Origin of the sequence: Erwinia pyrifoliae DSM 12163, from assembly GCF_000026985.1 — a bacterium.
Taxonomy (GTDB): Bacteria; Pseudomonadota; Gammaproteobacteria; order Enterobacterales; family Enterobacteriaceae; genus Erwinia; species Erwinia pyrifoliae.
This window is the reverse complement of record NC_017390.1, coordinates 3,978,279-4,026,286: the sequence shown is the minus strand read 5'-3', so window position 1 is coordinate 4,026,286 and position 48,008 is coordinate 3,978,279. Positions and strand designations below refer to the sequence as shown.

Genomic DNA, 48,008 nt, shown 5'->3' with positions numbered 1-48,008 from the left:
AGCGGTGAGGATCGGTCAGCGATCGTCTTTCCGATCCCCCTGAAATCTCCGTTTCCCATGCCGGGTTTTGTAAATATTTCGCTTTTTAGCGGCTTTTTTACGCCTTTTTCTGTGGATAACATGGCTAACTACCGGGTGAAAACCGGTTATTATCCCAATAACAACCTGGCATCCTCCCTGAGCCTGTGCATAACATGCCATTTAGATCCCAGCTTATACGGTTCAGGATCACCGATCGTTAACAGCTAACGATCGTCTCTAATAAGTTGATCGTTATCAGTAAAACCGGCTTATCCACAGAGATCGTCGATCCTAATAGAAGATCTAATAAAGAGATCTCTAAATAAAAAAGATCTTCTTTTTAATACACGAAGATCCCGATGCTTTCCCCATCGTCTAAAGTTGAGTAGAATCCACGCCCTCAGCAACATCCCTTAATTCGCACAAGCCGCGAGGTGCAGTACCATGTTTTATCCAGATCCTTTTGACGTCATCGTTATCGGTGGTGGTCATGCGGGGACAGAAGCCGCCATGGCCGCTGCTCGTATGGGTCAACAAACCCTGCTGTTAACGCATAACATCGATACGCTGGGACAGATGTCCTGTAACCCGGCAATTGGTGGTATTGGGAAAGGACATCTGGTTAAAGAAGTGGATGCGCTGGGCGGCCTGATGGGCCACGCTATTGACCAAGCGGGTATTCAGTTTAGGATACTAAACGCCAGTAAAGGACCGGCCGTTCGTGCCACTCGTGCTCAGGCCGATCGCGTGTTATACCGTCAGGCGGTACGCACCGCACTGGAGAATCAACCTAACCTGATGATCTTCCAGCAGGCAGTTGAAGATCTGCTGGTGGAAAACGATCGTGTGGTTGGCGCAGTGACCCAGATGGGTCTGAAGTTCCGTGCCAAAGCCGTGGTATTAACCGTCGGAACCTTCCTGGATGGCAAAATTCATATCGGCATGGATAATTACAGCGGTGGCCGTGCAGGCGATCCGCCGTCAATTCCCCTGTCGCGCCGTTTGCGTGAACTGCCGCTGCGCGTCGGTCGCCTGAAAACCGGTACTCCACCGCGTATTGATGCCCGCACGATCGATTTCAGCCTGCTGGCTCCGCAACACGGCGATAACCCTCTACCGGTCTTCTCGTTTATGGGTGATGTGCGCCAGCACCCACAGCAGGTGCCTTGCTATATCACCTACACCAACGAAAAAACCCATGAGGTTATCCGTAATAACCTCGACCGCAGCCCGATGTATGCCGGCGTGATTGAAGGGATCGGCCCACGTTACTGCCCGTCAATCGAAGACAAAGTCATGCGCTTTGCCGATCGTAATGCGCACCAGATCTTCCTGGAGCCGGAAGGGCTAACCAGCAACGAAATCTATCCTAATGGCATCTCCACCAGCCTGCCGTTTGATGTGCAAATGCAAATCGTCCGTTCCATGCACGGCATGGAAAATGCAAAAATCGTCCGTCCGGGCTATGCCATCGAATACGATTTTTTCGATCCGCGCGATCTCAAACCAACGCTTGAAAGCAAATACATTCAGGGTCTGTTCTTTGCCGGACAGATCAACGGTACCACCGGCTACGAAGAAGCTGCGGCACAGGGGCTGCTGGCTGGCCTGAATGCCGGCCGTCTCTCGGCGGACAAAGAGAGCTGGGCGCCACGGCGCGATCAGGCCTATCTCGGGGTGCTGGTGGACGATCTCTGTACCCTCGGCACCAAAGAGCCGTACCGCATGTTCACCTCGCGCGCGGAATATCGCCTGATGTTGCGCGAAGATAACGCCGATCTGCGACTGACCGCTGCCGGACGCGAGCTGGGCCTGGTCGATGATGCCCGCTGGGCGCGCTTCAATGAGAAGCTGGAAAGCATTGAACAGGAGCGCCAGCGCCTGCGTGATATCTGGGTACACCCTAAATCAGAATGCGTGGCTGACGTTAACAGCGTTATCAGTGCTGCCCTGACCAAAGAGGCCAGCGGCGAAGACCTGCTGCGTCGTCCGGAAATGACCTATCAGCAGCTGATGACTCTGAGCCACTTCGCTCCGGCTCTGGCCGATGCGCAAGCGGCGGAACAGGTTGAAATCCAGGTCAAATATGAAGGCTATATTGCCCGTCAGCAGGAAGAGATCGACAGACAGCTGCGCAATGAAAATACGGCGCTACCCGTCGATCTGGATTATCAGCAGGTCAGCGGACTGTCCAATGAGGCGATTGCCAAACTCAACGAGAGTAAACCGGGTTCAATTGGTCAGGCATCGCGTATTTCTGGCATTACGCCGGCGGCGATCTCAATTCTGCTTATTTATCTTAAAAAACAGGGCCTGTTGCGTAAAAGTGCATGATTAGTCAACTTTCGATATTACTTAAAAGTGCAGGTATTCCCCTGTCCGATAGTCAGAAACAGCAGCTGGTCGGTTATGTCGGAATGCTGCACAAATGGAATAAGGCTTACAACCTGACCTCGGTGCGCGATCCGCAGCAGATGCTGGTACGCCATATTCTCGATAGCATCGTGGTGGAACCGCATCTGGTCGGCGACCGATTTATCGACGTCGGCACCGGCCCTGGCCTGCCGGGCGTACCTTTGGCGATTGTGCGCCCGCAGGCGCACTTCACCCTGCTGGATAGCCTGGGCAAGCGTGTACGCTTCCTGAAACAGGTTCAGCACGAGCTTAAGCTTGCAAACATTACGCCGGTGCAGAGTAGGGTAGAAGACTTTGCAGGCGAACCGCCGTTTGATGGCGTGATTAGCCGGGCATTTGCCTCACTCACTGATATGGTCAGCTGGTGCCACCATTTACCGGGCCAGCAGGGGCGGTTTTACGCCTTAAAAGGCGTGCTGCCCGAAGATGAAATCGCGGCGCTGCCTGCAGGTTTCAGGGTAGAAAAAATCAGTCCGTTAACCGTCCCGCAGTTGGAAGGCGAGCGGCATCTGGTGATTATTGCCCCTGTGACAGATTGTTGAACCACCGATAAACACCCGCCAGCCTGTGCAGTGCTTGCGGTGTTAAGTCCAACTTCTGCTGATTCTGGCCCTTAAGGCGAATACCTTAAGGGGGATTTGGCTTTCTACAAAAAATTACCCGGCTGTGAAATGACTCTCAGATTCTGCTATCCGGCAGAAATTATCTGAACACTCCTGTTATATTTAACCGGGATTTTACATTCTATTAGCACCCTGCTCATTTTTTTCGGTCGTTTTCACCTGCTTATGGTCACTTATGAAAATATAAATGGGATATTAACCTGGCGTGAGTAATGACTTTTCTGTGTTAAATGTTTGCTACAAAAGTCAACAGAAGCTTTTTTTTCAAAGGAACATAGCATTTTCAGAGAATCACTCTTTATGCTTATGATTGTTAATGTTTTTTATTGGATTCACTATTAATGTTGAGTTATTGCGTTGCTTATTATCGCATCATGATATTACCAATTTGTGATCGTGGGCACGATTTATGTGCAAGAAAAGGCTCGAATTGCAGAAAAAAAACCACTCATTGCCGTTGTTCTGGCTTTTGAAAAACGAGCCGCCAGAAAGAAAATTAAATAATTGTTCACCTTTTCACTACTTATCGATTGAAATCACAGGTGCGCACCGTATAATTTGCACGGTTTTTGCCGCCTTACTCAAACGAGCTAAGGCAAATTAATGCGACACGCGGCATACCCTAAGCCGGGCAGGAGAGTTTCAACGTCATGTCAGTGTCCCTTTATAGAGTGAAATTTGCCCGAACCGTGCTGTTGCTACAGCTGGTGACCTTCGTCGTAATCGGTGTGCTGTTTTCCTTTAAGGATTTGACCTGGGGTGTTTCCGCCTTTGCCGGTGGGCTGGCAGCCTGGCTGCCAAACGTGTTGTTTATGATTTTTGCCTGGCGTCATCAGGCGGGGCATGAAGTAACGGGCCGGCTTGCCTGGACTTTTGCGCTAGGTGAAGCGCTAAAGGTGATTGTTACTGTTCTCGTTCTTATCGTGGCGCTGGGTGTGTTTAAAGCGGTGTTTACGCCGCTGGGACTGGCCTGGTTATCGGTGCTGATGGTGCAAATCGTCGCTCCGGCTGTAATTAACAACAAAGGGTAAGAGGCATCATGGCTGCAGGAGAAATCTCTACGCCGCAAGAATACATAGGTCATCATCTGAATAACCTTCAGCTTGATCTGCGTACCTTCGAGCTAGTGAATCCGCACGACGCTCCGGCGACGTTCTGGGTATTAAATATCGACTCCATGCTTTTCTCTGTGGTACTGGGGCTGGTGTTCCTGGTGCTGTTTCGCCAGGTAGCGAAATCAGCGACCAGCGGCGTGCCGGGCAAATTACAGGCCGCTATCGAGCTGGTTATCGGTTTCGTTGATAACAACGTGCGCGATATGTACCACGGCAAAAGCAAAGTTATCGCTCCGCTGGCCCTGACGATTTTCGTCTGGGTGTTCCTGATGAACTTCATGGACCTGCTGCCTATTGATTTGCTGCCGTATATCGGTGAGCACATCTTCGGTCTGCCAGCGTTGCGTGTGGTGCCCTCTGCCGACGTGAATATCACGCTGTCAATGGCGCTTGGCGTATTTGTTTTGATTCTGTTCTACAGCATCAAGATGAAAGGCATTGGCGGCTTTAGTAAAGAGCTGACACTGCAACCCTTCAACCACCCGATTTTCATTCCGATCAACCTGATTCTGGAAGGCGTGAGCCTGCTGTCCAAACCGGTATCTCTGGGTCTGCGACTGTTCGGAAATATGTATGCGGGTGAATTGATTTTTATCCTGATTGCCGGTCTGTTGCCGTGGTGGTCACAGTGGATTCTGAGTGTGCCCTGGGCCATTTTCCACATCCTGATCATTTCGCTGCAGGCTTTCATTTTCATGGTCTTAACGATTGTCTATCTGTCGATGGCATCTGAAGAACATTGATACTTTTCTCAACACTACTGCGTTTTAACTGAAACAAACTGGAGACTGTCATGGAAAACCTGAATATGGATCTGCTGTACATGGCTGCCGCTGTGATGATGGGCCTGGCGGCAATCGGTGCTGCGATCGGTATCGGCATCCTCGGAGGTAAATTCCTGGAAGGCGCCGCGCGCCAGCCGGATCTGATCCCTCTGCTGCGTACGCAGTTCTTTGTTGTAATGGGTCTGGTGGATGCAATCCCGATGATCGCTGTTGGTCTGGGTCTGTACGTGATGTTTGCTGTCGCGGCGTAAGGACCTATTGTTCATCGCTCTGCTTGCGCGGATGCGATGAACGGCTTCTGCCGTCGTAAGTCACTGCGGCAGAAAAAGTTAAATTAACAAGAGGCATTGTGCTGTGAACATTAACGCAACAATCCTCGGCCAGGCTATCGCGTTCATCCTGTTTGTAGCGTTCTGCATGAAGTACGTATGGCCGCCGCTTATGGCCGCTATCGAAAAGCGCCAGAAAGAAGTTGCCGACGGCCTTGCTTCCGCTGAACGTGCCAAGAAAGATTTGGATCTCGCACAGGCGAGTGCGACCGATCGGCTGAAAAAAGCGAAGGACGACGCTCAGGTCATCATCGAGCAGGCGAACAAACGCCGCGCGCAGATCCTGGACGAAGCCAAAGCAGAGGCTGAGCAAGAACGTAACAAGATCGTCACCCAAGCGCAGGCTGAAATTGACGCCGAACGCAAACGTGCTCGTGAAGAGTTGCGCAAGCAGGTCGCGATGTTGGCTGTTGCCGGCGCCGAGAAAATCATTGAACGTTCCGTGGATGAAGCTGCTAACAGCGACATCGTAGATAAACTGGTCGCTGAACTGTAAGGAGGGAGGGGCTGATGTCTGAATTTACCACTGTAGCTCGCCCCTACGCCAAAGCAGCTTTTGACTTTGCTGTTGAGCATCAACGTGTCGATCGCTGGCAGCAGATGCTGGCGTTTGCCGCCTCGGTGGCAAGCAATGAACAGATGACAGATCTCCTTTCCGGCGCACTGGCGCCGGAAGCGTTGTCTGAAACATTCATCGCGATTTGTGGTGACCAACTCGACGAAGCCGGTCAGAACCTGATTAAGGTCATGGCTGAAAACGGACGTTTACCCACGCTTACCGCTGTTCTGGAACAGTTCATCCAACTGCGTGCCGCACATGATGCGACCGCCGAGGTTGAGGTTATCTCTTCCACAACACTGAGTGACGTACAGCTGGCTAAAATTAGCGCCGCGATGGAAAAACGTCTGTCACGCAAAGTTAAGCTGAATTGCAAAATTGATAAGTCTGTAATGGCAGGCGTAATCATCCGTGCGGGTGATATGGTCATTGACGGCAGCGTACGCGGTCGTCTTGAACGCCTCGCAGACGTCTTGCAGTCTTAAGGGGACTGGAGCATATGCAACTGAATTCCACCGAAATCAGCGAACTGATCAAGCAGCGCATTGCTCAGTTCAATGTAGTGAGCGAAGCTCACAACGAAGGTACTATCGTTTCTGTAAGTGACGGCATCATCCGCGTACACGGCCTGGCCGATGTGATGCAGGGTGAGATGATTGCCCTGCCGGGCAACCGTTACGCAATCGCACTGAACCTGGAGCGCGACTCCGTAGGTGCCGTGGTGATGGGTCCATACGCTGACCTCGCCGAAGGCATGACGGTGAAGTGTACTGGCCGTATCCTCGAAGTTCCGGTTGGCCGTGGCCTGCTGGGCCGCGTGGTGAACACCCTGGGTGCACCTATCGACGGTAAAGGCGCTATCGACAACGACGGTTTCTCACCGATCGAAGTGATTGCTCCCGGCGTTATCGACAGGCAGTCTGTCGATCAGCCGGTTCAGACCGGCTACAAATCTGTTGATGCGATGATTCCAATCGGCCGTGGCCAGCGTGAGCTGATCATCGGTGACCGTCAGACCGGTAAAACCGCGATGGCGATCGATGCCATCATCAACCAGCGCGATTCCGGCATCAAATGTGTGTACGTGGCCATCGGCCAGAAGGCTTCTACCATCGCTAACGTGGTGCGCAAGCTGGAAGAGCACAACGCGCTGGCTAACACCATCGTGGTGGTGGCGACCGCATCTGAGTCTGCCGCGCTGCAATACCTGGCGCCTTATGCCGGTTGCGCGATGGGCGAATACTTCCGTGACCGTGGCGAAGACGCGCTGATCGTATACGATGACCTGTCCAAACAGGCTGTTGCTTACCGTCAGGTTTCTCTGCTGCTGCGCCGTCCACCGGGCCGTGAAGCATTCCCTGGCGACGTGTTCTACCTCCACTCCCGTCTGCTGGAGCGTGCTTCCCGCGTGAGCGCCGACTACGTTGAGCGTTTTACCAACGGTGAAGTGAAAGGTAAAACCGGTTCACTGACGGCTCTGCCGATCATCGAAACCCAGGCGGGTGACGTTTCTGCGTTCGTTCCAACCAACGTAATCTCGATTACCGACGGTCAGATCTTCCTGGAAACCAACCTGTTTAACTCCGGTATTCGTCCGGCGGTTAACCCGGGTATCTCCGTTTCTCGTGTGGGTGGTGCTGCTCAGACTAAGATCATCAAGAAACTGTCCGGCGGTATTCGTACCGCGCTGGCACAGTATCGTGAGCTGGCAGCGTTCTCTCAGTTCGCTTCCGATCTGGATGAAGCAACCCGCAAACAGCTGAGCCACGGTCAGAAAGTGACCGAACTGCTGAAACAGAAACAGTATGCGCCAATGTCCGTAGCGCAACAGGGTCTGGTGCTGTTTGCCGCCGAGCGTGGCTTTCTGAATGACGTCGAACTGGCGAAAATCGGTAGCTTCGAAGCGGCACTGCTGGCTTATGCGGATCGCGATCATGCAGAGCTGATGGCTGATATCAACCAGTCTGGTAACTATAACGGCGAAATCGAAGAGAAGCTGAAAGGCCTCCTCGAAACGTTTAAAGCAACCCAGTCCTGGTAATGTCTGGCGGCTTGTCCCTTAGGGGGCAGGCCGCAAGGCTTTGAGGAGAAGCTTATGGCCGGCGCAAAAGAGATACGTAGTAAGATCGGCAGCGTGCAAAACACGCAGAAGATCACCAAAGCGATGGAAATGGTCGCCGCCTCCAAAATGCGTAAATCGCAAGAACGCATGGCGGCCAGCCGTCCTTATGCAGAGACCATGCGCAAAGTGATTGGTCACATTGCGTTAGGTAATCTGGAATACAAGCACCCTTACCTGGATGAGCGTGACGTTAAGCGCGTTGGCTATCTGGTCGTATCTACCGACCGCGGGCTTTGTGGTGGTTTGAACATTAACCTGTTCAAAAAAGTGCTGACGGATATGAAATCCTGGGCTGATAAAGGCGTCGAGAGCGATCTGGCGATTATCGGTTCCAAAGGCATGTCATTCTTCGGCTCTGTCGGTGGCAACGTGGTTGCCCAGGTTAACGGCATGGGCGATAAACCTGCCCTGTCTGACCTGATTGGCCCGGTCAAAGTCATGCTTCAGGCATACGATGAAGGCCGAATCGACAAGCTGTACATTGTCAGCAACAAATTTATCAACACCATGTCTCAGTCTCCACAGATCGTACAGCTGCTGCCGTTACCGCCAGCAGATGATGCGGAAGGCGTTGTGAAGAAGAGTACCTGGGACTATCTGTATGAACCCGACCCGAAAGCGCTGCTGGACACGTTACTGCGTCGCTACGTCGAGTCTCAGGTTTACCAGGGTGTTGTTGAAAACCTGGCCAGCGAGCAGGCCGCGCGAATGGTGGCGATGAAAGCCGCAACCGATAACGGCGGAAACCTGATCAAAGAGCTGCAGTTGGTATACAACAAAGCTCGTCAGGCCAGCATCACCCAGGAACTTACCGAGATCGTCTCGGGGGCCTCCGCGGTTTAACCAGGTACTGCTCAGGCGATGACGCTGGCAGTAAAGGGGCGAGTCATGATGCGTTGACCTGGTAAGCAATTCAGGTGATCGGGTACCGCTAACCCCGCTGCGGCTTCATAAACGTCGGGTAGAAATGAATTAGGTAGAGGATTCAAGATGGCTACTGGAAAGATTGTCCAGGTAATCGGCGCCGTGGTTGACGTCGAGTTCCCTCAGGACGCAGTACCACAAGTGTACAGCGCCCTTGAGGTTAAAAATGGTGATGCTCGTCTGGTGCTGGAAGTTCAGCAGCAGCTGGGCGGTGGCGTGGTTCGTACTATCGCTATGGGTTCTTCAGACGGCCTTAAGCGTGGTCTGGAAGCCGTTGACCTGCAGCACCCAATCGAAGTGCCGGTAGGTACTGCAACGCTTGGCCGTATCATGAACGTGCTGGGTGAGCCTATCGATATGAAAGGCGACATCGGCGAAGAAGAGCGCTGGGCGATTCACCGCTCTGCTCCTTCTTACGAAGATCAGTCGAATTCTCAGGATCTGCTGGAAACCGGCATCAAGGTTATCGACCTGATGTGTCCGTTCGCCAAGGGCGGTAAAGTCGGCTTGTTCGGTGGCGCGGGTGTAGGTAAAACCGTCAACATGATGGAGCTGATCCGTAACATCGCGGCTGAGCACTCCGGTTTCTCGGTATTTGCCGGTGTGGGTGAGCGTACCCGTGAAGGTAACGACTTCTACCACGAAATGACCGACTCTAACGTTATCGACAAAGTTTCTCTGGTCTATGGCCAGATGAACGAGCCGCCGGGTAACCGTCTGCGTGTTGCGCTGACCGGTCTGACGATGGCTGAAAAGTTCCGTGACGAAGGTCGTGACGTACTGCTGTTTATCGATAACATCTATCGTTACACCCTGGCCGGTACTGAAGTCTCCGCTCTGCTGGGGCGTATGCCTTCTGCGGTAGGTTACCAGCCAACGCTGGCGGAAGAGATGGGCGTTCTGCAGGAACGTATCACCTCAACCAAAACCGGTTCAATCACCTCCGTACAGGCCGTTTACGTTCCTGCGGATGACTTGACTGACCCGTCACCAGCCACCACCTTTGCACACTTAGATGCAACCGTGGTACTGAGCCGTCAGATCGCTTCTTTGGGTATCTACCCGGCCGTTGACCCGCTGGATTCCACCAGTCGTCAGCTGGATCCGCTGGTTGTTGGTCAGGAACACTATGACACCGCGCGTGGCGTTCAGTCACTGCTGCAGCGTTATCAGGAACTGAAAGACATCATCGCCATCCTGGGGATGGACGAACTGTCTGAAGAAGACAAACTGGTGGTAGCACGCTCGCGTAAGATGCAGCGCTTCCTGTCCCAGCCGTTCTTCGTGGCAGAAGTGTTCACCGGTTCTCCAGGTAAATACGTGTCTCTGAAAGATACCATCCGTGGCTTTAAAGGCATCATGGAAGGCGAGTTCGATCATCTGCCAGAGCAGGCTTTCTACATGGTGGGTTCTATCGAAGAAGCCGTGGAAAAAGCGAAGAAACTGTAATCAGACAGCCCTGAATCATTCAGGCTGCATTAAGGGCAGCAAAAGCGTAAATCTGCATCTTACCGAACGGGTGATGTGGATGAACGAGTTAGCCAACCCGCATGCAGCCTGGAGGTGGAAGGGAATAGTTTCACTGGAGATTAACTATGGCCATGACTTTTCACCTGGACGTTGTCAGCGCAGAACTGCAGATGTTCTCCGGTACTGTGCAAAGCATCCAGGTATCAGGTAGCGAAGGTGAATTGGGTATTCGCCCGAACCACGCTCCTCTCCTGACCGCCATTAAGCCTGGTATGATCCGCATCGTTAAGCAGCACGGTGAAGAAGAGGTGATTTACCTCTCCGGCGGCGTGCTGGAAGTGCAGCCCGGTGCGGTTACCGTTCTGGCTGACACGGCGATCCGCGGTAGCGATCTTGACGAAGCTCGCGCTCTGGAAGCGAAGCGCAAAGCCGAAGCGCATATGAACAGCTCTCACGGTGATGTTGACTTCGCGGTGGCGTCTGCGGAACTGGCGAAAGCGATTGCCAAACTGCGTGTGATCGAGTTGACGAAAAACGCGATGTAACTCAGGTTTAGGTTGCAGAAGGCCAGTCAGGAAACTGACTGGCTTTTTTTATGGCTTTTACCTGCTGTGTTTTCCGGCCGTCGCAATGACGATAGTCAAAGGCGGGTGGGCTAAAACATAGGTGTGATCGCTACACCGCGACCGGCGCGAGATGTTTTTTTCCGAAAAATATGTAGTATTTGACGGGGTAAACCGCTTAACTTTCATTTCATAAAAGATGAGTCAGGATGTCTATGTCAAACCGCCCGATGAGCGTGGTAATTCTTGCCGCTGGCAAAGGAACCCGCATGTATTCCGACCTGCCGAAGGTGCTGCATTTACTGGCAGGGAAACCGATGGTTCAGCACGTTATAGACGCGGCCAAAGCGCTGAATGCGCAGCGCGTTAATCTGGTTTACGGACACGGGGGGGAGCTGCTGAAAACGGCCCTCAACGATCGGTCCCTGAACTGGGTGCTGCAGGCGGAGCAGTTGGGCACGGGGCATGCGATGCAGCAGGCCGCGCCCTACTTTGCTGATGATGAAGACATTTTGATGCTGTACGGCGATGTGCCGCTGATATCAAGCGAAACGCTGTGCCGTTTGCAGGAAGTGAAACCCGATGGTGGCATCGGCCTGCTGACGGTTAGCCTTGATAACCCGACCGGATATGGCCGCATCATCCGTGAAAACGGCCGGGTGGTTGGTATCGTCGAGCAGAAAGATGCCGCACCTGAACAGCTGGCGATCGGCGAAATCAATACCGGCATCCTGCTGGCGGGTGGCGCGGATCTGAAGCGCTGGCTGAGCAAACTGACCAATAACAATGCGCAGGGTGAATACTACATCACCGATATTATCGCGCTCGCTCACCAGGAAGGCCGTCAGATTGAGGCAGCGCATCCGGCACGCATCACAGAAACCGATGGGGTCAACAACCGCCTGCAGCTGGCAACGCTGGAGCGCGTTTACCAGGCTGAGCAGGCAGAAAAATTACTGCTGTCCGGCGTGATGTTACAGGATCCGGCGCGCTTCGACTTACGCGGTACGCTGGAGCACGGCCGCGATGTGGTCATTGATACCAACGTCATTATCGAAGGCCACGTCAAACTCGGTAACCGGGTGAAAATCGGCAGCGGCTGCGTGATCAAAAACAGCGTGATTGCCGACGACTGCATTATCAGCCCGTATAGCGTGATTGAAGACGCGCAGCTGGCTAATGCGTGCAGCGTGGGGCCGTTCGCCCGCTTACGCCCCGGTAGCGAGCTGGCAGAAGGCGCGCACGTTGGTAACTTTGTCGAGATGAAAAAAACGCGGCTCGGTAAAGGCTCCAAGGCCGGCCACCTCAGTTATCTTGGCGATGCGGAAATCGGTGCTAATGTTAATATCGGTGCCGGTACCATCACCTGTAACTACGATGGCGTCAATAAATCCCAAACGATTATCGGTGATGATGTCTTTGTCGGTTCTGATACCCAGCTGATCGCGCCGGTTAGCGTGGCGGCGGGCGTGACCATTGCTGCCGGCACCACCATTATGCGAGATGTCCCGGCTGCCGGGCTGGTCTACAATCGTAAAGAGCAGCAGCTGAACGCCAGCTGGCGGCGGCCGCAAAAGAAAAAGTAAGCTTCTCCAGGCTGTGGTTCGCCGCAGCCTGAAGCCCGCAGTAAAGATAAAAATAATCCCCACTCTCTATAAGGCTCGGGGGAACCGGAATATACCGGAACAATCAGGTCAGAAGACAATGCTGATGGCCTGTTCGCCATCATGTCAGGAAAATTACTATGTGTGGAATTGTTGGTGCTGTAGCGCAGCGTGATATTGCAGAAATCCTGCTGGAAGGGCTGCGCCGTCTGGAATACCGTGGCTATGACTCTGCCGGTCTGGCCGTTATTGACGCTAACGGGCAGGCAACCCGCCTGCGCCGCGTTGGCAAGGTGAGCAACCTGGTTGCCGCAGCGGAAAACACCGCGCTGGCGGGGGGAACCGGTATTGCGCATACGCGCTGGGCTACGCACGGTGAACCGTCGGAAAATAATGCCCATCCGCATATTTCCGGCGATATCATCATCGTTCACAACGGCATTATTGAAAACCATGAGCCGCTGCGCGAGCTGATGATCGGTCGGGGCTACACCTTTACCTCAGAAACTGATACCGAAGTGGTCGCGCACCTGGTGAACTGGGAACGGCAAAATGGCGGTACACTGCTGGAAGTGGTGCGGCGCGTTATTCCGCAGCTGCGCGGTGCATACGGTATGGTTATTCTGGACAGCCGCGACCCGTCTACGCTGGTTGCTGCGCGTTCCGGCAGCCCGCTGGTGATTGGCCGTGGCGTGGGTGAAAACTTTATTGCCTCGGACCAGGTGGCGCTGCTGCCGGTTACGCGCCGCTTTATCTATCTGGAAGAAGGTGATATTGCGCAAATTACCCGCCGTGATGTGATGATTGTCGATTGCAGCGGTGACCTTGTACAGCGTCGCGAAATCGAATCGAACACGCAGTATGATGCTGGCGATAAAGGCACTTACCGCCACTACATGCAGAAAGAGATTTACGAACAGCCGGTGGCGATCAAAAACACCCTGAGCGGTCGTTTCAGCCACGGAGAAGTCGATCTGTCCGAGCTGGGGCCGAATGCCGATTCGCTGCTGGCAGACGTTGAGCATATCCAGATTGTCGCCTGTGGCACTTCATACAACTCCGGCATGGTTTCGCGCTACTGGTTTGAATCACTGGCCAACGTGCCCTGTGATGTGGAGATCGCTTCTGAATTTCGCTACCGCAAGTCTGCAGTGCGTAAAAACAGCCTGCTGATCACCCTTTCTCAGTCCGGTGAAACCGCCGATACGCTGGCGGCACTGCGCCTGTCAAAAGAGCTGGGTTATCTGGGATCGCTGGCCATCTGCAACGTGGCGGGTTCTTCCCTGGTGCGTGAATCCGACCTGGCGCTGATGACGAAAGCCGGTACGGAAATCGGCGTGGCGTCGACCAAAGCCTTCACTACCCAGCTCACCGTACTGCTAATGCTGGTGGCAAAAATTGGCCGTCTTAAAGGCGTTAATCCGCAGGTGGAACACGATATTGTTCACTCCCTGCAGGCTTTGCCGAGCCGTATTGAGCAGATGCTGTCACAGGATGAGCTTATTGCCTCTCTGGCAGAGGATTTCTCTGATAAACATCATGCGCTGTTCCTCGGCCGTGGCGATCAGTACCCGATCGCGATGGAAGGGGCGCTGAAGCTGAAAGAGATCTCCTATATTCACGCCGAAGCCTACGCTGCCGGTGAGCTGAAACATGGCCCGCTGGCGCTGATCGATGCCGATATGCCGGTGATTGTGGTTGCGCCGAACAATGAACTGCTGGAAAAGCTGAAGTCGAACATCGAAGAAGTGCGCGCCCGTGGCGGCCTGCTGTATGTCTTCGCCGATGCGGATGCCGGTTTTGCCAACAGCGAAGGGATGCGTATCATTCCGCTGCCGCATGTTGAAGAGGTGATCGCGCCAATCTTCTACACCGTGCCGTTGCAGCTGCTCAGCTACCATGTGGCGCTGATTAAAGGCACCGACGTGGATCAGCCGCGCAACCTGGCTAAATCGGTGACGGTGGAATAAGGGGCAACCGTTAACCGGCAGGGCTGACAAAGCCGCTATTAACGCGAAAAGCCCGGCAGGCTGTATTCACAGCGTGCCGGGCTTTTTTTAGGTTAATAACAATGCGGTAATGCATGAAAAAGCCACGAGAAAAACAGCCGCTTCCCACAAGCGACAGAACCACCTTGCCCATTCTGGAATATCGGCTCCGTAGCCTGACAATATCTCGCTTCATGCGTCCGGTTTCCGACAGTATTATGCGATTTTATTGCGTTAATGATACCCGGGGAGGGGGAGATGCCAAAAGAACTTAGGGGTAAAGCACTCCTCTTCTGAACACCCAAAGCGGGTTGCAGTCAGTGGTGCAGCCGTTCTCCGGTTCTCCGAAAAACGGATATGGGTTAAAGTCAGTGTGGATGCAGCTTCTGCAAGCGGTTGTACGAAGTATAAATGAAATAACGTAAACGGTGCTTTGTTACTCCTTCTTAATACGTGAGCTAAGATACAGTGACAGGTAATGACCGATCTTTTTAACGCCAACAAAGCCAATAAATCCACCAATAGCAACCGTCATACTTTGTGGTATATGGAAGAAATTCATTGCTGAAACTGTCGTCAATGTTAAAGCCCCACAGAGCAACCCTTCTGTCACTGTTTTCCCCCGAGATTCGCCCGAGTATTTCATACGCAGCACGGCGATACCAATAGCCATTAATACACCACCAATGGGAACCTCCCCGCGCCACCATGATTTTATCATCTCCAATACATTAACATTGAGCCAGAACGCCATATATACACTCTTTTAAAAAGATTAAAATATCAAAACGAAGCAGATATCAACCTCGCATATATTGCCTTATTGATTATTTTGCATGCCACCTTGCTGAAGGTTTCTCTATTAATAGCCTTTTATTTAGTGAAATCACCCTCGTTCTGTTGTGTGGTTTTTTGGACATTATTTTCCTGAAAAATAACATTTAACGCTGCGGGATTCTTTTCTGCGGCTCTCTGTTAAATATTGGTTGATATATTATGAATAACGAGGATTAAATCGATTAATTTGTTGTAACATGCGTTAAATATCTTTGAATTATCGACGGACTGTGATTTTTTAAGAGGTTTGATTCGCTTCTGATAAGGGTGGCTGCAATGAAAACGAGTAACAGAGGGGCGGTTTTTGCTGAAATCATCGGCGCTGCACGAAGGTACGGAGCCTTTCCGGAGGTACACTTATGATGCGCTGTCCAATTTGCAATAACGCTTCACATACAAGAACCAGTCGTTATATCTCCGGGCAAACGAAAGAAGCGTATTATCAGTGCCAAAATATAAGGTGTTCCTGTACGTTTAAAACAATAGAAAGCGTGACTAAGATTCTGAGAAAGCCGGATGCTGAAATTTCCTTCCCTCCAACCGAATCCTTTTAGTGACTCGAGATGGCTGTTGATTTTATGTTATTGGCCGCCTTCCACCAGGATCGCATTCAGCGCATTTTCTCTGATGGAGAACGGCGATGCTCTTTAGCAGAATATCCATTTATGAAAAACATCTGCCCCTTCTTTTTTGCCCTGCTGGATAGTCTTGATTTCAGATGGTGTAGGCTCCATATGGAGCCATTCTGATTGTCATTGCGTCACCGTGGGCAGCGCGGCGGAGCCGGTTGTTGTCGTGAGCGCATAGCCAGCGTCATGGCAGACCAGCACTGGCCAGGTGGTCATGGCCGGCTGTCATAATTCTGTCATATTAGCGACATTTTACTGTCACCAAACTGTCCTATTTTGCCTCCAGCAGCAATAATTAATCATACGAACGCGGTAACCGACCTGACTTTATTATCCCGTGGAGGGAATATGACTTTGATGCGCAAAACCCTGGCTCAATGCGTTGCGTTAACCCTTTCTCTGAGCGCCGCCTCTGCGATGGCGGCGACTAATTTGACCGGTGCTGGCGGCACCTTCCCGGCACCGGTTTATAACAAGTGGGCGGCAGAGTACAACACCGCTACGGGCAGCCAGGTTAACTATCAGGGTATCGGCTCTTCCGGCGGCGTGAAGCAAATTATTGCTAAAACCGTCGACTTCGGTGCGTCAGATGCGCCGATGAAAGACGAAGACTTAGCCAAAAATGGTCTGTTCCAGTTCCCGACGGTGATCGGTGGAGTGGTGCTGGCGGTGAATATTCCCGGCATTAAATCCGGTGAGCTAACGCTGGATGGTAAAACCGTGGGTGATATCTACCTTGGCACCATCAGGAAGTGGAACGATCCGGCTATCGCCAAACTTAATCCGGGCGTGAAGTTGCCTGATTCTAATATCAACGTGGTACGCCGCGCTGATGGGTCCGGTACGTCATTTGTCTTCACCAGCTATCTGTCTAAGGTGAACGAAGACTGGAGCAGCAAAGTGGGGAAAGGCAGTACCGTTAACTGGCCGGTAGGCCTGGGCGGTAAGGGCAACGACGGCGTGGCCGCGTTCGTACAGCGTCTGCCCGGCTCTATCGGTTATGTCGAATACGCTTACGCGAAACAGAACAGCCTTGCTTATACCAAACTGGTCGATGCTGATGGTAAAGCGATTGCACCGAGCGAAAAAAGCTTCAGCGATGCGGCTAAAGGCGCTAACTGGAGCACCTCGTTCGCTCAGGATCTGACCTATCAGAAGGGTGACAATGCGTGGCCAATCACCTCCACCACCTTTATTCTGCTACATAAAGAGCAGGTCAATGCAGAGAAAGGCGCAGCGGTGCTGAAGTTCTTTGACTGGGCTTACAAAAACGGCGGCAAAACCACGACGGCTCTCGACTACGCGGCACTGCCGGATGCTGTGGTAGAGCAAATTCGTGCCGCCTGGAAAACCAATGTGAAAGACAGCTCAGGTAAAACGTTGTACTAATTGCTTAAAACGCCACCTTACATGTGGCGCAGATAATCCGTGCGGGCAAGGTGCCTTGCCCGCGATGTATCAGCTGAAACCGACTTGAGAATCCTATGGCTGCAAGCAAGCCGACATTCAAGGCCCCCGGAAAACAGGGTGACATCATCTTCAGCGCGCTGGTGAAACTGGCTGCGCTGATTGTGCTGTTGCTGCTCGGCGGCATCATCGTTTCCCTGCTTTTCTCCTCATGGCCGAGCATCCAGAAGTTTGGTTTCTCCTTCCTGTGGAATAAAGAGTGGGATGCGCCGAACGAACAGTTTGGTGCGCTGGTGCCGATCTACGGCACCGTTGTCACCTCGGTTATTGCCCTGCTGATCGCTGTCCCGGTCAGTTTTGGCATCGCCCTGTTCCTGACCGAACTGGCTCCGGGCTGGCTGCGCCGTCCGCTGGGCGTGGCCATCGAACTGCTGGCGGCTATTCCCAGCATTGTTTATGGCATGTGGGGGCTGTTTATCTTTGCTCCGCTGTTTGCCACCTGGTTCCAGCAGCCGCTTGGCGACGTGCTGGCAAATGTCCCGATTGTGGGTGCGTTGTTCTCCGGCCCGGCTTTTGGTATCGGCATTCTCGCCGCCGGGATTATCCTGGCGATTATGATTATTCCTTATATCGCTTCGGTCATGCGTGACGTATTCGAACAAACGCCGGTGATGATGAAAGAGTCGGCTTACGGCATTGGTTGCACTACCTGGGAAGTTATTTGGCGGATTGTCCTGCCGTTCACCAAAAACGGGGTGATTGGCGGGATCATGCTGGGACTGGGGCGTGCGCTGGGTGAAACGATGGCGGTCACCTTTATTATTGGTAACACCTACCAGCTCGACAGCGCCTCACTGTTTATGCCCGGCAACAGCATCACCTCGGCGCTGGCCAATGAATTTGCTGAAGCTGAGTCCGGCGTACACACCGCCGCGCTGATGGAGCTGGGACTGATCCTGTTTGTCATCACCTTTATCGTGTTGGCCTGCTCCAAACTGATGATCCTGCGCCTGGCGAAAAGTGAAGGAGCACGCTCATGAGTACCCTTGATTTACAGGCACACGACCAACTGCTCGTCTCGCGGCGTAAAATGCAGGCGTGGCGGCGGATGAAAAACCGCATCGCCCTCACTTTGTCATTACTGACGATGGCCTTTGGCCTGTTTTGGCTGGTGTGGATCCTGTTCTCTACCGTGACGCGCGGTATGGATGGCATGTCTCTGGCGCTGTTTACCGAAAACACGCCGCCGCCAAATACGGCAGGGGGCGGTTTGGCCAATGCCCTGGCCGGCAGCGGCCTGCTGATTTTCTGGGCTACCGTGGTCGGTACGCCGCTTGGCATTATGGCGGGCATCTACCTGGCCGAATACGGGCGTAAATCCTGGCTGGCCGAAGCGATCCGCTTTATCAACGACATTCTGCTGTCGGCCCCTTCGATTGTGGTCGGGCTGTTTGTTTACACGGTGGTAGTGGCGCAGATGCAGCACTTTTCCGGCTGGGCCGGGATGATCGCGCTGGCGCTGTTACAGATCCCGATTGTTATCCGCACCACTGAAAATATGTTGAAACTGGTACCGGACAGTCTGCGTGAAGCGGCCTACGCGCTGGGAACGCCGAAATGGAAGATGATTTCGGCCATTACCCTGAAAGCATCGGTTTCCGGCATTCTCACCGGGGTGATGCTGGCGATAGCCCGTATTGCCGGGGAAACGGCTCCGCTACTGTTTACCTCGTTGTCGAATCAGTTCTGGAGCACCGACATGATGCAGCCGTTGGCAAACCTGCCGGTGACCATCTTCAAGTTCGCCATGAGCCCCTTTGCCGAATGGCAGAGTCTGGCCTGGGCGGGCGTGCTGATTATTACGTTGTGCGTGCTGTTATTGAACATACTGGCACGCGTTGTCTTCGCCAAAAGCAAACATTAATTGAGCCGTGCGGCGCTGGCGGCGCGGGCTAAGTGAGATAAAAATGGTTGATAACAGTTCCGCTCAGACGATTCAGGTTCGCAACCTGAACTTCTATTACGGAAAATTCCATGCGCTGAAAAACATCAATCTTGATATTGCCAAAAACCAGGTGACGGCGTTTATCGGCCCTTCCGGCTGTGGTAAATCGACCCTGCTGCGCACCTTTAACAAGATGTTTTCGTTGTACCCCGATCAGCGGGCGGAAGGGGAAATCTTACTGGATGGCGAGAATATTTTGACCGCCAGCCAGGATATCGCCCTGCTGCGCGCGCGCGTGGGCATGGTCTTCCAGAAGCCAACGCCATTCCCGATGTCGATATACGACAATATCGCTTTCGGCGTGCGGCTGTTTGAAAAGCTGTCGCGTGCCGATATGGACGAACGCGTGCAGTGGGCGCTGACCAAAGCGGCGCTGTGGACGGAAACCAAAGACAAGCTGCATCAGAGCGGTTACAGTCTTTCCGGCGGCCAGCAGCAGCGTCTGTGCATTGCGCGCGGTATCGCGATCCGCCCGGAAGTGCTGCTGTTGGATGAACCCTGTTCGGCGCTTGACCCGATTTCCACCGGGCGCATTGAAGAGTTGATTACCGAACTGAAACAGGATTACACCGTGGTGATCGTGACTCATAATATGCAGCAGGCAGCCCGCTGCTCCGACCGTACGGCGTTTATGTACCTTGGCGAACTGATTGAGTACAGCGATACCGACACGTTGTTTACCACACCACAAAAGAAGCAGACTGAAGACTATATCACCGGCCGCTATGGTTGATATGACTGGAGAAAACAATGGATAGCCTGAATCTGAACAAACATATCTCCGGCCAGTTCAACGCCGAGCTGGAGCACATCCGCACCCAGGTGATGACCATGGGCGGCATGGTGGAACAGCAGTTAACGGACGCGATTACCGCCATGCACAACCAGGATGCGGAGCTGGCCAACAAGGTGATCGAGGGTGACCAGAAGGTCAATATGATGGAGGTGGAGATTGATGAAGCCTGCGTGCGCATCATCGCCAAACGTCAACCGGCGGCCAGCGATCTGCGCCTGGTGATGGCGATCATCAAAACCATCTCTGAGCTGGAGCGCATTGGCGATGTGGCGGAGAAAATTAGCCGCACCGCGCTGGAGAAGTTTTCCCAGCAGCATCAGCCGTTGCTGGTGAGCCTGGAGTCTCTGGGGCGCCACACTATCCAGATGCTGCATGACGTTCTCGACGCCTTTGCACGTATGGATCTTAATGCGGCGATAGAGATTTACCGCGAGGATAAGAAGGTTGATCAGGAGTATGAGGGCATCGTTCGCCAGCTAATGACCTATATGATGGAAGATCCACGTACCATCCCAAGTGTGCTGACGGCCCTGTTTTGCGCCCGCGCCATCGAGCGTATTGGCGACCGTTGTCAAAATATCTGCGAGATTATTTTCTACTTCATTAAAGGCCATGATTTCCGTCATGTCGGCGGCGACCAGTTGGATAAACTGCTGGCTGGCGACGGCAGCGATCCCGCTTAATCTGCCTCTGGCGTATCGCAAACTGCGGTGCGCTGGCTTTTCCGTTTGGCTGGTGGATGCCTGCAAACCTATACAGGCAGATCAACTCCAGCCACAAGGTTAAATTATGTCAACTCCTTCTGCCGGCAGGCGCAGCGTGACGCCGGGCAAAGCAATGCCCGCCGCCGTAAGCGGTTATGCATGGGATGGTTTCGACCTGCCGATCCTCGGCTTTATGCTACCAGCGCAACGCTGGCACTAACCGCTTCACAGGCCGGTTCTCTGGTGACCTGGACGCCGATCGGTAGGTGCTGGGAGGCATCATTTTCGGCCATCTCAGCGATCGCTTCGGGCTTATTCGCGTATTGACCTTCACTATTCTGATGTTTTCACTGTTTACCGGATTGTGCGCGGTAGCACAAGGCTATTGGGATCTGTTGGCTTACCGTGCGGCACAGAAAAATGGCATATGCCCATTGAGCCATCATGTTCCTCCCCATGACGATCTGCCATTTTCTGCTGACTCTCGACGATGTTTGCCCGATCCTGGGTCATGATATTAAAGTTAAATATAAGTAAATTATTTCCTGTTTTACTGCATATTTATATGATCTGTGATTTTCGTATATTTTTTTACAATTAAGTGACGAAGATATAGGTAATCGCATTATTTTTTTATGCGACTTTTTATTTCGCATAAAAATAGTATTAGAATATTTTTTTAAAGTTTAAAGTTATTAATCTGTATTTTTCTCTAACCAAGCCGTTTCCCCTACCTTTTGCATAATTTTTTGATTTTTACATGAAGTGAAAATATGGTTAGTATTGCTAAATATTGTTATTACCTCAGGGGCTAAAAAGTTTAAAACTGACTAAAATATGTGCTGATAATCTCTTGAACCCATCAACGCCTCCTTGTTCAGGTTAACATTGAGAGAGTGCCGGGCTGTGTATAAACGCTGATAAATGATTAACGCCCGCAGGTTGAAAACTGGTCTCGGTTTTATAATGGATTATCGCTGCGTAGATTATATTTTTACTGTGAAGCTCTTTATTGACCGGCTTTCCATTCTCTTTGTGGAGAGTGAAAACGGATGTGTTCATGCTGTTTTATTATTGTAAACGTTTAGCTCCAGGAGTGATATGTATGAAAATGGGAGATATTGCCTGTCCACGTTGTAGTGAAAGCGCCAGGATCCGACGTAATGGGCGTTCTGCCTCAGGGATCCAGCGCTACCGCTGCCAGGGCTGTCTGAAAACCTTTCAGCTTCATTTCTACTATGCAGGCTCCAGCCCCAATATGCAGAAGACGATTATAGAAATGATGAACGATGGTTCAGAACAAAGGGATATTGCGCGCAAACTCGGAGTCAGTCTTGAAACTGTTTTACGGCACTTAAAAGATCTGCGGCTGAATAAACCCTAATCAAAACGTGACAACCATCCAGTATTTAAGCTCAGGCCGGTTTTCCGGCCTGCCCGCCTCCATCCTTTTCGTGCTATTCGCGCTGTATGACAGGTCATCGTATCGGCTGTATCATTCTGACCTTGTCTCTGCGGTAACCCGCATGCCAATCTGTTGCGACCTGCAAACGGCAACCACACCTGATGACTGTCATAAGGAAGGATTATAACGCAATCGGTTGCGAAAAAATCGCACGTTCGCCATACCAAAATGACAGTAATGCGTTAGGATAAGCGCCGACAACTTTCTCCGCTTTGGAATCACATCATGACTAATCCCGGGCTGTTACAACGGATTTTTAAACTACAGGAACATGGCACCACCGTGCGTACCGAGGTGATTGCCGGATTTACCACTTTTCTGACGATGGTGTACATCGTATTCGTTAACCCGCAGATCCTTGGCGTGGCCGGCATGGATACCAGGGCGGTGTTTGTTACAACCTGTCTGATAGCTGCTTTCGGCAGCATTCTGATGGGGCTGGTGGCAAACTTACCGGTCGCGCTGGCTCCGGCAATGGGGCTGAACGCCTTCTTTGCTTTTGTGGTGGTGGGGGCGATGGGCATCTCCTGGCAGGTCGGCATGGGGGCCATCTTCTGGGGGGCTGTTGGCCTGCTGCTGCTAACTCTGTTCCGTGTGCGCTACTGGATGATAGCGAATATACCGCTGAGTCTGCGTGTGGGGATCACTGCCGGCATAGGTCTGTTTATTGCGCTGATGGGATTAAAGAACGCCGGCATCATTGTGCCAAGTGAAGCCACGCTGGTCACCATCGGTAACCTGACGTCGCACAGCGTGCTGCTGGGAGCGCTAGGCTTCTTTATCATCGCCATTCTGGCATCACGCAATATTCATGCTGCGGTTCTGGTATCCATTGTGGTCACGACGGCTATTGGACTGGCGATAGGCGATGTTAAGTTCACCGGCATTTTCTCCCCGCCTCCTGCCGTAACGTCGGTGCTAGGTCAGGTTAACCTGAAGGATTCGCTGAACGTCGGAATGGCCGGTATCATCTTCTCCTTTATGCTGGTTAACCTGTTCGACTCTTCAGGCACGCTGATTGGCGTGACCGATAAAGCCGGTCTGAGCAATGAAAAGGGCACCTTCCCGCGCATGAAACAGGCGCTGTATGTTGACAGTATCAGCTCTGTGGCGGGTTCATTTATCGGAACGTCTTCGGTAACGGCCTATATCGAAAGCTCTTCCGGTGTCTCCATTGGCGGACGCACCGGCCTGATGGCGGTGGTAACCGGTCTGCTGTTCCTGCTGGTGATGTTCCTGTCACCGCTGGCCGCTATGGTGCCAGCTTACGCGGCGGCTGGCGCGTTAATCTACGTTGGGGTTTTGATGACGTCGAGCCTGGCGTGCGTGCAATGGGACGATCTGACCGAAGCGGTGCCGGCCTTTGTCACGGCGGTGATGATGCCATTTAGCTTCTCTATTACTGAAGGGATCGCGTTGGGCTTCATCTCCTACTGTGTGATGAAGATGGGAACCGCACGCTGGCGTGAAATCAGCCCCTGTGTGGTGGTGGTGGCGCTACTTTTCGTATTGAAGATCGTGTTTATTGACACGCATTAATCCGCAGAGCGGGAGGCTTTTATGCCACCCGCATACTCAGGAATGAGGCAGCTGTTTTTCCGCCGGCAGACTGGTCAGGCGCAGCGTACTCGGTGCCATATTTTGCGCATACAAGTTAATCTCTCGCAGTGATTCCCAGCCGCCGTCCCCTTTGTATTCCCACAAGTTTAACCTGTCGTTGCCAGGCGAAAGCGCACAAGACCAGACCAGCGAGGGTTCAGCGTCACAAAGCGCCTGAATGTCCAGCTTGTTGACGGAGCGAAGCCGGCCGGAAGCCGGATGTAGCTGAAGTGAGTCCATACTATTGATGCCTTCACCGATCAATTTGAGAATGCTTTGGCGCAGGGTCCAGAGTTGGGTCGAAGCTTCAATGGCATCACTCTGCGCGTTGAGCCACGCTTTTTCGCCCGACGAGAGGTGCTCAAACTGGTTTTCCAACGTTTGACGGCTGTGCGCCCGCACCATCTCCATATCCAGTCCGGCGCGTTCTCCTTCATCGCCTAACAACACCCCCACGACGTTACCGGCATAGGCGAAACTGAAATCGGGTAAGTCAGGGTCGGAGAAATGCGGGCGGCCGTTACCGCTGACCGTTATCCCAGGAAGTTTCGGGATGCCATAGACCCTGAACATCAGCTCGGCGAGCAAAGCTCGGCCTGCCAGAAAGCGGCTTCGCCGTTTCTCGTCAAAAAATGGAAGAGTATTCAATAAGCTGCTGCTGTACTCGGTGAACCTTGGGCCTGCATTGCGCCAGCGCCCAGCGTGCAAAATGACTTGCCATTTGTCGCTCCGTGATAATGGTCGGATAATCACTCCTGTAATTATAGGAATTTTCTTAAATCATTTCACCTGGATTCTATTTATTGCCGTATTTTCAGATTTTGGACATTTCACGCTTTGGCCTGCAGGTGGTAACTGACTGTCCCACCCGCAGCATTATTTTCCAATACAAAAACTGGAGAAAATACGCCCCAGCAGGTCATCGGAGCTGAACTCGCCGGTGATTTCGCTCAGCGCCTGCTGTGCCATACGTAGCTCTTCCGCCAGCAGTTCTCCGGCCCGGGCGGCTAATAGCTGATGCTTTCCCTGCTGCAGGTAAGTAGCTGCTAACTCCAGCGCCTGCAGGTGACGACGGCGGGCGAGAAAACCGCCTTCCATATTGCCGGAAAAGCCCATGCTCAACTTCAAATGGTCGCGCAGATTTTCAATGCCTTCGCCGGTACGTGCCGAAAGGCGGATAAGTGAGTGGGCACTTACTTTTTCAACGCCCTTTATTTCGCCAGTGATATCGGCTTTATTGCGTACCACGGTAACGGGCAACGTCTCCGGTAGTCGGGCGATAAAGTCCGGCCAAATCTCTGCCGGATCGGTGGCATCGGTGGTGGTTCCATCCACCATAAACAGCACATGATCCGCCTGTTCAATTTCATGCCAGGCACGCTCGATACCAATACGTTCGACTTCATCACTGGCTTCGCGCAGCCCGGCGGTATCAATAATATGCAGCGGCATACCATCGATATGGATATGTTCACGCAGCACGTCACGCGTTGTGCCTGCAATATCGGTGACAATAGCGGCTTCGCGTCCGGCGAGCGCGTTCAGCAGGCTGGATTTCCCCGCATTGGGTCGCCCGGCAATCACCACTTTCATCCCTTCACGCAGCAGGCTCCCCTGGCGTGCTTCGCTACGCACCGCGTCGAGGGAGTCAATGACCTGATGCAGCTGGGCCTCTATTTTGCCATCCGACAGGAAGTCGATTTCTTCATCCGGGAAGTCGATGGCCGCTTCCACGTATATCCGCAGGTGAGTAAGTGCTTCCACAAGACGGTTAACGCGGGTAGAAAAGACCCCCTGCAATGAGTTGACCGCAGAACGCGCCGCCTGCTCTGAGCTGGCATCAATCAGGTCGGCAATCGCCTCTGCCTGGGCCAGATCCAGCTTGTCATTCAGGAAAGCGCGCTCCGAGAACTCGCCAGGATTAGCGATGCGCAGTCCGGGCAATGACAGGATGCGCTTCAGCAGCAGGTCGAGGATCACCGGGCCACCGTGGCCCTGCAGTTCCAGTACGTCTTCACCGGTAAAGGAGTTCGGGCCGGGAAACCACAGCGCAATCCCCTGATCGAGGGTGCTACCGTCCGCATCGCGAAATGGCAGATAGTCGGCGTAGCGCGGTTTTGGCAGTTTACCCAGCAGTAGCTGCGCCACCCCGGCGGCTTTGTGGCCGGAAACACGCAGGATGCCGACGCCGCCACGCCCCGGCGGCGTCGCCTGAGCGACGATGGTATCGCTATGGTTCATGTTGAATTCTCTTTTTATGCAAAAAAATAAGGCGGTCAATTGACCGCCTTATGATAGACATCGTGCCGGGTTTTAGCACGGACTGCGGTGATCCGTTGCCGAATTACGCTTTTTTCTTGTCGCGGCTATGCAGGCCACGTTTTTCCAGCCCGCGATAAATCAGCTGCTGCTGCAAGATCGTGACCAGGTTACTGACGATGTAGTACAGCACCAGACCTGACGGGAACCACAGGAAGAAGACGGTGAAAATCACCGGCATAAAGGTCATGATCTTCTGCTGCATCGGGTCGGTCACGGTGGTCGGAGACATCTTCTGAATGAAGAACATCGTCACGCCCATCAGGATCGGCAGGATGTAGTACGGGTCCTGTGCGGCAAGGTCATGGATCCACAGAGCGAACGGCGCATGACGCAGTTCCACCGAGCCCATCAGCATGTAATAAAGCGCAAGGAAGATCGGCATCTGGATAACCAGTGGCAGACAGCCGCCCAGCGGGTTCACTTTCTCTGCCTTATACAGCGCCATCATTTCCTGGCTCATGCGCTGCTTATCATCCCCCAAACGCTCACGCATTGCCTGAATCTTAGGCTGCAGCATGCGCATTTTTGCCATTGAGGTGTACTGCGCTTTGGTCAGCGGGTACATGATGCCGCGCACGATAAAGGTGATAACGATAATCGAGAAGCCCCAGTTACCGATAAAGCCGTGCAGGAATTTCAGCAGTTTAAACAGCGGCTGTGAAATAAACCACAGCCAGCCGTAATCCACGGTCAGATCGAGGTGTGGTGCAACCGCCGCCATTCTGTCCTGAATTTCCGGACCGACCCACAGCGTAGCCGCCAGCTGCTGCTGGGAACCTGCGGCAATGGTCACCGGCGCAGATTTATACCCGATGGCGGCAATACCGTTACCCAGATTACTGGTGTAAAGGGTGTTGCTGCCCGCAGTCTGCGGAACCCATGCGGTAGCGAAATACTGCTGCAGCATCGCGACCCAACCATTGCTGGTCGTGGTGCTGAGGTTTTCGTTATCGCTGATTGTGTCGAATTTGTACTTTTCGTAGTTGGTCTCACTGCTGGAGTAAGCCGCGCCACGGAAAGTATGCAGAGCAAAGTTGCTGCTGCCGGTATCGCGATGCTTAGGCAGGTCAATCGTCTGCTTCAGCTGACCGAACATCGACACTTCCAGCGGCTGCTGGGTGGTGTTATTGATCTGATAATCAACGCCGATAGCATATTCACCGCGCTTCAGGACGAAGGTTTTGGTATAGGTCGCGCCATTTTCAGCGGTGAAGGTCAGCGGGATACGCAGCTCGCTTTGGCCATCAGCAAGTTCGAAATGATCTTGGCTACTGGTATAAAGGGGGCGTGCGCCGTTGGCCGGGTTATCCGGGCCGTTACGACCGGTCAGGCCGCTCTGTGCCTGATACAGGAAGCCAGGGGTGGACTCCAGCAGCAGGAAAGGCTGGTCTGAACCCAGTTTGTCCGGGTAGGTCAGCAGCTGAGCCTGATCAATGTCACCACCGCGCGTATTGATGTTTAAAGACAGGACATCAGTCTTAACGGTGATCGTTTTGCCCTGGCCGCTGGCAGGTACACCCTGATTGGCGGCATCACCTGCTGCGCTGGCCGTGTTCTGTGTGGTCTGGGTTTGCAATGGCTGCGGAGCGTTGTCCGTCTGCCAGGCTTGCCAGATCATAAAAGACACGAACAGAAAAGCGATGAGAAAAAGATTGCGTTGCGAATCCATCGTTAATGTTCTCTGGTATCAATGGTTGTGTGGCGGCACCGGGTCGTCGCCACCCGGGTTGAAAGGGTGGCATTTTAATAGACGTTTCATCGCCAACCAACTCCCTTTTATCATCCCGAACCGCCGCAATGCCTCGATACCGTATTGCGAACAGCTGGGATGAAAACGGCAGTGGGGTCCTAACAGCGGACTGATGACGCGTTGGTAAACGCGTATCAGCGCGATTAAGAGCAGCGAGCCAAGCGACAATGGCGACGCCATAATTTCTCCAAAGCTTCCGTCAGTGCATGGTTATCCAGCTCACCAATGCCCTTTTTCGCTACGATCACAAAATCCATCGCCGGAAGTTCATGTTGACGCAGGCGAAAGCTTTCCCGGGTCAATCGCTTGATCCGATTGCGCTCATGCGCGCGTTTAACATGCTTTTTAGCGACGGTAAGACCGATGCGGGGATGCCCCAGCGCGTTCAGGCGGCCGAGAATGGTGATTTGCGGCGTGCCAGCCCGTTGTGGCTGCTGGAAGACGAAAGTGAAGTGAGTGGGAGTTAACAAACGTAACTCCCTGGGAAATGCGAGCTTAACCACTCAGCGGTTAGCTTTTATTACTTAGAAACGGTCAGACGAGAACGGCCTTTAGCACGACGACGTGCCAGAACCTGACGACCATTTTTATTTGCCATACGAGCACGGAAACCGTGTGAACGGTTGCGCTTCAGTACGGACGGTTGAAAAGTGCGTTTCATGGCGATTTCTACCTAAACTTGGAAAATTTCACTTGTGACGCGTATCTGGCCCGAAAAAACGACCGACGCCTCAGTGTGTCTTTAATAAAGAGGCGGGATTGTAATAATTGTACAGCCCCGAGTCAATTTACTTCGCGTGTAAAGCGCGTCCTGATTGCCCGTAGTGACCCAAATAATTATCCCAAAGGGCGATGGCGCACATGCCGGGGCAGGAATTATACGGCGTCCGCTAAAAAGCGCAAGGATCGCACAGGATCTTACCGCGATCCGCTGACGCCAGATTGACGGCAACGAAGGTGATGGCCAGATTATTTTCACTTATCGGCAGACGATGGCGAGTGCCTTTTGCTGAAGGTGGCGTAAACTTATCCTCACGATCCGCACCTGTGGATAAATTGGATCAAAACCGTGTAGAAAGTGAAGATCTCTGCGGCGCTTTACGCTATGATCCGCCCTTCCGCTAGCGATCCTCCGGGTCGATCGTTTCCTGAAAGCATCACAGATGCCGGGCGCGGGCGGAGCAACCGTGGATAGCGGTTCGCATGCGTCTCTTCGGCATGCGTCAACAATGATGAAATTATCGCTTCAGTACCTTTGTTACTTATCGAACTTTTTCGAGTGGAGTCCGCCGTGTCACTTACGCTTTGGCAACAGTGTCTTGCCCGCCTGCAGGATGAACTACCTGCCACCGAATTCAGCATGTGGATACGCCCCTTGCAGGCCGAACTGAACGATAATACGCTGGCCTTGTATGCACCAAACCGTTTTGTGCTCGACTGGGTTCGGGATAAATACCTGAATAATATCAATTCACTGCTCAATAATTTTTGTGGCGCTAATGTCCCTTTACTGCGTTTTGAAGTCGGCAGCAAGCCTGTGGCTCAAACCGTCAGCCAGCCGGTGATGGCCAGTGCGCATGCCAGCGCACCCGGTGTGATGAGCCGCCCGGCACCCATGCGACCTAGCTGGGACAACGTACCCGCGCTGGCGGAGCTATCCTACCGTTCGAACGTCAATACCCGGCATAATTTCGACAACTTCGTTGAGGGTAAATCCAACCAGCTGGCGCGTGCGGCGGCACGTCAGGTGGCCGATAATCCCGGCGGAGCGTATAACCCCCTGTTTCTCTATGGCGGCACCGGTCTTGGTAAAACTCACCTGTTACATGCGGTGGGGAACGGCATCATGGCACGCAAACCCAACGCGAAAGTGGTGTATATGCACTCCGAGCGTTTTGTGCAGGACATGGTCAAGGCGTTGCAGAATAACGCGATTGAAGAGTTCAAACGCTACTATCGCTCGGTCGATGCGCTGCTGATCGATGATATACAGTTCTTTGCTAATAAAGAGCGTTCGCAGGAAGAGTTTTTCCACACCTTCAATGCCCTGCTGGAGGGTAATCAGCAGATCATTTTAACCTCCGATCGTTATCCGAAAGAGATCAACGGTGTTGAAGATCGTCTGAAATCGCGCTTTGGCTGGGGGTTGACGGTAGCGATCGAGCCGCCGGAGCTGGAAACCCGCGTGGCGATCCTGATGAAGAAAGCCGATGAAAATGATATTCGCCTGCCGGGTGAAGTGGCCTTCTTTATTGCTAAACGTCTGCGTTCGAACGTGCGCGAACTGGAAGGGGCGCTGAACCGGGTGATCGCCAATGCCAACTTCACCGGCCGTGCCATTACCATCGATTTTGTCCGTGAAGCGCTGCGCGACCTGCTGGCGCTGCAGGAGAAGCTGGTAACCATCGATAATATTCAGAAGACGGTGGCTGAATACTATAAAATTAAAGTGGCCGATCTGCTGTCGAAGCGCCGCTCGCGTTCGGTAGCCCGCCCGCGCCAGATGGCGATGGCGATGGCCAAAGAACTGACCAACCACAGTCTGCCGGAAATCGGTGATGCTTTCGGGGGTCGTGATCATACTACGGTGCTACACGCCTGCCGCAAAATCGAGCAGCTGCGTGAAGAGAGTCACGACATTAAAGAAGATTTCTCAAATCTAATCAGAACATTATCTTCCTGACTATGAAATTTACTGTAGAACGTGAGCGTTTACTCAAGCCCTTACAGCAGGTGAGCAGCCCGTTAGGCGGCCGTCCAACGTTACCTATTCTTGGCAACCTGCTGTTACAGGTAACGGAAGGCACGCTGCTGCTGACCGGTACCGATTTAGAAATGGAAATGGTGGCGCGCGTTGCGCTGACGCACGACCATCAGCCGGGGGCAACTACCGTTCCGGCGCGCAAATTCTTTGATATCTGCCGTGGTCTGCCGGAAGGTGCCGAAATTGCGGTGATTCTGGAAGGCGAAAGAATGCTGGTGCGCTCCGGCCGCAGCCGTTTCTCTCTGTCCACCCTGCCAGCCAGCGATTTCCCAAACCTTGACGACTGGCAGAGCGAGGTTGAGTTTACCTTGCCACAGGCCACCATGAAGCGCCTGATTGAAGCCACCCAGTTCTCTATGGCTCATCAGGACGTGCGTTACTACCTGAACGGCATGCTGTTTGAGACCGAAGGCGAAGAGTTACGCACCGTCGCCACCGACGGCCATCGCCTGGCGGTGTGTTCCATGCCGGTCGGCCAGTCGTTGCCAAGCCATTCGGTGATCGTGCCGCGTAAAGGCGTTATCGAGCTGGTGCGCCTGCTGGACGGAGGCGACAGCCTGTTGCAGATCCAGATCGGCAGCAATAACATCCGTGCCCACGTCGGTGACTTTATCTTCACTTCCAAGCTGGTAGATGGCCGTTTCCCTGATTATCGCCGCGTATTGCCGAAAAACCCGGATAAAACCCTGGATGCCGGCTGTGACCTGCTGAAGCAGGCTTTCGCCCGTGCGGCGATCCTCTCGAACGAGAAATTCCGTGGCGTTCGCCTGCATATCAGCGAAAATCAGCTAAAAATTACCGCCAATAACCCGGAGCAGGAAGAGGCGGAAGAGATGCTGGATGTCACCTACGGCGGCACCGACCTCGAAATCGGTTTTAACGTCAGCTACGTTTTAGACGTGTTGAACGCGTTGAAGTGCGAAAACGTGCGCCTGTTACTGACCGATTCCGTTTCCAGCGTGCAGATCGAGGATGCGGCCAGTCAATCCGCCGCCTATGTCGTTATGCCGATGAGATTGTAATCTATCGGGCTAACTTGCTTGCCATTTTGGGATTGGGCAGTGCTCAAAATCCTCACGTACTTCGTGTACGCTGCGGTTTTTGCGCGCTGGCCGCACCCAAACTGCCTGCGCCGTTGACGCCCTGGTTTATCGTCAAGAAAAAACAAGGCGATGTTACACCATCGCCTGTTTTGGGATTTCCTCTGTTATGGCATTAACCCGCCTGCTTATCAAAGACTTCCGTAATATTGAAAACGCGGACCTGGCGCTGGCTCCGGGGTTTAATTTCCTTGTCGGGCCTAACGGCAGCGGCAAAACCAGCGTGCTGGAAGCGATCTATACCCTCGGCCACGGTCGGGCATTCCGCAGTTTGCAGGCCGGTCGCGTGATCCGTCATGAGCAGGATGCTTTTGTGTTACACGGGCGTATTGCCGGCGCTGAACGTGAAACCTCCGTCGGGCTGACGAAAAACCGCGCCGGTGACAGTAAGGTGCGCATCGACGGCAGCGACGGCCATAAAGTTGCCGAACTGGCGCAGATGTTGCCCATGCAGCTGATTACGCCGGAAGGGTTCACCCTGCTGAACGGCGGGCCAAAATATCGCCGCGCCTATATCGACTGGGGCTGTTTTCATAACGAGCCGGGTTTTTTTCACGCCTGGAGCAATTTGCGTCGACTGCTGAAGCAGCGCAATGCCGCGCTGCGACAGGTCTCGCGCTACCAGCAGATCCGCGCCTGGGATCAGGAGCTGGCCCCGTTGGCGGAGCAGATAAGCCAGTGGCGCGCTGCCTACAGCAGGGCTATCGCGGCCGATATTAATGCCACCTGTGCACAGTTTCTGCCCGAGTTTCAGCTGAGCTTCTCTTTTCAGCGCGGCTGGGATAAAGAGAGTGATTACGCCGGGCTGCTGGAACGCAATTTTGAGCGCGATCGCGCGCTCACCTACACCGCCAGCGGCCCGCACAAAGCGGATTTCCGTATTCGTGCACAGGGCACGCCGGTGGAAGATTTATTGTCTCGCGGCCAGTTAAAGCTGCTGATGTGCGCCCTGAGGCTGGCGCAGGGTGAGTTTCTTACCCGACAGAACGGGCGACGTTGCCTGTATCTGATAGATGATTTTGCCTCTGAGCTGGATGAAACGCGCCGCCACCTGCTGGCAGCGCGCTTAAAAGCCACTCAGGCCCAGGTTTTTGTCAGCGCCATTGCCGCAGAGCACGTCTTCGATATGGCTGATGAAAAGGGCAAGATGTTCCACGTAGAACAGGGTAAAATAGCGGTTCAACCTGAAGATTAAACGAGCGAGAAAAGTTGATGTCGAATTCTTATGACTCCTCCAGTATCAAAGTTCTCAAGGGGCTGGATGCGGTACGCAAGCGCCCGGGTATGTATATCGGCGATACGGATGACGGCACCGGTCTGCATCACATGGTATTTGAGGTCGTGGATAACGCCATTGACGAAGCCCTCGCCGGTCACTGCTCCGATATTCTTGTGACCATTCATGCCGATAACTCTGTTTCGGTACAGGATGACGGCCGTGGTATCCCTACCGGTATTCACGAAGAAGAGGGTATCTCTGCCGCTGAAGTGATCATGACCGTGCTGCATGCCGGCGGTAAGTTTGACGATAACTCCTATAAAGTTTCCGGCGGCCTGCACGGCGTGGGCGTTTCCGTGGTTAACGCCCTGTCGGAAAAACTGGAACTGACCATTCGTCGTGAAGGTAAAGTCCACCAGCAGGTCTACGTTCACGGCGTGCCACAGGCCGCGCTGAATGTCACCGGTGAAACCGATCTGACCGGCACGCGGGTGCGTTTCTGGCCAAGCCATCAGACGTTTACCAATGTTGTCGAATTCGAATACGAGATCCTGGCAAAACGCCTGCGTGAGCTGTCGTTCCTGAACTCCGGCGTCTCCATCAAGCTGGAAGATAAGCGTGACGGCAAAAACGACCATTACCACTATGAAGGCGGTATCAAGGCGTTCGTTGAGTACCTGAACAAAAACAAAACCCCGATCCACCCCAACGTGTTCTATTTCTCCACCGAAAAAGATGGCATCGGCGTGGAAGTGGCTCTGCAGTGGAACGACGGTTTCCAGGAAAATATCTACTGTTTTACCAACAATATTCCGCAGCGCGACGGCGGTACGCACCTGGCGGGCTTCCGCGCCGCCATGACCCGTACCCTGAACGCCTATATGGATAAAGAAGGCTACAGCAAGAAAGCCAAAGTGAGCGCCACCGGTGACGATGCGCGTGAAGGACTGATTGCGGTGGTATCGGTCAAAGTGCCGGACCCGAAATTCTCCTCGCAGACGAAAGACAAGCTGGTCTCTTCTGAGGTGAAATCGGCGGTTGAGCAGCAGATGAACGAGCTGCTGTCTGAGTACCTGCTGGAACATCCGGGCGATGCGAAGATCGTGGTTGGAAAAATCATTGATGCCGCTCGTGCGCGTGAGGCGGCACGCCGCGCACGCGAAATGACCCGCCGTAAAGGCGCGCTGGACCTGGCAGGGCTGCCGGGCAAGCTGGCCGACTGCCAGGAGCGCGACCCGGCGCTGTCTGAAATCTACCTGGTGGAGGGTGACTCTGCGGGCGGTTCTGCCAAACAGGGGCGTAACCGTAAGAATCAGGCCATCCTGCCGTTGAAAGGTAAAATCCTCAACGTGGAGAAGGCGCGCTTCGACAAAATGCTGGCTTCTCAGGAAGTGGCGACACTGATCACCGCACTGGGCTGCGGCATTGGTCGCGACGAGTACAATCCGGACAAACTGCGCTATCACAGCATTATCATTATGACCGATGCTGACGTCGATGGCTCACATATCCGTACGCTGTTGCTGACCTTCTTCTATCGCCAGATGCCGGAAATCATCGAGCGCGGCCACGTATATATCGCGCAGCCGCCGCTGTACAAGGTGAAAAAAGGTAAGCAGGAACAGTACATTAAAGACGATGAGGCGATGGATCAGTACCAAATTGCCATCGCGCTTGACGGTGCCACGCTGCACGCCAATGCCAGTGCTCCGGCGCTGGGCGGCAAGCCGCTGGAGGACCTGGTGTCTGAGTTCAACAGCACGCGCAAGATGATCAAACGTATGGAGCGCCGCTATCCGGTGGCGCTGCTGAATGCGCTGATTTACCATGCCACCCTGAGTGATGTGACGGCAGAAGCGCCGGTACAGAACTGGCTGGACGGTCTGGTGAAGTATCTTAACGATAACGATCAGCATGGCAGCAGCTATAGCGGCGTGGTGCGTGAAAACCGCGAATTGCATCTCTTCGAGCCGGTACTGCGCGTGCGCACGCACGGTGTGGATACCGATTATCCGCTGGATAACGAATTTGTCCTCGGCGGCGAATACCGCAAAATCTGTGCGCTTGGCGAGCAGCTGCGCGGTCTGATTGAAGAGGACGCGTATATCGAACGTGGTGAACGTCGTCAGCCGATTGCCAGCTTTGAACAGGCGATTGACTGGTTAGGCAAAGAGTCGCGCCGTGGTCTGTCGGTTCAGCGCTACAAAGGTCTGGGAGAAATGAACCCGGAGCAGCTGTGGGAAACCACGATGGACCCGGACAGCCGTCGCATGCTGCGCGTAACCATTAAAGACGCCGTTGCTGCCGATCAGCTGTTTACCACGCTGATGGGGGATGCGGTAGAACCTCGTCGCGCCTTTATTGAAGAAAACGCCCTGCGCGCCGCCAATATCGATATTTGATCCTGCTCCGTGCAATCTGGCAACCTCAGCGTTGCCGGATTGCACGATTAACTCCCCGAATGCCTGATAAGGCCCACCTCACCTACGCAATATCTCCCTTCATTACCGTGCCTGCTTCCCCTCAGGTTGCTCTTTTTTCTGCGGCAGATCCGGTGTTTTACGCAACGGTAGCCCCTTCAGGTCTTTGCTTTGGCGTCTTTTTTTTGATTTCCTGCCGGCCACCACATAAAAAAAATCTGCGAAGGTATTCATTCATAGCAGAGCAGTCCTTATCGCCTTGCAGTGGTAAAGCATGATAGTCATTTTCTCCCGGACAACCCGGGCATTGAGCTTCGTCGCCTGAACATCGTCAGCGGCTCAGTACAATCAAAACTCCCGTAAAGCACAGGATAATTCACTGTTACCCGACGGATCTCTACCTGGATACAATCAGCTTGCCATCCTTCGTTTGCTCATAATTCCAATGAGCAAATCATGTATTTTTCAATAAAAGCCCCGATGACTTTTTCGTGGAGTTCGATGGTGCGTGAGCAGATGGTTTTACGGGTAAGCCGTTTGATGCGAGTACGCAGCGTCAGGTTGTTTCGTTCACTGCGTTGAGTGAAGATTTTTCCGCTCAGATGCTTATCTTTCGGCACGTCTCCGGCATAACTGCCCCAGTTATCGCTGGTTATCATGCCTTTACTGAAAGAAGCCAACAACGCCAGCGCCGTTGAAAGCCATTTCGGTAATGTGTTCTTTGATACCGGGTTTCTGGCTTCATAAGTATAAGTGAGCAGAAATACTCTATGGTATTTACGGCATCGAAACCGGTCACGACCTTTAGGGTTGTGTTCATGACGTTAAACCGGATCTGATTGACAATGGGGACATTGAACAGTGATGGTTGCCACAGAAGCACCTTAAAAACCCGTATTATTCATGGTACTTCAACTCATTGGAAGCATTACCAAATGGCTTATGTCGATGGCTGAATGGTATTCCATATAAGAGGTTGAGGTCTATTGATTGTCACCCCCATATAATGAACTTTCGCATCGTCCGGCTGGTCATCATAAGCTGAATCGCGCTAGCATGAAGAAACACGGTTAGCTAACGAGGGTGGTATGGCGATTAAACTGATTGCGATTGATATGGACGGCACGCTGCTTAATCCGCAGCATGAGGTGACGCCACGGGTGAAGCAGATCATTCAGACGGCGCGTGACCAGGGGGTTTCGGTTGTTCTTGCCACCGGACGGCCGTTTATTGGCGTACAGCGCTATCTACAAGAGCTGGGCCTGCAGCAGGAAGGCCAGTACTGCATTACCAATAATGGCGCATTGGTGCAGCAGGCAGCGGATGGCGAGTGTGTGGCGGAAGTGGCGCTCACCTTCGATGATTATCTCTATTTTGAACGGCTGTCCCGATCGCTGGGCGTGCATTTTCAGGCGTTAAGCAAAACCGAGCTGTTTACCCCGAATAAGGATATCAGCGAATACACTGTCCATGAGTCGTGGATGACCGGTATTCCCCTGCGTCACCGCAGCGTCAGTGAGATGGACCGCACACTGACCTTCCCGAAGGTGATGATGATAGATCCTCCCGAACTGCTCGACGCCGCCATTGCCCGCATCCCGCAGGAAGCGTTCCAGCGCTATACCATTATGAAAAGCTCGCCTTACTACCTCGAAATTCTCGACAAGCGCGTGAATAAAGGTGCCGGGGTACGGCTGCTGGCAGAGCGACTGAAACTTTCACGCGACGAAGTGATGGCGATTGGCGATCAGGAAAACGACCTGGCGATGCTGGAATATGCCGGTACCGGCGTGGCAATGGGCAATGGCATTGAAAAGGTGAAGGCCGTAGCGCAGTTTGTCACCAAAACCAACGCAGAAGACGGTGTTGCCTGGGCGATTGAGAAGTTCGTACTCTAACCGGCCGATCGTTAGCCGATACCATCATTGTCATGAATGGACTACCCTTAGCAAAACTGTGCTAAGGGTGTTTCCGATGAAAGAAAAGCAGCTTACTTTTGCGCCGCGCAATCATCAGCTTACCAATATTAACGTCTGGACCGCCGACGGTCAGTGGCTGGTTTACGACGTGCGCCCTGACGGTGCCTCTTTTACCGGGCTGACCATTGAGCGGGTTGATATCGACAGTGGCAACACCGAGGTGCTGTATCAGGCGCGCGACGGTGCCCATGTTGGTGTGGTCACCGTCAGTCCCGATATGCCCCCGCGCTACGTGTTTATTCACGGTCCGGAGTACCCGGACAGCCACTGGCGCTATGACTTTCACCATCGCCGTGGCGTGATCGTGCAACAGGGCCGGGCAGAGAATCTTGACGCCTGTGATATTACTCCGCCATTTAGCGCCGGTGCGCTGCGCGGTGGTTCTCATGTGCATGTCTTCAGCCCGGACGGATCGCGCCTGAGCTTCACCTATAACGATCATGTGATGCATGAGTGGGATGTGAGACAGGATCTGCGTAACGTGGGGATCGCGCTACCGCTGCATGCGGTCTGCCCGCCGAAAAGGCATCCGCGAGAATACGATGGCAGCCATTATTGCGTGCTGGTCAGCCGCACCACGGCTGCGCCGCAGCCTGGCAGCGACGAGATTAATCGCGCTTACGAAGAGGGCTGGGTAGGCAACCAGGGCTATCTGCGCACCGATGGCAGCCGCCAACGCTGGGCGCTGGCGTTTATCGGCGACACGCTTTCCGCCAGCGGCGAGAAAGTCGCGGAGGTGTTTATCGTCGATCTACCGGAGAGAAACGCTGATTATGCGGTGGCCGGTGAAGCGCCTTTGCAAGGGACAGCGACAACGTTGCCCGCGCCGCCCGCCGGAGTAAAACAGAAGCGCCTGACTTATACGGCTCAAAGAGCTTACCCGGGTCTGGCGACCTCGCCGCGCCACTGGTTGCGCAGTTCGCCGGACGGCAGCGCCATTGCCTTTCTGATGAAGGATGACGCGGGGATAGTGCAGCTATGGACGGTTTCACCGCAGGGAGGCTCGCCCCGTCAGGTAACGCGTTGCGACAGCGATATTCAGTCGGCGTTTAGCTGGCATCCTGATGGCCGCCGGCTGGCATTTGTTTGTGATAATCGCATTACCCTCTGCGATGTCGCCAGCGGCGCGCTGCGCGGGATCGGCGAGCGTAGCGAGCTGCCACCGGTAGCGGATGCAGTGGTGTTTTCTCCAGATGGAAGACGGGTGGCATTTTTGCGCGACTGCGTGGGTTACCGTCAGATATTTACCGTGCTGGTCGATTAGCGGCAGCGGGGGCAACCGTTTGCGACATCACCGCATTAGTGCAGTTAGCCTGCTCGCTGCGGCGCACGCGCTCGCCGGGCGAGTCGTGATCGCCAGAGGTAATGTAGTCCACCGGCAACAGCAGCGTATCGAGTATGGCGGAGAAAGGCAGATCGATCGCCGCCATCGGTCGTATTATCCAGCTGCTGCTTTCGTCGGTCAGAACCGCTGCACTGGCTCGTGTGCCGGGGTAGTAACCCATATTTGGGCCGGAGTGCGTCATCATACTTGAGCAGCCGCTGGTACTGGCCAGAGACAAGCAGGCAACAACGCCGACAATATGGCAACGCTTAAATGCTTTCATCTTATCATCCCTTGGGTCATCACAAGCCTGGCCGAAAATGGTTGTCCGCGTCCTGCAGAACTCATTCTTCTCAACTCTGTGGCGGCTGGTACGCAATACTGGTTAGCCTATCCTTGAGTGTAAGACATTCGCTGCTCTCAGGTTAAAAAAAAACAGCACTTACGCCCTTGAAAGCGTGGCAGGCATCACCATTTTAAAACTACGCTTAGAAAAAACCGTGCCGACAGGGCAGTGCTTTCTGTAGCGGCGACCCGTCCATTATGGAGGGTTGATGATTATCAACAACTTGCTGAATATCAGGAGCTGAAAATGCGTAACTTCGATCTTGCCCCGCTTTATCGTTCATCTATTGGTTTTGACCGCCTGATCAACCTGCTGGAAACCAGTCAGAATCAGGGAAACAACGGGGGTTATCCTCCCTATAACGTTGAGCTGGTGGCCGAGAATCACTACCGTATTACGATTGCCGTGGCAGGCTTCGCTGAAAGCGAACTGGAGATCACCTCCCACGACAATCTTCTGAGCGTGCGGGGTTCGCATCCTGACGAACAGCAGGAGCGGACATGGCTGTATCAGGGTATCGCCGAGCGCAACTTCGAGCGCAAATTCCAGCTGGCTGAACATGTTCATGTGCGTAATGCGCGGCTGGAGAATGGTTTGTTGTATATCGATCTGGAGCGTGTGGTGCCTGAAGCCAACCAGCCACGCCGTATCGACATTGTGAAATAAACCCTCCATGCGGGTCGCCATCCGGCGACCCAGAATGAGTCGGACTCACCTCTAACATAGATAGATCCTGACAAAAAAACCGCCACGCCGAGTAAAAAATCACTGCTAAGGTCAAAAAAATAGCGTAGGTTGATTTAAATTTCGTTTTCTGCAAAAAATAAAAACAGGGCGCTAACAATATTATCGCCAACGTAACTGTAAAATCTCTTATATCATCAACAACAAATGCCCTGTGGGCCATGCATGCGTTTTTAATTTCAACCCCATCAATCAGACTCTCTTCTTTAAAGGAAGAGAGAAGATAAATAACGGGGAATAACATGATATAATAAAAATATATCGCCACCTTTCCCATTTAGCATCCTCTCATTATTCTGGCTATTGTTTCTTTTTTCTCAATAATACGGCGACCATATGAACTATATTCTCTTATGGGGTCTCCTAACGGAGCTGATATTGAACGCATGAAGTCAGCTTTCTTCCTTTCAGTACCGCGATTATAGCGAGACCCCGCCAGTATAATTTGTTCATCAGTTAAGTAAACCGTGTCTTGTAAGGCAGAGTTATCGAATAAAATGAGTTTTCTGAGGTGCTGAGCTACGGCTCTAATATTGAAGGAATCAGAAAGCAGGCATGTGGCTAACCTGTCCTGTTGCCGCATGGTTAATTTTTTAGGATCCAGTCCTGTCGTTTCGGCCGCAACTCTTATTTGCATTGCAATCAGCCCTACTGAAGTCGCATTTGATGCCGAATTATCCCCATTCAGACTGTCTACTATAAGCTGACGGAATTGCAATACCCCCATGGCTTTTAACCTGTCTGGAGCACCACCAACTTCAGAAACCGCCACGCCAGCTAAAAGTATAACCGGAACTCTTTCCTCTCTCGCAATATTATTGATTAAACCTCTGTGATAGATTAAGTACGCTGTCTTATAGGCCCACAAATAATAATCGCCTGTGGCAAACCTAAGGTTGTCAGGTAATATTTTGTATATCACTTTCCCCGAATAAAGTGAATTTTGAGAAGCCCATTTCATCTGCCTTGCAATATTCGTTATAAGTTATATCATCAACCTTTTTATTTTAGATATTAACGTTGCTGTTCCATATTACTAATCTAACCCATAGAAAAATCATGATCAATTGATTTAAGGACTGACAACGGTCAAGCTTTATACAGAATTTTCAGCTGTTATCTCTGTTGTTGTTCCCCAGATGCGGAGAGCCGGGGAACCGCTTTTGCGTCGCACCCCTGTACCCGTGGACAATTCCACAGATGACCCCGGTATTACCCTTCGCGGTGCGCCCGCTCAATCTCTTCTGCCAGAATGGCAATGCCGCGCTCAATTTTTTCACTGTCCGGCACATAGTTCATGCGCATACACTGGTGCGTGTGTGGCCAATCCTGCTCCAGCCCCGGGAAAAAGAACTGCCCTGGCACCATTAATACGCCGCGCTGTTTCAGGCGCTGGTACAGCACTTCGGTGGTTATCGGCAGGTCTCTGAACCACAGCCAGAGGAATATCGCTCCTTCAGGTTTATGGATCAGGCAGCGATCTGGCGTTAAATAGCGGCGAATAACGGCAATCGTCTGGTTAACGCGCCGCTGATAGAACGGTTTAATCACCTGCTCTGACAGCCGCAGCAGGTCACCGCGCTGGATCATTTCATTAGCAATAGCCGGGCCAATACTGCCGGGTGCCAGGCTGATAATGCCGTTCATATTACCGACTGCGGAGATGACTTTTTCATCGGCAATAATTATGCCGCAGCGCGATCCGGGCAGCCCAAGTTTTGACAGGCTCATACACAGGATAATGTTCGGGTTCCACAGCGGGCGTACGTCGCTGAAGATAATGCCGGGAAACGGCACGCCGTAGGCGTTATCAATCAGCAACGGAATATTGTGCTGCTGGGCCAGCGCGTCCAGCTTCAGAAGTTCTTCATCGGTGATCACGTTGCCGGTTGGGTTGGTCGGGCGCGAAACGCAGATCAGCCCGGTATCCTCACTAATATGCAGATGTTCAAAGTCGACGTGGTATTTAAACTGCCCTTCCGGCAGCATTTCGATATTAGGGCGCGTTGAGACAAACAGGTCTTCATCCAGCCCTGCGTCGGCGTAGCCGAGGTATTCCGGGGCCAGCGGAAACAGCACGCGTTTCTTGCTGCCATCATGGCGGCGGCCGGCGTACAGGTTAAACAGATAGAAGAAGGCACTCTGACTGCCGTTGGTGAGTGCGATGTTTTCCGGCGCAATCTGCCAGCCGAACTGCTCGCGTAGCAGCCGGGAAAGCGAATCCAGCAAGGCGCTTTTACCGCGTGGGCCATCGTAGTTGCACAGCGCTTCCGTCAGCTTTCCCTCTTCGTGCATCTGCTGCAGCAACTGCTGGAAATAGTCGTTCATCTCCGGGATTTGCGCAGGATTGCCGCCGCCCAGCATCACTGCCCCGGGGGTGCGTAGCCCTTCACCCATATCTTCCATCAGGCGTGTAATACCTGAATGCCGCGAAAATTTTTCACCAAATGCTGAAAAGCTCATACCCTGTTAATCACTTGTTATCTACACCAGGGCATCACCTTAACGTCAGTATCGGTGTGATGCAATATCCGGTGCGGCGGCTCGGCTCACGGGAGGCGTTACTGGCTGAATCGATTTTATGCCCCCGAAAAAAACCATTAACCATTACACATTATTCATGCAAGTAAATCATTCGGCTTATCAATGAGTGATGCAGTACGCATTTTATTAAGTGAATAACAGCAATCAATCAGGCGGTGATGGCTGTCACATTTTTATCCTGCTGCCGTTTGTAGTCTTAGCCCGGTTAAAGCTAAATCAATTCAGCTAAAGGCATAAAAAAGATGAAAAAAAGCGTTATGGCAGGGGCAGTGATGGCGATGATCAGCGGTCAGGCGGCAGCACAAAGCTGGCTGCTGACCGATGCAGAAAGCGGTGTCGAAAAGGGAAACTGGCAGGTAGACAGCCAGCAGCTGAAACTGCCGGGGGAGCGCTTCAGCATTCAACAAAAGGTCCTGCACGGTGGTAAGCAGGAGGGGAGCAAAGTGCTTACCTTAAGCAGTCAAAACGGTTTGACTATCGCGCTAAGCCCCAGCCGTGGCATGGATCTGCTGCATGTTAACGGTCACGGCGTTCGCCTCGGCTGGGACTCTCCTGTTCAGGAAGTGGTCAATCCGGCATATATGAATCTGGAAAGCCGCAATGGGTTAGGCTGGCTGGAAGGTTTCAACGAAATGATGGTACGTTGCGGCTTTGAGTGGACCGGCCACCCGGTCAGTAAAGACGGGGTGCTCTATACCTTGCATGGCAAGGCGGGAAACACCCCGGCTTCAAAGGTGGAAGTAGCGGTGGACGATCGCGCCCCGCATGAGATCCGCATTCGTGGGCTGCTCAAAGAAGTCACTTTCAAAAAGGCCAAACTCGAAACCTGGACCGAGCTGCGCTATGTGCCGGGTTCTGATTCATTCACCGTACATGACGTGTTAACCAATCAGGCCGATTATCCCCACGATTATCAGATTATCTATCACAGCAATTTTGGTACGCCGATCCTCGAAAAGGGTGCGCGCTTTATTGCCCCTCTGAAGTCGGTTTCACCGTTTAATGACTATGCGAAAAAAGGGCTAAAAGGCTGGGACAGCTATGGCGCGCCGACCAAAGACTTCGATGAAATGGTATTTAACCTGACGCCGAAAGCGGACGGCAGCGGCAAAACCGTGGCGGCAGTGATTAACAGCAAGGGGGATAAAGGCGCATCCATCGAATTTGATACTCGCCAGCTGCCGCTGCTGACCATGTGGAAAAACACCGATACGCTCAAGCAGGGCTATGTTACCGGTATTGAGCCTGGTACTAACTACGCTTATCCGGTGACGATTGAAAAACAGCAGGGGCGGGTGAAGCAGCTGCAGCCGGGGCAAAGCACCGGGTTCACACTGACCTACACGTTGCTGAAAGACGCTGGCGCGGTGCAAAAGGTCGAAGAGCGCGTGCGTCAGATTCAGGGCAACGAAGCCGTGACGGTGAATGAAACACCGATAGCTAAGGAGTAGCCACACGCGTAAACCTGGGCGCCCATTGGGCGCTCGCCCTACCAGGCTGGCGATGGAAGGATGCCGGTTGCCGATGCCTGGCCTTAACCCGTGTGGTGTATGTCAGGTATACAAAGCCTGCGGTAGATTGAAAGTGGTTTTCTTTCATCTGTATTTACAGGAGGTAAAACATGAGTGGCATAGGAAAAACAACCCAGGATTTATCGGTAAGCAGAGCATTATCCGTGAGCCAGGCCGATAAAGCTCAAGACCGCCAGACTGGCGAAAAAAACGTAACTGAGTTGTTAACAGGAGCGAAAAACACGCCAGTGCAAAAAAATCCTAATAGCAGGATATCGTACTCAAATAAAGTAACATTCGGAAATCGGGCTTGCTTTGGTTCAGTCTCTGCCAGCAAAAATACGGCCTCCGGTAGTACTAAATATCCCGCCGAAAGTACCAGTGGGCGTACTTACGCAAATTTTAAAGAAGCGGCGAAAAAAGAAGAAAGTGTGAAAATCGACGCAAAAGGTAATGTAACTATATCTGGAGCCAAAGGCCTTCGTATAGGAAGAACAATAGTTTCCAATATCCCCCCCGCGACGAAGAAACCTTAGCCAATTTCCTCAATATCCATATTCGTATTGATAAGATAGTGGCGGCCTGATGCCCCTTTTACCCTTTGAGTCATTTGCCTTGCTGGTAAAGGGTAGGGGCATCCAGCGCTCTCCTCTCCGCCCGTTCGGGGCGATAAAAGCAAAAAGGTCGCGATGGCGACCTTTTTGAGCTGTGAGCAGTGAGTGGTGCAGGTCAGGCGCAAATAACCCCGCCCGGCTCGCCGTTAACGGGGATTAACGCAGTTCTTCTCAACCCTGCCGTTCAGTGCGGCAATCAGGTTATCGACCGCATCTTTCGCCATACCGTAGCGCGTTTCATGGGTGGCGGAACCAATATGCGGCAGCGCCACCACATTGCGCAGCGCCAGCAGCTCCGAACTGACCGGCAGCGGCTCCTGCTCAAACACATCCAGCCCCGCCGCGTGCAGCGTGCCATCCTTTAGCGCGGCAATCAGCGCCTGCTCGTCGACCACCGGGCCGCGCCCGGCGTTGATCAATACCGCGCTGCGCTTCATTTTCGCCAGCTGCTCGCGACCAATCAGATGGTGAGTCTGTTCCGTTAGCGGCAGGCTGATACAGAGGAAATCCGACTCGGCCAGCAGCGTATCGAGGTCGCAGTACCGGGCGTCAAAACGCTGTTCGGCTTCTTCATGATGCCTGCGGGCGTTGTAAAGAATGGGCATGCCGAAGCCGAGATGAGCGCGCTGCGCCAGTGCCAGCCCGATACGCCCCATGCCGAGGATGCCGAGCTTTTTATGGTGCACGTCAATGCCGAACCAGTCTGAGGGAATACTGCCGCGCCACTCGCCGGATTTAACGCGTTCGGCCATTTCCACCACCCGCCGCGCGCTACTCAGCACCAGCGCCATCATGGTATCGGCGACGGTTTCGGTGAGTACCGTGGGCGTATGCATCAGCAGCACGCCGCGATCGTTTAACGCCGCCACGTCAAAATTGTCATAGCCGACGGAAATGCTCGATGCGACGCGCAGCTTCGGTGCCTGGCGCAGAAACTCCGCGTCAACTTTGCCGCCGGAACCGAGCATGCCTTCTGCCTGGCGGAACGTTTCCGCGTGTTTGGCGATATTTTCCGGGGTTAACCCGCTGATTTCGGTGACATCGCAATGTTCATCCAGCCGTTTACGCAGATCTTCGGGTAAGGATTTATACAGCACCACGGAAGGTTTCATGCGGTTCTCCCTGTTAAGAGGTTAATAAGTCAGTGCTTTACTGTCACCGCCATCATTTTGACGATAGCGCACCGTGAGGAAGCGATGACGGCGTATCCTGTGCTGGTTTAACGATCAGCATCAGACAAACTGCCACCAGCAGTGCTCCTCCCATAAATATGTAGGATACAGCCGGGCTGCCGGTCGCCCCGTTCAGGTAACCCACCACCCAGGAGCCGAGGAATGACCCCAGCGCGCCCATGGCATTGATCAGCGCCATCGCGCCGCCGGCAACGTTACGCGGCAGCATTTCCGGAATAATGGCAAAGAACGGGCCGTAGGGGGCGTACATGGCGGCTCCGGCAATCACCAGCAGCGCATAGGACAACCAGAAATGATTGGACCCGACCAGGTACGATGCGATAAACGCCAGCGCACCTAACAGCAGCAATGGCCAGACAAACAGTTTGCGGTTCTGTAACTTATCCGACGCCCAGGATACGACGATCATCGCCACGGTCGCCGCCAGATAGGGGACTGAAGAGAGCCAGCCTGCCTCAACCATCCCCATCTGCGAGCCGTTGCGCAGGATGGATGGCAGCCACAGCACAAAGCCGTATACGCCGATACTCCAGCAAAAATACTGGGTGCACAAAATAATCACGTTACGCGATTTGAACGCTTCAGAGTAATTGCGTACCGCCCTCAGATTTTGCTGCTCTTTCTCCAGCTGAGCCTGCAACGCGGCTTTTTCACCGTCGCTGAGCCATTTTGCCTGCTCCGGTTTGTCCTGTACCAGGAACCACCAGACAACCGCCCAGATCACCGCCGGGAAGCCTTCAATAATAAACATCTCGCGCCAGCCGAAGGCGTTGATCAGATAACCGGAGACCACCGACATCCACAGCACGGTGACCGGATTGCCGAGCATCAAAAAGGTATTGGCGCGTGAGCGCTCGGATTTGACAAACCAGTTGCTGATATAAATCAGCATGGCCGGCATCACCGCCGCTTCCACCACGCCCAGCGTGAAACGGATTGCTGCCAGCATCGGAATATTGCTCACCAGTCCGGTTAGCGTGGCGCAAATGCCCCACAAGATCAGGCACCAGAACACCAGCTTTTTAACGCTGCGCCGCTCGGCGTAAATGGCGCCGGGGATCTGAAAAAAGAAGTAGCCGAGAAAGAACAGCGCGCCCAGCAGGGATGATACGCCTTTGGTTATCCCCAGGTCTTCGTTGATCCCCGCTGCAGAGGCGAAGCTGAAATTGGCACGATCCAGGTACGCCAGGCTGTAGCTAATAAACACGATGGGCATGATATACCACCAGCGTTTTGGCGCGATTATCTGATTGCTCATAGTTTTTCCTCGGTGGCCGCATTCTCTTGTCGGATAGGGCGATGCGGTTGAGTTATATTCCGGTCAGTGCAGTCGCTTAGAAATCACCCAGTATGGCGCGCGTCGGTAATCCTTCGCTGTCGCCGATGGCCTGAATCGCCAGCGATCCAATTTTGTTTCCGCGCAGAACCGCTGCGGGTAACGATTTTCCTTCCAGCAGGGCGCTGATAACGCCAACCGCAAAGCCGTCACCAGCTCCGACGGTATCCATCACGTTATCGGTCTTCACAGCGGCCACCTGGCCGTGGTCACCTTCAGCGGTTTTGTACCAGGCTCCATCGCAGCCGGTCTTGATCACCACCGCTTTGACGCCCATTGCCAGATAAAAATCGGCGATGGCTTCCGGCTGGTGATAGCCGGTCAGAATTTTCCCTTCGCTGATGCCTGGCAGTACCCAGTCAGCGTACTGAGCCAGATTATTCAGCTGCCTGACCATCTCATGCTCGCTTGACCACAGCACCGGGCGCAGATTGGGATCGAAAGAGAGGGTTTTTCCCATCGCTTTCATTTCGCGTGCCGCATAAAGCGACAGAGCCAGCGAGTAATCAGAGATGGCCGCCGCCACGCCGCTAAGATGCAGATGACGGGCGCTGCCAAAGTAGTCACGATCAAAATCTGCCGGCGACAGATGACTGGCAGCGGAGCCTTTGCGGAAATACTCCACCAGCGGATCGGAACCATCGTCAACCCTGGACTTCAGCTGAAATCCGGTGGGGTAACGTCTGTCCAGCGTCACCCGGCGGCGATCGACTCCCTCCCGATCCAGCTGCTGGCAGGTGAATTGCCCAAAGGAGTCGTCGCCGATGCGGCTAACCCAACCCACTTTCAGCCCGAGGCGCGCCAGGCCGATGGCCACATTCAGCTCTGCGCCCGCAATGCGCTTGGTAAAACGGGTCGCATTGGCGAGATCGCCTGCTTCAT

Annotated in this window: 42 protein-coding genes and 5 pseudogenes (1 of these 47 only partly in view); 31 read left to right on the top strand and 16 right to left on the bottom strand. The window is 53.3% G+C overall.

What is annotated here, in order from left to right; genetic code table 11:
• Positions 1-465: 465 nt before the first annotated feature.
• The 13 genes from mnmG (at position 466) to glmS (ending at position 14,500) form a co-directional block, all read left to right on the top strand.
• Positions 466-2,355: a tRNA uridine-5-carboxymethylaminomethyl(34) synthesis enzyme MnmG gene (gene mnmG, locus EPYR_RS18390; RefSeq protein WP_014539987.1), complete on the top strand. Its 1,890-nt coding sequence runs from the start codon at positions 466-468 to the stop codon at positions 2,353-2,355.
• Positions 2,352-2,978, top strand: coding sequence for a 16S rRNA (guanine(527)-N(7))-methyltransferase RsmG (rsmG, locus tag EPYR_RS18385; RefSeq protein WP_014539986.1), 627 nt, complete (start codon positions 2,352-2,354; stop codon positions 2,976-2,978). Before mnmG ends, rsmG begins: the two co-directional genes overlap by 4 nt.
• 731 nt (positions 2,979-3,709) lie before the next feature.
• Positions 3,710-4,090 (top strand): F0F1 ATP synthase subunit I, encoded by a 381-nt coding sequence (atpI, locus tag EPYR_RS18380; protein ID WP_014539984.1) that lies wholly within the window; start codon positions 3,710-3,712, stop codon positions 4,088-4,090.
• 8 nt (positions 4,091-4,098) lie between these two features.
• Positions 4,099-4,917: a F0F1 ATP synthase subunit A gene (gene atpB, locus EPYR_RS18375; RefSeq protein WP_014539983.1), complete on the top strand. Its 819-nt coding sequence runs from the start codon at positions 4,099-4,101 to the stop codon at positions 4,915-4,917.
• Between the two features lie 50 nt (positions 4,918-4,967).
• Positions 4,968-5,210, top strand: a complete 243-nt coding sequence (gene atpE / locus EPYR_RS18370; protein WP_004161250.1) for a F0F1 ATP synthase subunit C — start codon at positions 4,968-4,970, stop codon at positions 5,208-5,210.
• Positions 5,211-5,313: 103 nt separating this feature from the next.
• On the top strand, positions 5,314-5,784 hold the full coding sequence (gene atpF / locus EPYR_RS18365) for a F0F1 ATP synthase subunit B (RefSeq protein WP_004173673.1): 471 nt from the start codon (positions 5,314-5,316) through the stop codon (positions 5,782-5,784).
• Between the two features lie 14 nt (positions 5,785-5,798).
• The gene (gene atpH, locus EPYR_RS18360) at positions 5,799-6,332 is read left to right on the top strand and encodes a F0F1 ATP synthase subunit delta (RefSeq protein WP_014539982.1); all 534 of its coding nucleotides are present in this window, start codon (positions 5,799-5,801) and stop codon (positions 6,330-6,332) included.
• 14 nt (positions 6,333-6,346) lie between these two features.
• Positions 6,347-7,888, top strand: a complete 1,542-nt coding sequence (gene atpA / locus EPYR_RS18355; protein WP_012443143.1) for a F0F1 ATP synthase subunit alpha — start codon at positions 6,347-6,349, stop codon at positions 7,886-7,888.
• 54 nt (positions 7,889-7,942) lie between these two features.
• Entirely contained in the window at positions 7,943-8,812 is an 870-nt protein-coding gene (gene atpG, locus EPYR_RS18350; protein ID WP_004171410.1) for a F0F1 ATP synthase subunit gamma, read from the top strand.
• 147 nt (positions 8,813-8,959) lie between these two features.
• Positions 8,960-10,342, top strand: a complete 1,383-nt coding sequence (gene atpD / locus EPYR_RS18345) for a F0F1 ATP synthase subunit beta (RefSeq protein ID WP_004161243.1) — start codon at positions 8,960-8,962, stop codon at positions 10,340-10,342.
• Between the two features lie 146 nt (positions 10,343-10,488).
• Positions 10,489-10,908, top strand: coding sequence for a F0F1 ATP synthase subunit epsilon (locus EPYR_RS18340; RefSeq protein ID WP_014539981.1), 420 nt, complete (start codon positions 10,489-10,491; stop codon positions 10,906-10,908).
• Between the two features lie 233 nt (positions 10,909-11,141).
• Complete coding sequence (gene glmU / locus EPYR_RS18335) at positions 11,142-12,512, top strand: bifunctional UDP-N-acetylglucosamine diphosphorylase/glucosamine-1-phosphate N-acetyltransferase GlmU (RefSeq protein WP_015899211.1); 1,371 nt, start codon at positions 11,142-11,144, stop codon at positions 12,510-12,512.
• 158 nt (positions 12,513-12,670) lie between these two features.
• The gene (gene glmS / locus EPYR_RS18330) at positions 12,671-14,500 is read left to right on the top strand and encodes a glutamine--fructose-6-phosphate transaminase (isomerizing) (protein ID WP_014539979.1); all 1,830 of its coding nucleotides are present in this window, start codon (positions 12,671-12,673) and stop codon (positions 14,498-14,500) included.
• Positions 14,501-14,954: 454 nt separating this feature from the next.
• Here glmS and EPYR_RS18320 read toward each other — a convergent pair whose 3' ends face one another.
• Positions 14,955-15,272 (bottom strand): phage holin, lambda family, encoded by a 318-nt coding sequence (locus EPYR_RS18320; protein ID WP_014539978.1) that lies wholly within the window; start codon positions 15,270-15,272, stop codon positions 14,955-14,957.
• Between the two features lie 442 nt (positions 15,273-15,714).
• Here EPYR_RS18320 and EPYR_RS19835 point away from each other — a divergent pair, with 442 nt between their 5' ends.
• The 9 genes and pseudogenes from EPYR_RS19835 (at position 15,715) to EPYR_RS18285 (ending at position 23,900) form a co-directional block, all read left to right on the top strand.
• Entirely contained in the window at positions 15,715-15,909 is a 195-nt protein-coding gene (locus EPYR_RS19835; protein ID WP_071819512.1) for an ogr/Delta-like zinc finger family protein, read from the top strand.
• Positions 15,910-16,332: 423 nt separating this feature from the next.
• Entirely contained in the window at positions 16,333-17,373 is a 1,041-nt protein-coding gene (gene pstS / locus EPYR_RS18315) for a phosphate ABC transporter substrate-binding protein PstS (protein WP_015899208.1), read from the top strand.
• Between the two features lie 95 nt (positions 17,374-17,468).
• Positions 17,469-18,431: a phosphate ABC transporter permease PstC gene (gene pstC, locus EPYR_RS18310; protein WP_014539975.1), complete on the top strand. Its 963-nt coding sequence runs from the start codon at positions 17,469-17,471 to the stop codon at positions 18,429-18,431.
• The gene (pstA, locus tag EPYR_RS18305) at positions 18,428-19,315 is read left to right on the top strand and encodes a phosphate ABC transporter permease PstA (protein ID WP_014539974.1); all 888 of its coding nucleotides are present in this window, start codon (positions 18,428-18,430) and stop codon (positions 19,313-19,315) included. Before pstC ends, pstA begins: the two co-directional genes overlap by 4 nt.
• A 43-nt stretch (positions 19,316-19,358) precedes the next feature.
• Positions 19,359-20,129, top strand: a complete 771-nt coding sequence (gene pstB / locus EPYR_RS18300) for a phosphate ABC transporter ATP-binding protein PstB (RefSeq protein ID WP_015899207.1) — start codon at positions 19,359-19,361, stop codon at positions 20,127-20,129.
• Between the two features lie 17 nt (positions 20,130-20,146).
• On the top strand, positions 20,147-20,875 hold the full coding sequence (gene phoU / locus EPYR_RS18295; RefSeq protein ID WP_014539972.1) for a phosphate signaling complex protein PhoU: 729 nt from the start codon (positions 20,147-20,149) through the stop codon (positions 20,873-20,875).
• A gap of 106 nt (positions 20,876-20,981) precedes the next feature.
• Positions 20,982-21,324, top strand: a pseudogene (locus tag EPYR_RS21280) (MFS transporter); the annotation flags it as partial.
• A gap of 632 nt (positions 21,325-21,956) precedes the next feature.
• Positions 21,957-22,280, top strand: coding sequence for an IS1/IS1595 family N-terminal zinc-binding domain-containing protein (locus EPYR_RS18290; protein WP_081441635.1), 324 nt, complete (start codon positions 21,957-21,959; stop codon positions 22,278-22,280).
• 306 nt (positions 22,281-22,586) lie between these two features.
• Positions 22,587-23,900 carry an NCS2 family permease gene (locus tag EPYR_RS18285; protein ID WP_014539968.1) on the top strand — a complete coding sequence of 438 codons (1,314 nt, stop codon included), beginning with the start codon at positions 22,587-22,589 and terminating at the stop codon, positions 23,898-23,900.
• Positions 23,901-23,936: 36 nt separating this feature from the next.
• On the opposite strand, the pseudogene EPYR_RS18280 reads toward EPYR_RS18285, so the two are convergent.
• The 6 genes and pseudogenes from EPYR_RS18280 to rpmH form a co-directional block, all read right to left on the bottom strand.
• Positions 23,937-24,681: pseudogene (locus EPYR_RS18280) on the bottom strand (4'-phosphopantetheinyl transferase family protein).
• Positions 24,682-24,836: 155 nt separating this feature from the next.
• Positions 24,837-26,201: a tRNA uridine-5-carboxymethylaminomethyl(34) synthesis GTPase MnmE gene (gene mnmE / locus EPYR_RS18275; RefSeq protein WP_015899204.1), complete on the bottom strand. Its 1,365-nt coding sequence runs from the start codon at positions 26,199-26,201 to the stop codon at positions 24,837-24,839.
• A 103-nt stretch (positions 26,202-26,304) separates the two neighbouring features.
• Entirely contained in the window at positions 26,305-27,951 is a 1,647-nt protein-coding gene (yidC, locus tag EPYR_RS18270) for a membrane protein insertase YidC (protein WP_014539965.1), read from the bottom strand.
• A 2-nt stretch (positions 27,952-27,953) separates the two neighbouring features.
• Positions 27,954-28,212, bottom strand: a pseudogene (gene yidD, locus EPYR_RS19820) (membrane protein insertion efficiency factor YidD).
• Positions 28,176-28,535, bottom strand: a complete 360-nt coding sequence (gene rnpA / locus EPYR_RS19815) for a ribonuclease P protein component (protein WP_014539964.1) — start codon at positions 28,533-28,535, stop codon at positions 28,176-28,178. The pseudogene yidD and the gene rnpA overlap by 37 nt, the downstream one beginning before the upstream one ends.
• Before the next feature lie 17 nt (positions 28,536-28,552).
• Positions 28,553-28,693: a 50S ribosomal protein L34 gene (rpmH, locus tag EPYR_RS18260; protein WP_003023858.1), complete on the bottom strand. Its 141-nt coding sequence runs from the start codon at positions 28,691-28,693 to the stop codon at positions 28,553-28,555.
• A gap of 630 nt (positions 28,694-29,323) precedes the next feature.
• On the opposite strand from rpmH, the gene dnaA reads away from it, so the two are divergent.
• The 4 genes from dnaA (at position 29,324) to gyrB (ending at position 35,517) form a co-directional block, all read left to right on the top strand.
• Entirely contained in the window at positions 29,324-30,715 is a 1,392-nt protein-coding gene (dnaA, locus tag EPYR_RS18255) for a chromosomal replication initiator protein DnaA (protein ID WP_015899202.1), read from the top strand.
• A gap of 2 nt (positions 30,716-30,717) precedes the next feature.
• Positions 30,718-31,818: a DNA polymerase III subunit beta gene (dnaN, locus tag EPYR_RS18250; RefSeq protein ID WP_014539962.1), complete on the top strand. Its 1,101-nt coding sequence runs from the start codon at positions 30,718-30,720 to the stop codon at positions 31,816-31,818.
• A gap of 187 nt (positions 31,819-32,005) precedes the next feature.
• Entirely contained in the window at positions 32,006-33,091 is a 1,086-nt protein-coding gene (recF, locus tag EPYR_RS18245) for a DNA replication/repair protein RecF (RefSeq protein ID WP_015899201.1), read from the top strand.
• Between the two features lie 17 nt (positions 33,092-33,108).
• Positions 33,109-35,517 carry a DNA topoisomerase (ATP-hydrolyzing) subunit B gene (gyrB, locus tag EPYR_RS18240; protein WP_014542823.1) on the top strand — a complete coding sequence of 803 codons (2,409 nt, stop codon included), beginning with the start codon at positions 33,109-33,111 and terminating at the stop codon, positions 35,515-35,517.
• Positions 35,518-35,969: 452 nt separating this feature from the next.
• Here the strand turns inward: gyrB and EPYR_RS21370 are convergent.
• Positions 35,970-36,224: pseudogene (locus EPYR_RS21370) on the bottom strand (IS1 family transposase); the annotation flags it as partial.
• Positions 36,199-36,261, bottom strand: coding sequence for a hypothetical protein (locus EPYR_RS21450; RefSeq protein ID WP_071819851.1), 63 nt, complete (start codon positions 36,259-36,261; stop codon positions 36,199-36,201). The gene EPYR_RS21450 and the pseudogene EPYR_RS21370, both read right to left, overlap by 26 nt.
• 362 nt (positions 36,262-36,623) lie before the next feature.
• On the opposite strand from EPYR_RS21450, the gene yidA reads away from it, so the two are divergent.
• Together yidA and EPYR_RS18225 are read left to right on the top strand one after the other, a co-directional pair.
• On the top strand, positions 36,624-37,433 hold the full coding sequence (gene yidA / locus EPYR_RS18230; RefSeq protein ID WP_014539957.1) for a sugar-phosphatase: 810 nt from the start codon (positions 36,624-36,626) through the stop codon (positions 37,431-37,433).
• Positions 37,434-37,509: 76 nt separating this feature from the next.
• Complete coding sequence (locus EPYR_RS18225; protein ID WP_015899199.1) at positions 37,510-38,778, top strand: DUF3748 domain-containing protein; 1,269 nt, start codon at positions 37,510-37,512, stop codon at positions 38,776-38,778.
• Here EPYR_RS18225 and EPYR_RS18220 read toward each other — a convergent pair.
• A complete protein-coding gene (locus EPYR_RS18220; RefSeq protein ID WP_014539955.1) occupies positions 38,759-39,121 on the bottom strand; it encodes a YceK/YidQ family lipoprotein in 363 nt (120 codons plus the stop codon). The two genes, EPYR_RS18225 and EPYR_RS18220, sit on opposite strands and share 20 nt — an antisense overlap.
• Positions 39,122-39,430: 309 nt before the next feature.
• Here EPYR_RS18220 and ibpA point away from each other — a divergent pair, with 309 nt between their 5' ends.
• Positions 39,431-39,850 carry a small heat shock chaperone IbpA gene (gene ibpA / locus EPYR_RS18215; protein ID WP_015899198.1) on the top strand — a complete coding sequence of 140 codons (420 nt, stop codon included), beginning with the start codon at positions 39,431-39,433 and terminating at the stop codon, positions 39,848-39,850.
• Positions 39,851-39,980: 130 nt separating this feature from the next.
• Here the strand turns inward: ibpA and EPYR_RS19800 are convergent.
• The 3 genes and pseudogenes from EPYR_RS19800 to EPYR_RS18205 all read right to left on the bottom strand — a co-directional run.
• Positions 39,981-40,172 (bottom strand): annotated as a pseudogene (locus EPYR_RS19800) (DUF2645 family protein); the annotation flags it as partial.
• Positions 40,173-40,205: 33 nt separating this feature from the next.
• Entirely contained in the window at positions 40,206-40,889 is a 684-nt protein-coding gene (locus EPYR_RS18210) for a hypothetical protein (protein ID WP_015899197.1), read from the bottom strand.
• A gap of 251 nt (positions 40,890-41,140) precedes the next feature.
• Entirely contained in the window at positions 41,141-42,391 is a 1,251-nt protein-coding gene (locus EPYR_RS18205; protein WP_014539953.1) for a valine--pyruvate transaminase, read from the bottom strand.
• 323 nt (positions 42,392-42,714) lie between these two features.
• On the opposite strand from EPYR_RS18205, the gene EPYR_RS18200 reads away from it, so the two are divergent.
• Together EPYR_RS18200 and EPYR_RS18195 are read left to right on the top strand one after the other, a co-directional pair.
• Positions 42,715-43,923 carry an aldose 1-epimerase family protein gene (locus EPYR_RS18200; RefSeq protein ID WP_014539950.1) on the top strand — a complete coding sequence of 403 codons (1,209 nt, stop codon included), beginning with the start codon at positions 42,715-42,717 and terminating at the stop codon, positions 43,921-43,923.
• 170 nt (positions 43,924-44,093) lie between these two features.
• Positions 44,094-44,519, top strand: coding sequence for a hypothetical protein (locus EPYR_RS18195; RefSeq protein WP_015899196.1), 426 nt, complete (start codon positions 44,094-44,096; stop codon positions 44,517-44,519).
• Between the two features lie 224 nt (positions 44,520-44,743).
• Here EPYR_RS18195 and ghrB read toward each other — a convergent pair whose 3' ends face one another.
• The 3 genes from ghrB to EPYR_RS18180 all read right to left on the bottom strand — a co-directional run.
• Positions 44,744-45,709 (bottom strand): glyoxylate/hydroxypyruvate reductase GhrB, encoded by a 966-nt coding sequence (ghrB, locus tag EPYR_RS18190; RefSeq protein WP_014539949.1) that lies wholly within the window; start codon positions 45,707-45,709, stop codon positions 44,744-44,746.
• A 52-nt stretch (positions 45,710-45,761) separates the two neighbouring features.
• Positions 45,762-47,048 (bottom strand): MFS transporter, encoded by a 1,287-nt coding sequence (locus EPYR_RS18185; protein WP_014539948.1) that lies wholly within the window; start codon positions 47,046-47,048, stop codon positions 45,762-45,764.
• Between the two features lie 76 nt (positions 47,049-47,124).
• A protein-coding gene (locus EPYR_RS18180) for a sugar kinase (protein ID WP_014539947.1) crosses the window boundary here: on the bottom strand, positions 47,125-48,008 show its 3' portion. 70 nt of this gene lie beyond the right edge of the window; the window shows 884 of its 954 coding nt (coding positions 71-954); its start codon lies off the right edge, out of view; the stop codon is at positions 47,125-47,127.

Coding starts and splice junctions, on each gene's coding strand:
- mnmG (WP_014539987.1), top strand. CDS start 466: ATGTTTTATCCAGATCCTTTTGACGTCATCGTTATCGGTGGTGGTCAT.
- rsmG (WP_014539986.1), top strand. CDS start 2,352: ATGATTAGTCAACTTTCGATATTACTTAAAAGTGCAGGTATTCCCCTG.
- atpI (WP_014539984.1), top strand. CDS start 3,710: ATGTCAGTGTCCCTTTATAGAGTGAAATTTGCCCGAACCGTGCTGTTG.
- atpB (WP_014539983.1), top strand. CDS start 4,099: ATGGCTGCAGGAGAAATCTCTACGCCGCAAGAATACATAGGTCATCAT.
- atpE (WP_004161250.1), top strand. CDS start 4,968: ATGGAAAACCTGAATATGGATCTGCTGTACATGGCTGCCGCTGTGATG.
- atpH (WP_014539982.1), top strand. CDS start 5,799: ATGTCTGAATTTACCACTGTAGCTCGCCCCTACGCCAAAGCAGCTTTT.
- atpA (WP_012443143.1), top strand. CDS start 6,347: ATGCAACTGAATTCCACCGAAATCAGCGAACTGATCAAGCAGCGCATT.
- atpG (WP_004171410.1), top strand. CDS start 7,943: ATGGCCGGCGCAAAAGAGATACGTAGTAAGATCGGCAGCGTGCAAAAC.
- atpD (WP_004161243.1), top strand. CDS start 8,960: ATGGCTACTGGAAAGATTGTCCAGGTAATCGGCGCCGTGGTTGACGTC.
- EPYR_RS18340 (WP_014539981.1), top strand. CDS start 10,489: ATGGCCATGACTTTTCACCTGGACGTTGTCAGCGCAGAACTGCAGATG.
- glmU (WP_015899211.1), top strand. CDS start 11,142: ATGTCAAACCGCCCGATGAGCGTGGTAATTCTTGCCGCTGGCAAAGGA.
- glmS (WP_014539979.1), top strand. CDS start 12,671: ATGTGTGGAATTGTTGGTGCTGTAGCGCAGCGTGATATTGCAGAAATC.
- EPYR_RS18320 (WP_014539978.1), bottom strand. CDS start 15,272: ATGGCGTTCTGGCTCAATGTTAATGTATTGGAGATGATAAAATCATGG.
- EPYR_RS19835 (WP_071819512.1), top strand. CDS start 15,715: ATGATGCGCTGTCCAATTTGCAATAACGCTTCACATACAAGAACCAGT.
- pstS (WP_015899208.1), top strand. CDS start 16,333: ATGACTTTGATGCGCAAAACCCTGGCTCAATGCGTTGCGTTAACCCTT.
- pstC (WP_014539975.1), top strand. CDS start 17,469: ATGGCTGCAAGCAAGCCGACATTCAAGGCCCCCGGAAAACAGGGTGAC.
- pstA (WP_014539974.1), top strand. CDS start 18,428: ATGAGTACCCTTGATTTACAGGCACACGACCAACTGCTCGTCTCGCGG.
- pstB (WP_015899207.1), top strand. CDS start 19,359: ATGGTTGATAACAGTTCCGCTCAGACGATTCAGGTTCGCAACCTGAAC.
- phoU (WP_014539972.1), top strand. CDS start 20,147: ATGGATAGCCTGAATCTGAACAAACATATCTCCGGCCAGTTCAACGCC.
- EPYR_RS18290 (WP_081441635.1), top strand. CDS start 21,957: ATGCTGTTTTATTATTGTAAACGTTTAGCTCCAGGAGTGATATGTATG.
- EPYR_RS18285 (WP_014539968.1), top strand. CDS start 22,587: ATGACTAATCCCGGGCTGTTACAACGGATTTTTAAACTACAGGAACAT.
- mnmE (WP_015899204.1), bottom strand. CDS start 26,201: ATGAACCATAGCGATACCATCGTCGCTCAGGCGACGCCGCCGGGGCGT.
- yidC (WP_014539965.1), bottom strand. CDS start 27,951: ATGGATTCGCAACGCAATCTTTTTCTCATCGCTTTTCTGTTCGTGTCT.
- rpmH (WP_003023858.1), bottom strand. CDS start 28,693: ATGAAACGCACTTTTCAACCGTCCGTACTGAAGCGCAACCGTTCACAC.
- dnaN (WP_014539962.1), top strand. CDS start 30,718: ATGAAATTTACTGTAGAACGTGAGCGTTTACTCAAGCCCTTACAGCAG.
- recF (WP_015899201.1), top strand. CDS start 32,006: ATGGCATTAACCCGCCTGCTTATCAAAGACTTCCGTAATATTGAAAAC.
- gyrB (WP_014542823.1), top strand. CDS start 33,109: ATGTCGAATTCTTATGACTCCTCCAGTATCAAAGTTCTCAAGGGGCTG.
- yidA (WP_014539957.1), top strand. CDS start 36,624: ATGGCGATTAAACTGATTGCGATTGATATGGACGGCACGCTGCTTAAT.
- EPYR_RS18225 (WP_015899199.1), top strand. CDS start 37,510: ATGAAAGAAAAGCAGCTTACTTTTGCGCCGCGCAATCATCAGCTTACC.
- EPYR_RS18220 (WP_014539955.1), bottom strand. CDS start 39,121: ATGAAAGCATTTAAGCGTTGCCATATTGTCGGCGTTGTTGCCTGCTTG.
- ibpA (WP_015899198.1), top strand. CDS start 39,431: ATGCGTAACTTCGATCTTGCCCCGCTTTATCGTTCATCTATTGGTTTT.
- EPYR_RS18210 (WP_015899197.1), bottom strand. CDS start 40,889: ATGAAATGGGCTTCTCAAAATTCACTTTATTCGGGGAAAGTGATATAC.
- EPYR_RS18205 (WP_014539953.1), bottom strand. CDS start 42,391: ATGAGCTTTTCAGCATTTGGTGAAAAATTTTCGCGGCATTCAGGTATT.
- EPYR_RS18200 (WP_014539950.1), top strand. CDS start 42,715: ATGAAAAAAAGCGTTATGGCAGGGGCAGTGATGGCGATGATCAGCGGT.
- EPYR_RS18195 (WP_015899196.1), top strand. CDS start 44,094: ATGAGTGGCATAGGAAAAACAACCCAGGATTTATCGGTAAGCAGAGCA.
- ghrB (WP_014539949.1), bottom strand. CDS start 45,709: ATGAAACCTTCCGTGGTGCTGTATAAATCCTTACCCGAAGATCTGCGT.
- EPYR_RS18185 (WP_014539948.1), bottom strand. CDS start 47,048: ATGAGCAATCAGATAATCGCGCCAAAACGCTGGTGGTATATCATGCCC.